Annotated in this window: 48 protein-coding genes and 1 riboswitch (2 of these 49 cut by a window edge); of the genes, 23 read left to right on the plus strand and 25 right to left on the minus strand. The window is 44.7% G+C overall.

The features are described from left to right. Positions 1-102, minus strand: partial view of a DUF1887 family protein gene (locus VJL_RS03855; protein ID WP_038866647.1) — the 5' portion only. It extends 1,059 nt beyond the left edge of the window; 102 of the gene's 1,161 nt are visible here — the first part of the coding sequence; it begins with the start codon at positions 100-102; its stop codon lies off the left edge, out of view. A gap of 165 nt (positions 103-267) precedes the next feature. After that, positions 268-2,259 carry a methyl-accepting chemotaxis protein gene (locus VJL_RS03860; protein ID WP_038875903.1) on the minus strand — a complete coding sequence of 664 codons (1,992 nt, stop codon included), beginning with the start codon at positions 2,257-2,259 and terminating at the stop codon, positions 268-270. Between the two features lie 235 nt (positions 2,260-2,494). On the opposite strand from VJL_RS03860, the gene hinT reads away from it, so the two are divergent. The 7 genes from hinT to VJL_RS03895 all read left to right on the plus strand — a co-directional run bounded on the left by hinT (position 2,495) and on the right by VJL_RS03895 (position 8,740). Continuing rightward, positions 2,495-2,845 carry a purine nucleoside phosphoramidase gene (gene hinT / locus VJL_RS03865; protein WP_038875905.1) on the plus strand — a complete coding sequence of 117 codons (351 nt, stop codon included), beginning with the start codon at positions 2,495-2,497 and terminating at the stop codon, positions 2,843-2,845. Between the two features lie 73 nt (positions 2,846-2,918). After that, positions 2,919-4,313 (plus strand): COG3014 family protein, encoded by a 1,395-nt coding sequence (locus VJL_RS03870; RefSeq protein ID WP_038875908.1) that lies wholly within the window; start codon positions 2,919-2,921, stop codon positions 4,311-4,313. Beyond that, complete coding sequence (locus VJL_RS03875; protein ID WP_038875910.1) at positions 4,313-4,705, plus strand: YcfL family putative periplasmic lipoprotein; 393 nt, start codon at positions 4,313-4,315, stop codon at positions 4,703-4,705. The genes VJL_RS03870 and VJL_RS03875 overlap by 1 nt, the downstream gene beginning before the upstream one ends. Positions 4,706-4,792: 87 nt before the next feature. After that, positions 4,793-5,383: a penicillin-binding protein activator LpoB gene (gene lpoB, locus VJL_RS03880; protein WP_038866656.1), complete on the plus strand. Its 591-nt coding sequence runs from the start codon at positions 4,793-4,795 to the stop codon at positions 5,381-5,383. A gap of 43 nt (positions 5,384-5,426) precedes the next feature. Beyond that, a complete protein-coding gene (gene thiK / locus VJL_RS03885; protein ID WP_038875911.1) occupies positions 5,427-6,305 on the plus strand; it encodes a thiamine kinase in 879 nt (292 codons plus the stop codon). 79 nt (positions 6,306-6,384) lie between these two features. Further along, positions 6,385-6,924, plus strand: coding sequence for an alpha/beta hydrolase YcfP (gene ycfP / locus VJL_RS03890; RefSeq protein WP_038875913.1), 540 nt, complete (start codon positions 6,385-6,387; stop codon positions 6,922-6,924). A gap of 526 nt (positions 6,925-7,450) precedes the next feature. After that, the gene (locus tag VJL_RS03895) at positions 7,451-8,740 is read left to right on the plus strand and encodes an NAD(P)/FAD-dependent oxidoreductase (RefSeq protein ID WP_038875915.1); all 1,290 of its coding nucleotides are present in this window, start codon (positions 7,451-7,453) and stop codon (positions 8,738-8,740) included. Positions 8,741-8,858: 118 nt separating this feature from the next. Here the strand turns inward: VJL_RS03895 and VJL_RS03900 are convergent, their stop codons facing one another. The 4 genes from VJL_RS03900 to VJL_RS03915 all read right to left on the minus strand — a co-directional run bounded on the left by VJL_RS03900 (position 8,859) and on the right by VJL_RS03915 (position 14,297). Continuing rightward, positions 8,859-9,404 (minus strand): GNAT family N-acetyltransferase, encoded by a 546-nt coding sequence (locus tag VJL_RS03900; protein WP_038875917.1) that lies wholly within the window; start codon positions 9,402-9,404, stop codon positions 8,859-8,861. Positions 9,405-9,482: 78 nt separating this feature from the next. After that, on the minus strand, positions 9,483-10,253 hold the full coding sequence (locus VJL_RS03905) for a peptidoglycan binding protein CsiV (protein WP_042602659.1): 771 nt from the start codon (positions 10,251-10,253) through the stop codon (positions 9,483-9,485). Between the two features lie 7 nt (positions 10,254-10,260). Beyond that, positions 10,261-13,722, minus strand: a complete 3,462-nt coding sequence (mfd, locus tag VJL_RS03910) for a transcription-repair coupling factor (protein ID WP_038875919.1) — start codon at positions 13,720-13,722, stop codon at positions 10,261-10,263. A 5-nt stretch (positions 13,723-13,727) separates the two neighbouring features. After that, a complete protein-coding gene (locus VJL_RS03915) occupies positions 13,728-14,297 on the minus strand; it encodes a PilZ domain-containing protein (protein WP_038875921.1) in 570 nt (189 codons plus the stop codon). A 246-nt stretch (positions 14,298-14,543) separates the two neighbouring features. Between VJL_RS03915 and lolC the strand changes: the two genes are divergently transcribed. From lolC to lolE, 3 genes are read left to right on the plus strand one after another with little or no spacing between them, the layout of a single operon-like run. Continuing rightward, entirely contained in the window at positions 14,544-15,752 is a 1,209-nt protein-coding gene (gene lolC, locus VJL_RS03920) for a lipoprotein-releasing ABC transporter permease subunit LolC (RefSeq protein WP_038875923.1), read from the plus strand. After that, positions 15,745-16,452, plus strand: a complete 708-nt coding sequence (lolD, locus tag VJL_RS03925) for a lipoprotein-releasing ABC transporter ATP-binding protein LolD (protein WP_038875924.1) — start codon at positions 15,745-15,747, stop codon at positions 16,450-16,452. Before lolC ends, lolD begins: the two co-directional genes overlap by 8 nt. Positions 16,453-16,454: 2 nt before the next feature. Beyond that, entirely contained in the window at positions 16,455-17,699 is a 1,245-nt protein-coding gene (gene lolE, locus VJL_RS03930) for a lipoprotein-releasing ABC transporter permease subunit LolE (RefSeq protein WP_038866676.1), read from the plus strand. Between the two features lie 199 nt (positions 17,700-17,898). Here the strand turns inward: lolE and VJL_RS03935 are convergent, their stop codons facing one another. After that, positions 17,899-18,408, minus strand: a complete 510-nt coding sequence (locus VJL_RS03935) for a DUF2062 domain-containing protein (protein ID WP_005431694.1) — start codon at positions 18,406-18,408, stop codon at positions 17,899-17,901. Positions 18,409-18,416: 8 nt separating this feature from the next. Here VJL_RS03935 and VJL_RS03940 point away from each other — a divergent pair, with 8 nt between their 5' ends. From VJL_RS03940 to kdsB, 5 genes are read left to right on the plus strand one after another with little or no spacing between them, the layout of a single operon-like run. After that, complete coding sequence (locus VJL_RS03940; RefSeq protein ID WP_038875925.1) at positions 18,417-20,675, plus strand: DNA internalization-related competence protein ComEC/Rec2; 2,259 nt, start codon at positions 18,417-18,419, stop codon at positions 20,673-20,675. A gap of 31 nt (positions 20,676-20,706) precedes the next feature. Then, positions 20,707-22,455 carry a lipid A ABC transporter ATP-binding protein/permease MsbA gene (gene msbA, locus VJL_RS03945; protein ID WP_038866683.1) on the plus strand — a complete coding sequence of 583 codons (1,749 nt, stop codon included), beginning with the start codon at positions 20,707-20,709 and terminating at the stop codon, positions 22,453-22,455. A 5-nt stretch (positions 22,456-22,460) separates the two neighbouring features. After that, on the plus strand, positions 22,461-23,468 hold the full coding sequence (gene lpxK / locus VJL_RS03950) for a tetraacyldisaccharide 4'-kinase (protein ID WP_038875927.1): 1,008 nt from the start codon (positions 22,461-22,463) through the stop codon (positions 23,466-23,468). Then, on the plus strand, positions 23,449-23,628 hold the full coding sequence (locus tag VJL_RS03955; protein WP_005378451.1) for a Trm112 family protein: 180 nt from the start codon (positions 23,449-23,451) through the stop codon (positions 23,626-23,628). Before lpxK ends, VJL_RS03955 begins: the two co-directional genes overlap by 20 nt. Further along, positions 23,628-24,383, plus strand: coding sequence for a 3-deoxy-manno-octulosonate cytidylyltransferase (gene kdsB, locus VJL_RS03960; RefSeq protein ID WP_038875929.1), 756 nt, complete (start codon positions 23,628-23,630; stop codon positions 24,381-24,383). Before VJL_RS03955 ends, kdsB begins: the two co-directional genes overlap by 1 nt. An 81-nt stretch (positions 24,384-24,464) precedes the next feature. Here kdsB and VJL_RS03965 read toward each other — a convergent pair whose 3' ends face one another. From VJL_RS03965 to VJL_RS04005, 9 genes are all read right to left on the minus strand, one after another. Further along, on the minus strand, positions 24,465-26,024 hold the full coding sequence (locus tag VJL_RS03965) for a SpoVR family protein (RefSeq protein ID WP_038866687.1): 1,560 nt from the start codon (positions 26,022-26,024) through the stop codon (positions 24,465-24,467). Positions 26,025-26,035: 11 nt separating this feature from the next. Then, positions 26,036-27,307: a YeaH/YhbH family protein gene (locus VJL_RS03970; RefSeq protein WP_038866690.1), complete on the minus strand. Its 1,272-nt coding sequence runs from the start codon at positions 27,305-27,307 to the stop codon at positions 26,036-26,038. 45 nt (positions 27,308-27,352) lie between these two features. Continuing rightward, entirely contained in the window at positions 27,353-29,287 is a 1,935-nt protein-coding gene (locus tag VJL_RS03975; RefSeq protein ID WP_038867152.1) for a PrkA family serine protein kinase, read from the minus strand. 488 nt (positions 29,288-29,775) lie between these two features. Beyond that, a complete protein-coding gene (locus VJL_RS03980; RefSeq protein ID WP_038866692.1) occupies positions 29,776-30,276 on the minus strand; it encodes a YfbU family protein in 501 nt (166 codons plus the stop codon). A gap of 158 nt (positions 30,277-30,434) precedes the next feature. After that, positions 30,435-31,100, minus strand: a complete 666-nt coding sequence (locus tag VJL_RS03985; protein ID WP_038875931.1) for an energy-coupling factor ABC transporter permease — start codon at positions 31,098-31,100, stop codon at positions 30,435-30,437. A gap of 195 nt (positions 31,101-31,295) precedes the next feature. Further along, on the minus strand, positions 31,296-32,036 hold the full coding sequence (gene pflA, locus VJL_RS03990) for a pyruvate formate lyase 1-activating protein (protein WP_038866696.1): 741 nt from the start codon (positions 32,034-32,036) through the stop codon (positions 31,296-31,298). 144 nt (positions 32,037-32,180) lie between these two features. Continuing rightward, positions 32,181-33,158 carry a lipid A deacylase LpxR family protein gene (locus tag VJL_RS03995; RefSeq protein ID WP_038866698.1) on the minus strand — a complete coding sequence of 326 codons (978 nt, stop codon included), beginning with the start codon at positions 33,156-33,158 and terminating at the stop codon, positions 32,181-32,183. Between the two features lie 152 nt (positions 33,159-33,310). Further along, positions 33,311-35,587, minus strand: coding sequence for a formate C-acetyltransferase (pflB, locus tag VJL_RS04000; protein ID WP_038866700.1), 2,277 nt, complete (start codon positions 35,585-35,587; stop codon positions 33,311-33,313). A 306-nt stretch (positions 35,588-35,893) separates the two neighbouring features. After that, a complete protein-coding gene (locus VJL_RS04005; RefSeq protein WP_038875933.1) occupies positions 35,894-37,441 on the minus strand; it encodes a DUF3360 family protein in 1,548 nt (515 codons plus the stop codon). Between the two features lie 457 nt (positions 37,442-37,898). Between VJL_RS04005 and VJL_RS04010 the strand changes: the two genes are divergently transcribed. The 5 genes from VJL_RS04010 to VJL_RS04030 all read left to right on the plus strand — a co-directional run bounded on the left by VJL_RS04010 (position 37,899) and on the right by VJL_RS04030 (position 42,732). After that, positions 37,899-39,371, plus strand: a complete 1,473-nt coding sequence (locus VJL_RS04010; protein ID WP_038875935.1) for a hypothetical protein — start codon at positions 37,899-37,901, stop codon at positions 39,369-39,371. A 233-nt stretch (positions 39,372-39,604) separates the two neighbouring features. After that, entirely contained in the window at positions 39,605-40,375 is a 771-nt protein-coding gene (locus VJL_RS04015; protein ID WP_038866706.1) for an ABC transporter ATP-binding protein, read from the plus strand. 84 nt (positions 40,376-40,459) lie between these two features. Continuing rightward, on the plus strand, positions 40,460-41,230 hold the full coding sequence (locus VJL_RS04020; RefSeq protein ID WP_038866708.1) for an ABC transporter substrate-binding protein: 771 nt from the start codon (positions 40,460-40,462) through the stop codon (positions 41,228-41,230). Between the two features lie 80 nt (positions 41,231-41,310). Next, a complete protein-coding gene (locus tag VJL_RS04025) occupies positions 41,311-42,051 on the plus strand; it encodes an ABC transporter permease (protein WP_038866711.1) in 741 nt (246 codons plus the stop codon). A gap of 3 nt (positions 42,052-42,054) precedes the next feature. Next, positions 42,055-42,732: an ABC transporter permease gene (locus VJL_RS04030; RefSeq protein ID WP_038866714.1), complete on the plus strand. Its 678-nt coding sequence runs from the start codon at positions 42,055-42,057 to the stop codon at positions 42,730-42,732. A gap of 77 nt (positions 42,733-42,809) precedes the next feature. On the opposite strand, the gene VJL_RS04035 is transcribed toward VJL_RS04030, so the two are convergent. From VJL_RS04035 to dinG, 8 genes are all read right to left on the minus strand, one after another. Then, the gene (locus VJL_RS04035; RefSeq protein ID WP_038875937.1) at positions 42,810-45,728 is read right to left on the minus strand and encodes a calcium-binding protein; all 2,919 of its coding nucleotides are present in this window, start codon (positions 45,726-45,728) and stop codon (positions 42,810-42,812) included. A gap of 30 nt (positions 45,729-45,758) precedes the next feature. Beyond that, a riboswitch (cyclic di-GMP riboswitch) is annotated at positions 45,759-45,840 on the minus strand. Between the two features lie 63 nt (positions 45,841-45,903). Then, positions 45,904-47,247, minus strand: a complete 1,344-nt coding sequence (locus VJL_RS04040; protein ID WP_038875939.1) for an HlyD family type I secretion periplasmic adaptor subunit — start codon at positions 47,245-47,247, stop codon at positions 45,904-45,906. After that, positions 47,240-48,940, minus strand: a complete 1,701-nt coding sequence (locus tag VJL_RS04045; RefSeq protein WP_038875942.1) for a type I secretion system permease/ATPase — start codon at positions 48,938-48,940, stop codon at positions 47,240-47,242. The genes VJL_RS04040 and VJL_RS04045 overlap by 8 nt, the downstream gene beginning before the upstream one ends. 168 nt (positions 48,941-49,108) lie before the next feature. Further along, on the minus strand, positions 49,109-49,915 hold the full coding sequence (gene xthA, locus VJL_RS04050) for an exodeoxyribonuclease III (protein ID WP_038875944.1): 807 nt from the start codon (positions 49,913-49,915) through the stop codon (positions 49,109-49,111). An 85-nt stretch (positions 49,916-50,000) separates the two neighbouring features. After that, on the minus strand, positions 50,001-50,165 hold the full coding sequence (gene rsmS, locus VJL_RS04055; RefSeq protein ID WP_038866726.1) for a pleiotropic regulatory protein RsmS: 165 nt from the start codon (positions 50,163-50,165) through the stop codon (positions 50,001-50,003). Then, positions 50,165-50,710 (minus strand): primosomal replication protein, encoded by a 546-nt coding sequence (locus VJL_RS04060; protein ID WP_038866728.1) that lies wholly within the window; start codon positions 50,708-50,710, stop codon positions 50,165-50,167. The genes rsmS and VJL_RS04060 overlap by 1 nt, the downstream gene beginning before the upstream one ends. Beyond that, positions 50,707-51,492, minus strand: a complete 786-nt coding sequence (locus VJL_RS04065) for a sulfite exporter TauE/SafE family protein (RefSeq protein ID WP_038866730.1) — start codon at positions 51,490-51,492, stop codon at positions 50,707-50,709. Before VJL_RS04065 ends, VJL_RS04060 begins: the two co-directional genes overlap by 4 nt. Before the next feature lie 14 nt (positions 51,493-51,506). After that, positions 51,507-53,582: an ATP-dependent DNA helicase DinG gene (dinG, locus tag VJL_RS04070; protein WP_038866732.1), complete on the minus strand. Its 2,076-nt coding sequence runs from the start codon at positions 53,580-53,582 to the stop codon at positions 51,507-51,509. Between the two features lie 516 nt (positions 53,583-54,098). Here dinG and VJL_RS04075 point away from each other — a divergent pair. After that, positions 54,099-55,124, plus strand: a complete 1,026-nt coding sequence (locus VJL_RS04075) for a porin (RefSeq protein ID WP_020195015.1) — start codon at positions 54,099-54,101, stop codon at positions 55,122-55,124. A gap of 76 nt (positions 55,125-55,200) precedes the next feature. Next, positions 55,201-55,878 (plus strand): DUF2057 family protein, encoded by a 678-nt coding sequence (locus VJL_RS04080; RefSeq protein WP_038866735.1) that lies wholly within the window; start codon positions 55,201-55,203, stop codon positions 55,876-55,878. A gap of 64 nt (positions 55,879-55,942) precedes the next feature. On the opposite strand, the gene VJL_RS04085 is transcribed toward VJL_RS04080, so the two are convergent. After that, positions 55,943-56,653: a pseudouridine synthase gene (locus VJL_RS04085; protein WP_038875946.1), complete on the minus strand. Its 711-nt coding sequence runs from the start codon at positions 56,651-56,653 to the stop codon at positions 55,943-55,945. Positions 56,654-57,023: 370 nt separating this feature from the next. Between VJL_RS04085 and VJL_RS04090 the strand changes: the two genes are divergently transcribed. Continuing rightward, positions 57,024-57,671, plus strand: partial view of an NADP-dependent isocitrate dehydrogenase gene (locus VJL_RS04090; protein WP_038875947.1) — the 5' end (the start) only. It continues 1,578 nt past the right edge of the window; only the first 648 of its 2,226 coding nucleotides appear in the window; it begins with the start codon at positions 57,024-57,026; the stop codon falls past the right edge of the window.

Genomic DNA, 57,671 nt, shown 5'->3' on the forward strand with positions numbered 1-57,671 from the left:
GTCGCCGATGAAGACGATATGTGTGCTAACAGTGCGATTATCCAAAAGAGGAGTGACCAATCTCACTGGGTCTTGGTCGATAATACCAACATGAACAGCCATAGATTTTCCTTCTTATTTGGCTTGCTCGAAAAGAGAAAAGAAAAGGGATGAGCAAGCCATATTAACCATATGTAGACAAGGCTCATAAAAAACAAGGGCGACTTCAATAAAAAGTCGCCCTTATACAGTTGGTTGCAAAAAATCTGTTAACTGTCGATGCTGCTCTTATAGTTTAAATCGATGAACTAACTCGTTTTGCTGATTAGCCAGTTGGGTTAAAGATTCGCTGGTCTGAGCGATGCTCGACATCGCATGGTAGCTTTCATCTGCGATACTGTTGATGTCTTCAATATTGCGTGCAATGTCAGCTGACGTCTCGCTTTGCTCTGCTGCCGCCTGAGAAATATGCGTACTCATTTGGCTGATTTCGATAATAAGCGCTTGGATTTCTTCCATTGAGCTATTGGCTTTCGATGCTTGCTCTACTGACATTTCCATGTCACTCATGCAACTTTGGATGACTTGGTTAGCGGATTGCGAACTTGATTGTAGGTTACTGATCATTGCCTCAATCTCAGTTGTCGATTGTGTGGTCTTGGAGGCAAGCACACGAACTTCATCTGCGACGACCGCAAAACCACGACCTTGTTCGCCGGCACGTGCAGCTTCAATTGCGGCATTTAGGGCAAGCAAGTTGGTCTGCTCGGCAATGTTACGAATCACATCCAGAATCGAGCCGATTTGACCACTCATCTTTTGCAGTTCAGAAACGGCAGACACCGATTCGTTCAAGCGTGTTTCAAGTTGGTTAATCGTCGAAATGTTGCTGTTCATGACATTTCGACCTTGGTCCGAGGCGGTTTCTACACGCTGAACCATTTCAAGTGAGCCTTGTGCACTTTGCGCTACTTCCTGCACCGAATGTGACATCTCTGTCATTGCGGTTGCGACGGTCGCGGTTTGCTCGCGCTGCGCATTCAATTTAGATTGCGCTTGAGAAGAAGTTTGTTCATTCGTTGATGCGGTAGATGCAAGGTTATCTGAGGCGTCATTTAATTTCACAAGAATGTTGTGCAGGCTGTCTGCCAACGTATTAATGTGACCACTTACGCGGCTGAACTCGTTGTTGTAACGGTTATCGATGCGCTGCGTCATGTCACCTTCGGTCAAGCTTTCTAATACCTTCAAGATACGAGTCAATGGTTCACGTACACTTTGTGCAATGTGATAGCCGATAGCTGTCGCAAACAGAACCACAATCACTGCGATCACAATAGCTTTGGTTACACCAGCAGAATAGATGTCACCTGCATCGGTCAGAGACTCATTCAATTTGTCTGTCGCTGTTGTTGTAAATTGCTCCAGAATCGACATGCTTGAATCAACTTTAGTCGCTAGATTTGCGATATTGTTGTACAGCGCAGAACGAGCAGATAAGTAGTTGTTGTGTTGGTCTAATACACCACCACGCATGCCTACGTCTCGAGTAAATTGATCCACTGAATCACCAAAGGCTTTTTTAAGCTCAGGTAACTGAGTAACCAATCCACGAAATGCGTAATTCAGGTGCGTAACCGCTTTACGGTTTTTCGCAACGGCTTGAGTCACAAACTCTGGATTTGAGCTAGCCAATGCGTCCGATGTGATCACCTCTGCATCTTTTAGCTTAATGAAATAGCTTTTTGCCATCACTTTGACTGAGATGCTTGATTGATCGGCTACGTATTCTTTCAGACCAACGGAAAGTTCGGTGTTGAGCTTTTGGAAACGACGAGAAGACTTCTGCACTTCTTCTTGTGCCGCAAACATCGCTTCGTAGTTGTCCATTGCTTCCTTTGCTTCGGTAAAGTAGCTCTGCTCAAGTTCTTTAAGCTGAGAAAAAGGTTCTGCTAGGGAAGGGTAGATTTGGCTGGCCACTTCAAGTTGGCCTAATGTGCCTTCGAATCGTTGTTGAGATTTAGCAAACTCCTGACGCATTTCATCCATGCGCTGTTTATTCTCCGTGGTCAGGAAGTCTTTGAAAGATTTGTCCGCAGAAAGTAGCTCGACACTGGTTTGGTTGGATAGGGATACCAGTGGAAGTGATGATTTAGATACTGTCTCAAATTTGCCGTGAATATCATTCATGCCCCCCATCATAATGGCAATCGTGACCGCGAAAAGGACGATGATCAGCGCGAAGCCTGCATACATCCGTTTAATTACTGAACCTCGCATAAGTGAGCTTCCTCTCCCGAAAATAGACAACGTAAATAAGAATTGTCTTAAAAAAGTAACAAAATTCATCGGATTGTATTGAGTTTGCGACGCACGTTTTATGACGCACACGACAAAAAAAGCTTCAACGTCACGAGTTATATTGATAATGTTAAGTGAACACTGTTTTTTATTGAGCTCGCTTTTGGCTTAGCGCATACTAAATAGGTTACACACCTTATAAAATGGAGTACCCATGGCGGAAGAAACCATCTTTAGCAAAATTATTCGCAAAGAAATCCCAGCAGATGTCCTTTACCAAGATGAGCTAGTGACGGCATTTCGCGACATTAATCCGCGTGCGCCAAGCCACATCCTTATCATTCCAAACAAGCTAATCCCAACCACAAATGATGTGGAAGCGGATGATGAAGCAATGATGGGACGCATGTTCACCGTAGCGAAAAAACTAGCGAAAGAAGAAGGCATTGCAGAAGACGGTTACCGTTTAATCGTAAACTGTAACTCACATGGCGGTCAGGAAGTCTATCATATTCATATGCACCTAGTGGGCGGTCGTCCTTTAGGTCCTATGGTATTGAGCTAATCTTTAGAAGGAAGTGGATGAAGAACGTCATCCACTTCTTTATTCCTCGAACGACACATTTGTGGAGATAAATGTGAAACATGGTGTGAAGCTATTCGGATTAATTAGCTGGACCTTGCTCGCGACAGGGTGTGCGAATTTATCCGCTGGCAACCTGTTCAGTCATTACAGTGACCAAAATAAAGAAGTTTACCAAGCGGTGGTTGCAGGTGAATACGCGAAAGCTGAGCAACTTCAATCAAGCGATGTAGGTGGCGAGATACTTGGTAATTTCGAGCAAGGCCGAATCTCTTTTCTTGCAGCAGATTACCCAACCAGTTTGAGTTCGCTTGAAGACAGCGACCGTGCAGTACGTAAGCAACAAGACCGTGCCACGATTTCTGTCACGGAGGCGGCGACTAGCGTGGGTTCTTTAGCCGTTAACGACAATCTAAATGAATACCAACCAGCCGACTATGAACTCGGCTTTTTGCATTTGTACCTTGGTCTGAACTACTTACAGAAAAATGATCTTGAAGGAGCTTTGGTTGAAATGCGCCGAGCCAATCAAGTTCAGGAAGCTGCAAAGAAAGCTCGTGAAAAGGAACTAAAGCAGGCCGAAAAGGATCTTAAGAAGCAAGGTATGTCTGCCAACTTGGGTAGTGTACTTGCGAACTATCCGGATGCCGGTAAAAAGCTTAGCTCCGTACAAAACGGTTACTTGTTCTACCTTTCAGGTTTGCTTTATGAAGCGTCACGAGATTTGAACAGTGCGTACGTAGACTATCGTCGCGCGCTCGCTGTGATGCCAGATAACAAACAAGTGATTGAAAGTGCAATGTATGCCGCGAAAAAGCTCGGTATGCGTCAAGACCTTCGTATGCTGGAAAAACGTTACGGCAAAGCGCCTTCAGGACTGAGTAAGTCACAAGGCCGCGTGATCGTTATAGACGAGCAAGGCGTGGTGGAAGCACTGCAAGGTTGGCGCATTGATTTGCCGATTTATGATAGCCGAGGCGACGGTGCGATTTATTCGCTTGCGCTGCCTTACTACCCGAAACGTGGAACGCAGCGTTTTGGAGATGTTGCGCTCAATGGCAACAAGCTACCTTCAAGCACACTGACTGATGTGAACGCGATGGCGCAAAACGATTTGCACGAACGTTTGACCACGATTGTGATTCGCCAAGCGATTCGTGTTTGGGCAAAAGACAGAATCCGAAAAGAAGCGGCAAAAGGCGATGATGTCGGCAACATTCTTTTCAATGTGTGGAATACATTAACCGAACAACCTGATACCAGAAGTTGGCAGACGCTTCCTGGGACGGTCAAAACGGCGTCTAAAGTTGTGAAACCGGGGCAGCAAAGTATCAATGTTGGTGATCAGGTGTATCAATTTGAAGTGCCAGCACAGCAAACCACGTTGGTGTGGGTTTCTCGACAGGGAACGCATTCAACGGTATGGCACAAACAATTAGGGAGATTGTAATGAAAGCATGGCTTATTGGCTTGGTAATGATCATCGGTTTAGCGGGGTGCGCTGATAATACCGCGGGTATCCGAATTGACGGCCAAACACAAAAAGTATTCTTCCACGATAACGTAATGGGCAGTCGTTTATTAGTCGATAATATTACGACGACTTACGTGGATGATCGTCCACGCGGTGTTGTACAACTAAGTAGCAACTACAAAGGTGACCAAGAAATCCTTTATCGTTTTTACTGGTATGACAATTCTGGGTTGGAAGTGAACACCAAGCCAGGCCCTTGGCGAAAAATGATCGTACGTGGATTTGAGCAAGTGACGCTGTCAGAAGTGACAGTGAATCCAAACGGTACCCAATTCCGTGTACAAATTCGCGAAGCACTAGATAACTAACCCACTTTTGGGTAAATAATTTTAGGCAGCTTGCTGCTTTTCCAAGGTGGAGACGCCTTGGGATGAAACACAAACTAAGGAACTCTCATGAAAAAAAGTATTATTGCTCTTTTAGGTCTTGCCGTCATTTTGGGTGGTTGTTCAAACAAAGTCTCTTACGGTGATGCGCAAGCGACTGAAACTACAACCATCGATTTCGGCTCGACGGATCTACAAAAAATTGCTGGTGAAATGGTAGACAGCATGATGATGTCAGGTTCAGTGGCAGCAATTACTCGTGACCAACGTCCTATCGTATTTGTTGAGCGCATCAAGAACAAAACAAGTGAGCACATCGATACGGAGTCTATCACCGACACTATTTCTACTAAGATGTTGAACTCAGGTAAGTTCCGTTTCGTGGATATGGATCGTGTTGAGTCAGTTCGTGAGCAACTAAACTTCCAAAATACGGATGAGCTAGTGAACCAAAGTACGGCAATTCAGTTCGGTAAAATGGTCGGTGCGCAATACATGCTTTACGGTAACCTTTCTAGCATCGTAAAAGATGCGGGTAGCGACAAAGACGTATATTACAAAATGACGATGCGTCTGATGGATCTAGAAACTGGCCTGATCGAATGGGCGGATGAAACGGAAATCCGTAAAGAGCAATCGAAGAGCCTATTTGGTCTTTAATTGATTCTATTTGGTCCTACGACCTTGAGTGGAGAAGTCATTAATGGCGTGGTTTTCTTGGCAACAAGCGAAACAATTAGACCCAAGTCTTAATACCCTTGATAGCTTCTTTGCTTCTCCACCAGTGAAGGTACAAACCGTCACTGGTGGGTTAACCAATCGCTGTTGGCGGTTGGAATCCTCAGAAGGCCTTGCTTACGTCTGGCGCCCGACCAGCAACGTGTGTAAGGCCTTTGCTATATCTCGTCATAACGAATATCAAGTGCTTAACGCGATTGCCCCTCTCAACCTAGGACCAAAGCCTGTCTTTGTGCATGAGCAAGGTTTGTTAGTGGAATGGGTGCCGGGTGAAACGCTGACGAAGCCAGGTATTGATATTGAAGAGCTATTGCCGATTGCTGCTAGGATTCATGAATATCCTGCAAAGGCGGTTCCTTTAGTACCGTTCTCGTATCTTTCGCGCATCGACCATTATTGGTTGGAACTGGCTGGCCAGTACGTCGGCACTGAGTACGAAGCGCTTTATCTAAAGTGGCGTTCTGAGCCAAGCGTGGCGCAAGTCCCTGCAGCGCTGTGTCATTTTGATCTTGGGTGTTACAACTTAGTTCGAGGCGAAGAGGGCGTGAAAGTGATCGATTGGGAGTATGCTGGCTTAGCGGACCCAAGGCTCGACTTGACCTTGATTCTGCAACTCGCCGACGTGCCTATTGAACAAGGTGTAGAACAGTATTGCCAAACTCGTGGCATTGAAGACGTCGCTTTATGGTTGGAAGGCGTGCGAGCGTGGATGCCAAGAACTCGAATGATGGCGATGCTTTGGTATTTATTGGCCTACAAATTATGGGATGATGAACAATACTTGAGCAGTGCATACGAGTTTAAAGACTTATTATGTATGGAAGATCACTGTTTTGAGAACTGATGGCTTTTTCCTCTTTAACCATAAGGAAATAGTGGTAGTTTAAAGTGAAAGTACCAGCAAGTCACAGGGAGAGGTACACATGATTATTTACTTGCACGGCTTTGATAGTACAAGCCCAGGTAACCACGAAAAAGTTCTGCAACTGCAATTCATCGATGATGACATTCGTTTCATCAACTACAGTACACTTCATCCAAAACACGATATGCAGCACCTGCTGAAAGAAGTGTCTAAGGTGATTGACCAATCTGACGATTCGAACCCATTAATCTGTGGTGTTGGTTTAGGTGCTTATTGGTCAGAGCGTATCGGTTTTCTCTGCGGCATTAAGCAAGTGATGTTCAACCCGAACTTGCATCCTGAGAAGACAATGGCAGGACGTATTGATCGTCCAGAAGAGTACGAAGACATTGCGACCAAGTGTGTTGAGGAGTTTCGTGCTAAGAACAAAGCGCGTTGTTTAGTGATTTTGTCGAAAGAAGATGAGATTCACGACAATGGAAAAACGGAGTCGGAATTAGAGAAACATTACGACATCATTTGGGATGAAACCCAAACGCATAAATTCAAGAAGATCTCTCACCACTTGCAGGCGATGAAGGCATTCAAGAACGCGTAATTTGCATAAAAACGAACAAACTGACTATGTTTAAACAGCACTTTTCGAAGTGCTGTTTTTGTTTTTGCAAGACGTAACTTGATAGCAATAATTCTGTAGATATTTACATTTTGTAGCGATTTATTATCTTGATTTATCGTTTTAACCTTTTGTGGCACGAAAACGATACCGTTAAACAGTTGAAAATTAGCCAATCCGTATTCCTAGCAAGGATTTTTGTTGCCATCAAAAGATTGCCCTATATAATGAACTTGGTAAAAATAATTTGATAAATATCAAAAAAAATTGAGAGCGAGTAAGAAACTTGCCCATTTTTTGTCTGAGATCGTATCTTTCAGACAAACGAGCAATGCCACATCAGCAAGTTAATCAAACACGCACATTAAAGATGGCATTGGATTTATCCAAAAAGTGAGCTCACCTCTAGAGACCAAAGAATTCATCGGTTGGATGCTTTACCACAGTAAGACTGTGAGTCAGAGCTTCGAGCTGAACCCATATATTCATTTTTGTAGAGGATAACATTGTGACACGCATTATCGTTGTAGGCGGCGGTGCTGGTGGCCTTGAATTGGCAACCAAGCTAGGTCGCACTCTTGGTCGTAAGAACCGTGCGCAAATTACACTGGTAGACCGTAAAGCGAGCCACTTGTGGAAACCGCTGTTGCATGAAGTAGCAACTGGTTCATTGGATGAAGGTGTGGACGCATTGAGTTACCGTGCTCACGCGAAAAACCACAGTTTTGACTTCCAAATGGGCAGCCTTCAAGACATCGACCGTGAACGTAAAGTGATCATTCTTAGTGAGCTTAAAGACGAACATGGCGAGCTTCTTATGCCAAGTCGCGAACTAGAGTACGACATTCTAGTGATGGCGATTGGCTCTACGTCTAATGACTTCAACACTCCCGGTGTTCGTGAAAATTGTATCTTCCTAGATAGTCCAGAACAGGCGCACCGTTTCCGTTCTGGTATGAACAATGAGTTCCTAAAACTGCACGCGAAAAATGGTAACGGTACCGTTGATATTGCGATTGTTGGTGCGGGTGCAACGGGTGTGGAGCTGTCAGCAGAACTGCACAACGCAGTGAAAGAGCTGCGTACTTACGGCTTTGGTGACTTAGACTCGAGCAAACTAAACGTGAACCTAGTGGAAGCAGGTGAGCGTATTCTTCCGGCATTGCCACCGCGTATTTCTTCTGCGGCGCACCAAGAGCTGGTTAAACTCGGTGTTAACGTGCGTACTGCTACCATGGTAACGCAAGCGGATAAAAACGGTTTAACCACTAAAGACGGCGAGAAAATTCCTGCGCAAATCATGGTGTGGGCTGCGGGTATTAAGGCCCCTGATTTTATCAAAGACATCGCCGGCCTAGAAACAAACCGTATCAACCAACTTGTGGTTAAAGGAACGCTTCAAACTACTCGTGACGATGACATATTTGTTATTGGTGATTTGGCGCAATGTACTCAACCTGATGGTTCATTCGTACCGCCACGCGCTCAAGCAGCACACCAAATGGCAAGCCAAGCGTTCAGCAACATCGTCGCTAAGCTTAACGGTCGTGAACTGAAAGACTACGTTTACAAAGACCATGGTTCTTTAGTTTCGCTAAGCCGCTTCTCTACAGTTGGCAGTTTGATGGGGAACTTAACCAAAGGCTCTATGATGGTTGAAGGTCGTATCGCGCGTGTCGTATACATCTCGCTATACCGTATGCACCAAATGGCGTTGCATGGCGTGATTAAGACTGGCTTGATGATGCTCGTTGGCCGTATTAACCGCGTACTTCGTCCAAACTTGAAGCTACACTAATTTGATGACTTGGCTTTCTATTGCTGACTTGATAGAAAGACAAACAATCAAAACGAAAAGCCACCGTCTGTCGGTGGCTTTTTTGTTGTCTTAAAATCGAACACTTTCATTCGATTAATTACAAATCAGTGGGTAACAACGAATACACAACGCCATCTTTTGGTTTACCGTGGAAGATAAAACGATTTCTAGCAATGGCTTCTTTCTTCGCTCCGACTGATTCGATTAATGTTTGACTGGCAATGTTGTCTGGATCGCAGACGATCTCTACTCGCGTTAGGCTAAGCTTGGCGAAACAAAATTCAGCCAGTGCTCGAATTGCTTCTTGTGCATAGCCTTTTCGTTGGTATTTATCTGCAACCCAGTAGCCAATACTCGCCATGTTGAATGTATGGTAAAGCTCGTTTACAGCAGCCATTCCAAGTAAATTGTTGTATTCACGATCATAAATACCAAATCCAAACGCTTCCGTTTTTACCCAATTTAAGCGAGTGGCAAGAAGGAAGTCCTGCGCGTCTTTGAGGGTGACGTTTTCGTCACACCAATCTAACCATTGATGTAGGGAAGGGGATTCAACTAACAAGCGTTGTAGTGAGTGGGCTTGTTCTGAGGGAATAAGCTTGAGTGCCAAGCGTGGGGTGATGATTTCAAAATCTGGACTCATGAACAGATACTACTTCCTTGTTTGGCGCTAGATAAAACAAAGCGCAGCCAGTGCTGCGCTTTTATGTTTATGTTGCTCTTATCGAACGCGACGAACTTGAATGATCATTCCCATCAATGGGTTGTCTAAGTAGTGAGTTTCACTACTGCGCATACGGCGCTTCTGATCCATGCGGAAGCTCTTCAAGAACTTCTCTTCAGTGATGGTTGGTGAAACTTCTGCCAAGTTGCCTACTTGAACGTTGCCGTCCACTTCACCTAACTCATTCGTCATTTGCTCAGAAGGCTGAGACTCGATACGAACTTCACGTACAGCGGGCTCACGTAAATCTATGGTGGTCTCAGCGAACAAGTAGTGCTGAACGTAGATTTGAAGTTTGCCGTCTAACTCGTAGAGCGGACCGTTAACGGTTTCTTCACTGTAACCATCGGTTGAAAGTGATTGTGCATTGCCATTGATTTGGCTGCCGTCAGCGTTGTAAGAGCCTGAGAAATCACGTCCACCCACGATATGGAAGATCGGCGCGCTTGCCTTGCCGCGGTCGCCTTGACGCCAGGCTACGTGTTTAAGCACTTTGAAGCCGGCGTGATTGTTCAATGCTGATTCTTGTGCATTCAAACGGAAAGAAGAACGTGGTAGCAAAGTGACGCCTTTAGAACGGCGGTAAGACTCACTGTCTAAGCTGCCTACGTTGCTCATTTCGATTTTTGGCAGCTCATTTGGCCATGATTCACTGGTACTTTCAGCGTTAACTGCTCGCTTGAAAATAATTACTTCAATATCAAATTGACGCGCAGCCCAAGTAGGCATTGAGACACAAAGAAGCAATAATGGGATCAGTATTCTCATTCGACTATTAGCTCGTTGGTAATAAATTCTGTTTAAAATCATTCAGTAAGTCTTGAACAAACTGAATGCGTTTTCGTCGGTCCGTTAATGGTACGCTAAACTTGAACTTAGTTGGACCTTCCATTGCAAATTTTTGCGGCTGTGATTGCAGGAGTTTAACCAAATACGCCGGGTTTATGTCAGCATCAGGGTAAAACTCGATGAATCCGCCCTTATCATGTGCCTCAATTTTCTTCGCTTTGAGACTTCCTGCCCCAATTTTCAGTTCTGAGACAGAGAGAAGGTTTTTGGTTGCATCTGGCAATAAGCCAAAGCGATCAATCAGTTCTACCTTCAATTCTGACAAGCCTTCGTTGTCGCTGACGCTTGCAATACGTTTGTACATTGATAGGCGTGTATTCACGTCAGGGATGTAGTCATCCGGTAACAAGGCTGGAATACGCATTTCAATTTCCGTTTGCTCACGAAGCAAGTCATCCAACGATGGTTCTTTACCTTCTTTCAATGCTTCAACCGCTTGTTCAAGCATCTCCATATACAGTGTAAAGCCAACCGATTGAATTTGACCACTTTGTTCGTCACCTAATAGCTCACCTGCGCCACGAATCTCAAGATCGTGCGTTGCAAGAGTGAAACCTGCGCCCAGATCTTCTAACGAAGCAATAGCATCAAGGCGTTTGATGGCGTCTTTGGTGATGGCTTTCGGATGTGGTGTCAATAAGTAAGCATAAGCTTGGTGGTGCGAACGACCTACACGACCACGTAATTGGTGAAGCTGCGCAAGACCAAGGTTATCGGCACGATCCATGATAATGGTGTTTGCCGTCGGAACATCGATACCTGTTTCAATAATAGTGGTACAAACGAGTAAGTTGAAACGCTGGTGGTAGAAGTCGTTCATGATGCGTTCTAGTTCGCGTTCACGCATTTGACCGTGGGCAACCGTCACACGAGCTTCTGGGATCAGCTTTTGCAAGTCTTCAGCGGTTTTCTCGATGGTTTCGACTTGGTTATGCAGGAAGTACACTTGACCACCGCGCATAATTTCTCGCAATGCGGCTTCACGAACGACCGAATCTTCATGCTGGCGCACAAACGTCTTGATCGCTAAACGACGCGCTGGTGGCGTTGCGATGATCGATAAATCACGCATACCACTCATCGCCATGTTCAACGTTCGCGGAATTGGTGTCGCGGTAAGCGTTAGGATGTCGACATCGGCACGCATTGCTTTTACTTTCTCTTTCTGGCGTACACCAAAACGGTGTTCTTCGTCGACGATCAACAAGCCAAGATCTTTGAATTTAATGTCGCTTGAAAGCAGCTTATGGGTACCAACAACGATGTCTACTTTACCGTCCGCGACGTCTTGAAGGATCACTTTCTGCTCTTTCGCTGATTTAAAGCGCGAAAGGACCTCTACACGAATTGGTAAGTTAGCAAAACGATCACGGAAGTTTTCAAAGTGCTGCTGAGCGAGCAGGGTAGTCGGCACCAATACAGCCACCTGCTTGCTGTTGTCTGTTGCCACGAAGGCTGCTCGCATTGCAACTTCGGTTTTACCAAAGCCAACGTCACCACATACGAGTCGGTCCATCGCTTTTGCTTGGCACATGTCCGAAAGTACCGCATTGATGGCGGTGGATTGGTCGTCCGTTTCTTCAAATGGGAATGTCGCTTTGAATGTGGCGTATTGGCCACGATCCAACTCGAATTTGTAACCCGGTTTTAGCTCGCGTTTTGCGTAAACATCCAGAAGTTCTGCTGCGACGTCACGTACTTTTTCTGCCGCTTTACGACGTGCTTTTGCCCACGCTTCACCGCCGAGTTTATGCAGTGGTGCACTCTCTTCTGCACCGCCAGAATAACGGCTGATTAAGTTCAGGGAAGAAACCGGAACGTAAAGTTTGGCGTCGTTTTGATACTCAAGAGTCACGTATTCCGTTTTCATACCACCGGCTTCAAGCGTTTGCAGGCCGATGTAGCGTCCGATACCGTGGTCAATGTGTACGACAGGTTGCCCCGGTTTTAGCTCGGCAAGGTGGCGAATGACGGTGTCACTATTGACGGTTTTTTTGTCTTTGCGACGGCGTTGGATAACGCGGTCGCCGAGTAGGTCGCTTTCACAAATTAGTGCAAAGTTCAGCTCATCATGGATAAAGCCATGTTCTGCAGCGCCAAGTATCAGGCTGAATCGGTCATTTGAATCTAGTGCTTGGTATATTGAGCCATGAACCACGGGACGTACTTTGATGCCTTGCAACAGTTCTGTCAGCGCTTCACGACGGCCTTCTGATTCGACAGAAAAGACGATTTTTCCCGTAAATTGTTCGCTAAATTGGCGAAGGCGAGACAATGGCTCTTTGTTTTGTTGCTGGACACCAAGCTCTGCCAAAGACTGTACCGCTAGGTTCTGACGACCAGCACGTTTAACAATTTTCTCTAGGCTTAATAGGGCCTGAGGCAATTGTTTGATGTGCTTAAATAGTTCGTCTTTCTTTAGCCACAGTTCATGAGGGGCCAATAGCGGACGAAGTGGGTCGATTTTCTTTTGATCGTAACGGTAGTCAACGTCATTTAAGAAAGTATCGACCGCTGCTTCGATGTCTCCATAAATGATCAGTTGCGAATCTTCTGGTAAGTAATCGAACAGAGTCTCTGTGTGATCGAAGAACAATGGTTGCCAATATTCGATACCGGCAGGCCATGTTCCTTTAGTGACCTGCATATAAATCGATTCAGGCTCTCGGCGTGCTTCAAACTGTGTACGCCAACGGGTACGGAAGTCTTCGATTGCTACCTTGGTCGTTGGAAATTCGTGCGCAGGCAGTAATTGGATCTGCTGGATGTCTTCGATCGAACGTTGGTTCTCTGGGTCGAAAGTTCGTATCGTGTCGATCTCATCATCGAAGAAATCAATACGATAAGGGTCGGAGCTGCCCATAGGGAACAAATCTAAGATCGAACCGCGACTGGCGTATTCACCCGGTCCAAACACTTGATCGACGTGACGGTATCCCGAGTTTTCTAGCTGAGTACGTAGCTTTTCGAGTGAGAACTGGTCGCCCGTCTTAACCATCAAAGTGTGTTGCAGCAAAAAGTCTCTCGGAGACTGACGTTGCAAGATTGTGCTGACTGGTACGATCGTCACACCATTACGTTGATGAGGCAACTGGTATAAACGTGCAATTCGGTCTGAGATAATTTCTTGGTGCGGTGAAAAATTATCGTATGGCAAGGTTTCCCAATCCGGGAACAGGCTCACGGTTTGGTCTGTAAACTGCTCAATTTCAGCTTGTAGTTTTAGCGCGATTTGTGGATCGGGCACCACAAGGACTGAATGGCTTGAGTGTTGTTTTGCCAGTTCCGCAATGGCCATTGGTAATGCCGCGCCAGGTAAATTCCCTAGCTGTTTTTTATCGCCACGTTCAGACGGATTAGTGACGGAAAGAATCGTTGCTTTTGTCATGGTCGTTATTTGTTATCTCGCTCTAGTGAACGCTGACGCAGTAGTTTCTGTTGTTGGTACAAAGCGGCTTTGATCAATAAATCTTGGTCGGCTTCTCTGAGCAATTTATACCTCAGAGTGGTGATGAAACCACGGTCATAAGGCTCGCATGCCACTACCTGAGCGTAGCAGTAAATGGCTGCCGCAGGGTGATCTAAGAACAGTTTTACTCGCACTAATTGTTGAGTCTCAATTTCAGTTTCTGAGCGATAGCTGAGCTGGCTTGCTCCAAACTGAGTGGTTTGAAAGCGCAGTGTTGCATCGTCTTGTTGAGAGAGCATAAAACTAAGTAAAAGGTTGAGCTTTGAATTCTGTGTATCCAACAGGCTGATGACGTGTTTCAGCTCTTTAGTTTGTAGTTCAAGGCGTGCATTATCTGCCAGCATATCTAAATGGCTAAATTCGCTTGCGACAATAAAAGGCGTTGGAATTTCCGAGACAAAGGTTTCCTCATCAGGCAGAACGAAGTCCGCTCCTAATGTTTCGACATTAAGAGTGAGGTTGTGGTGTACGGTGAAGTATTCTTGCTCTGTCATTAATCGGTCCTTTTCTGCCAACGTCTCATTTCATTGAAGAAAGAGAGGGATAGGGCACTGATTATCGCTAACTGAAATAAGTTATCAAGTTTCCATGTTTTGTCTGGGTGAACTTTCTCGCTTAAAAATGGACTTATTGCATGTCGTTGACAAATTTAGCGATTATCTTGTCTTCTTCATTGTAAGAGTAAGGTAAGATAACTCTTATTATTTAGCACTATTAGAAAACCAGTTGGTTTGTCCTATATGTATCATCCTATCTCTTTGTTTATTGGCTTGAGATATCTTCGGGGTCGCTCCGGAGATAGGTTCAGTCGATTCGTGTCTTATATGTCGACCGCAGGCATTACGATCGGTGTGATGGCGCTTGTGACCGTACTCTCTGTCATGAACGGTTTTGAAGCGCAACTAAAAGAGCGCATTTTAGGTGTGTTACCTCACGCCGTAATTTCACAGCATGATGGCAAAACGCCAATGACAGCGACGGCGCCTGAATTTATCCAGAAGATGTCTACGACGGCAAAGCCTGAACCGATCGTTCGTGGAGAAGCGGTTATTCAAAGTTCTGCACAATTGACCGCGGGCTACTTGATTGGGATTGAACCAAAACAAGGCGACCCTATTTCAAACCATTTAATCGCAGGTCGATTGTCTTCTTTAAAAGCGGGTGAGTATAAGGTCTTCTTAGGACACAGCTTGGCGCGATCGTTAAAAGTCTCAATGGGCGATAAAGTGCGTTTAATGGTAACGAATGCATCACAATTTACTCCGTTAGGGCGTATTCCTAGTCAGCGTAACTTTACCGTTGCGGGGTTGTTTAATACTGGCTCGGACGTTGATGGACAATTGATGATTGTGAACATGACGGATGCGGCAAAGTTGATGCGCTTACCTAAAGAGACGGTCTCTGGTTGGCGTGTCTTTTTCTCCGACCCGTTTATGGTGACTGAGTTTGCAGATAAACCTATGCCTGAAGGTTGGCAGTGGAGTGACTGGCGTGCACAACGCGGTGAACTTTTCCAAGCGGTTAAAATGGAAAAGAACATGATGGGCTTGATGCTCGGTTTAATAGTCGGTGTTGCCGCGTTTAACATCATTTCTGCTTTGATCATGGTGGTGATGGAGAAGCAATCTGAAGTCGCAATTCTCAAAACCCAGGGGATGAAGCAATCTCAGGTGATGGCTATTTTTATGGTTCAAGGTGCCAGCAGTGGCGTAATTGGCGCGATTGTTGGTGGAGTGGTAGGCGTGGCTTTGTCGCTTAACCTCAATGCGATTCTGGAAGCGGCTGGTGTGGCGCTATTTAGCTTTGGTGGCCATCTGCCAATTGTTATCGATTCATTCCAAATTTTATTAGTGGTAGTGCTGGCGATTGCTCTGAGTCTTGCTGCAACTGTATATCCATCTTATCGAGCATCTTCTGTTAAACCTGCTGAGGCACTTCGCTATGAATAAGCTATTAGAATGTCGTGATATTCGTAAAGTCTACCGAGAGGGATCGTTAGATACAGAAGTGTTGAAAGGCGTGAGCTTTGATATTGATAAAGGTGAGTTAGTGTCAATTGTTGGCTCATCGGGCTCAGGGAAAAGTACTTTACTGCACATCCTTGGTGCGTTGGACGACGCATCACAAGGTGAGGTCGACTTTCTTGGCCAAGACCTATCTGCATTGAGTTCAAATAAACAAGCCGCGTTGCGTAACAAACACCTTGGTTTTGTGTATCAATTCCATCATTTGTTGGCGGATTTTACAGCAGTAGAGAATGTGGCAATGCCCCTGCTGATCGGTGGAACGAAAGTATCGGAAGCAAAAGAAGCTGCTCAAACTCTACTCGAAAAGGTGGGGTTAGGTCATCGCATGGATCATCGTCCGTCCGAACTTTCTGGTGGTGAGCGTCAGCGCGTAGCCATTGCACGAGCTTTGGTGAACAAGCCTGATCTGGTATTGGCGGATGAGCCAACGGGTAACTTAGACCACAACACTGCTCTGGCGATTTACGATTTGATGCGTGAATTAAACCAAGAGTCGAACATTGCCTTTTTAGTGGTTACTCATGATAACGAGTTAGCCGCGAAAATGGATCGCCAAATGCATATGCAAGATGGCTTGCTGGTGGATCGCTTTATCACTGAAACAGCGGTTGCGGAGGGCTAATTTTGTTTTCATCTCTAGCACTGATGATCGGGGGCCGATTCAGTCGCGCTAAAAAGCGTAACAAAATGGTGTCGTTCATTTCGCTTTCTTCCACGATTGGTATTGCGGTTGGCGTTGCGGTTATCATTATTGGCCTTTCAGCAATGAATGGTTTTGAACGTGAGCTGCAATCGCGCGTGTTATCAGTTATTCCGCATGGTGAGTTAGAAGGGGTCAATGGACCACTGCACAACTACACCAAAACTATGAATCAGGCATTGAGTCATGAACATGTTGTCGCGGCGGCGCCTTATGTTCGCTTTACTGGTTTGGCGGAAAAAGGCAGCAAGCTTAAAGCCGTTGAAGTACGAGGTGTCGATCCGGCTTTTGAGCAGGCCGTATCAAGCATGTCTGATTTTATTGATCCCCAAGCATGGCAGAATTTTTATGCTGGTCAGCAGCAAGTCATTCTGGGGCGTGGAGTTGCCAACGAATTAAATGTTGAGGTTGGTGACTACGTTACGTTAATGATTCCGCAAACGGGAAGCACCAGCAAAGTTCAAGCACCAAAACGTGTGCGAGTCAAAGTCTCAGGTTTTTTAACGCTTAACGGCCAGATCGATCATTCACTCGCTCTGGTTCCATTAAAAGATGCACAGGCGTATGCACGTTTAGGCGATGGTGTTACAGGAATTTCATTGAAGACAGATGATGTACTCAATGCACCTTCGATCGTGCGTGAAGTCGGCAGTCTGATTGATGTGTATGTCTACCTCAAGAGCTGGCAACAACAATTTGGTTTCTTGTATCGCGACATCCAACTGGTTCGCACCATTATGTACTTGGTGATGGTTCTGGTGATTGGTGTAGCAAGCTTCAACATCGTTTCTACATTGATGATGGCCGTAAAAGATCGCGCTGCAGAAATTGCGATATTACGCACCATGGGCGCAAAAGATGGGCTAATTAAACGTATCTTTGTATGGCAAGGTGTGTTCTCGGGCGTATTCGGAAGTATTGCAGGCAGTATTGTTGGTGTGTTTGTCGCGCTAAACTTAACCCCCATCATTAAAGCGTTAGAGAGTTTAATCGGACATCAGTTCTTATCGGGTGACATCTACTTTGTTGACTTCTTACCTTCCCAGTTGCATTGGCCTGATGTGGCTTTGGTTTCGGGAACGGCAATCATGTTGAGCTTGTTAGCAACTTGGTACCCTGCTTCTCGCGCAGCGAAGCTCAATCCTGCTGCGGTATTGAGTTCCAAGTAATCGAAAGAAAGACTTTAGCCGCCGCTCTCAAGCGGCAGGCACAAAAAAGGACCGAATCTCGGTCCTTTCTTTTATCTATGTTCAGCTTATCTCTGTCATGGCTCGGTAGACTTCATACTTGAGTTACAGCGCCTTTCATGTCGAACGTTAACTGTTCTCCATTCGATGCTCTACAACCTGCTAATTGAAGAATAAGTACTTATCTTATCTTACGTTTTTGCCAGCTTCTCACGACTGAGTAACGCCAAAGCCCCCGAATACCAAAATAGCCAATGATGGCTGATACAACGCCGCATATTGCGCAGCCTAGTAGGAACGGTGGTCCAATAGTGTTCATTTGTTGCATGATGAATTCCCACGACAACTCAAAATGGAATGGCTGTGGAGGAACGTGCATAACCAAAGCGCCAAGTTTGTACGCAAAGTAGAACAGAACTGGCATCGTGATAGGGTTGCTGATCCATACCAATGCAACAGAAAGCGGTAAGTTAACGCCAAGCATGATGGCGAGACCTGCGGCCATGATCATCTGACTCGGAAGCGGAACAAACGCCATAAATAAGCCAACAGCAAAAGCACCAGATGCAGAGCGACGGTTTAAACACCACAAGTTTGGGTTGTATAACACGTTGCCGAAGACCTTTAGTGCTTTTTGGCGTTTGATCATTTCATGATCTGGCATGAAGCGTTTTATCAGCTTTCTAGGCATAGGACGACATGACTCTCTTAGAAAAAAGTTGGACCTTGGCATTATTTGTCGCGAGCGTTATTTCGTCTGCATGGTGGCCGACGATGCCAGATTGGCGATGGTTGCTGCTGGGAATAATTGCCATTGGCTCAATAATCAAATTACGTCGAGGCTTAATTAGCATAGGCGTAATTTCGGGCTGTATGGTTGTTATTGTCCACGGCAATGTTATGGAACATCAAAGACAAGCCCTGTTTCAAGCAGGGGTGAATATTACCATAATTGGTAAAGTTGACAGCCCTTTTACGCAAATAAGTCACGGATATGAAGGAATTGCGGTGGTTCGCGGGGTGAATTCTCAAAACCTGTTACCTTTTCTTAAACCGAAAATCCGTCTGATAACCCCTTTCCCACTGCCTGTTAACAGTGACTTTACTACTCAAGTTTCACTTAAACCCATTCTAGGGTTGAGAAATGAAGCGGGTTTTGATTCTGAGCAACAAGCCATTGGGCAGGGAATTGTTGCAAGGGCAACGTCGTCACGTAATGCCAAGTGGCAGGTTCGTTCTTCGTACTCTGTTCGTCAGCAAATCATTCAGTCGGTTTCTGGAAGCATCTCGCGCCTCAAACATTATCCACTCATCAATGCGCTCGCCTTTAGTGACCGCTCACTTTTAACATATCAAGATTGGCAGCAGCTACGGGATAGTGGGTTATTGCACCTTGTCTCTATTTCCGGTTTGCATATTGGGATGGCATTCAGTTTTGGTATTTTCGCCGGGGTTGCGCTTCGGTATATTTTTTTCAATCTCCAGCTGTTACCACCTGTCATTGGGATTATCACCGCGTTTTTGTACGCTTGGCTTGCAGATTTTTCTTTGCCGACGATAAGAGCTTTTTCTGTCTGTGTTATTTATGTGTCATTAAAGTTTTGGCTGGTGTATTGGAGCGCTTGGCGTGTATTGCTGTTAGCAGTCGCTATTCAGCTTTGCATTGAACCTTTTGCTTCTCTTAGTCTGAGTTTTTGGTTGTCGTATCTCTCTGTTGTTGCGGTACTGCTTGCGGTGAATGCCGTTCAGAGCCACAAGGGGGATTGGAAGGACAAGTTGATCTTGTTGTTGAAAGTACAGTTAGTACTTACTTTGTTGATCGTGCCGATCAGCGGGTATTTCTTCTCTGGCACCAGTCTAACCTCAATTATTTATAACCTAGTATTTATACCTTGGTTTGGGATGATTGTGGTCCCTCTGATGTTTCTTGCACTCATGTTTTCACTTTGCTCTTATTTCATTTCGGCGTGGTTTTGGCAAGGCATGGACTGGGCGCTATGGCCATTGAGTTGGTCTTTACCCTTTGCCACAGGGAGTTGGCAGTTTCTCAGTTTAAAAGCAACGCTTCTTGTCGGTGTGGCAAGTGCTTGTCTTTTGCTTGGTCGCTTTTTTCGGGCGAACGGACTGCTTTTATTACTTTTGGTCACGACTTGTGTGGTGTTCTTTCATGATTCAACTAGAGACCGATGGCGAGTGGATGTTCTCGATGTTGGGCATGGGCTTGCAGTATTGATCGAAAAAGGCGGCAAGGTATTGCTTTATGACACAGGTAAAGGATGGGGGAGCGGTAGCATTGCTGAGCAGGTTATCGCCCCGACTTTGCATCGTCGAGGTTACGGTTCCATTGATGGGGTCATCATTAGCCATGCGGACTCTGACCATGCAGGAGGTCGTCAATACATCGAAAGTGCTTTCAATCCGACCAATAAGTTCAGCAGCCAGAATTATACTGACTACAAAGCGTGCGTTGCAGGGGAGTACTGGTCGTGGCAATCCTTGAATATGGAAGTGTTGTGGCCACCGAAGTTGGTTCAACGTGCCTACAATCCCCACTCTTGTGTGATTAGGGTAGTCGACTCTCAATCTGGTTTCCGTCTGCTGCTGACGGGAGATATTGAAGCCATAAGTGAATGGATACTCATGCGTGAGCCTGAGAAACTAGAAAGTGATGTGATGTTGGTTCCTCACCATGGCAGCAAGAGTTCTTCGAACCCCAAATTTGTTCAAGCCGTTTCCCCCAAATTAGCCATTGCTTCTCTCGCAAAAAGTAATCAATGGGGGATGCCTGCTGAAAATGTTGTATCAGCTTATGAAGAGAGCAAGGCGCTTTGGTTAGACACAGGCAGTGATGGTCAAGTATCGGTGTTTATTGAGCAAGACAATTGGCACTTCGAAGTTAAACGAAGTGAGACATTTGACCCTTGGTATAGGCAGATGCTGCGTAAGGGGGTAGAATAAGAGTCTTAATGTAAGAAAATAAAGCACTTCTATGTCGATAAATACTGATGAAACGACCTGGCAGACGTTTAAGCGTCTATGGCAATTTATTCGCCTTTATAAGGCCGGTTTGATCGTTGCTGTCATTGCATTAGTCGTTAATGCTGTTTCAGATACCTACATGATTTCCCTGCTTAAACCACTTCTTGATGAAGGTTTTGGCAATGCAGAGTCAGACTTTCTACGCACACTCCCATTAATTGTTTTCGCCATGATGTTTATTCGTGGTGTGAGTGGGTTTGTCTCGACCTATTGTTTGAGCTGGGTTTCCGGCAACGTCGTGATGCAAATTCGACGAATGGTGTTCAACCACTTTATGCATATGCCTGTTTCTTATTTTGATAAAGAAAAAACAGGCAACTTATTGTCACGTATCACTTACGACTCAGAGCAAGTATCTGCTGCAACTAGCCAAGCATTGGTCAGTATCGTTCGTGAAGGTGCAAGTATCATTGGCTTGTTGGTTTTGATGTTCTACAACAGCTGGCAATTGTCTTTGGTACTGTTTGCTGTTGCTCCTGTTGTTGCTTGGGGTATTGGTATCGTTTCTAAACGATTCAGAAAAATTTCAAAGAACATGCAAACCATGATGGGTCATGTGACGGCTTCCGCGGAGCAAATGCTGAAAGGTCATAAAGTCGTACTAAGTTATGGTGGTCAAGACATCGAAGGCAAACGCTTCGAGAAAGTCAGCAATCAGATGCGCCAGCAAAGCATGAAGCTAGTGACAGCTCAAGCAGCTGCGAACCCGATCATTCAAATGATTGCATCTATCGCGATTGTTGTCGTGCTTTACCTTGCTAGTATCGACTCAATTAAAGACCAGTTGACTCCGGGTACATTTACGGTTGTATTCTCTGCGATGTTTGGTTTGATGCGTCCATTGAAAGCTCTGACGAATGTTACGTCACAGTTCCAACGCGGTATGGCGGCAAGCCAAACCTTGTTTGCACTGGTCGATCTAGAACCAGAAAAGAACGAAGGTAAATTCAAAGTAGAGCGTGCGCAAGGCGATGTAACTGTCAAAGATGTCAGCTTTACTTATGAAGGTGCAGAAAAACCAGCGCTTGAGAATGTCAGTTTTGACATTCCAAAAGGTAAGACGGTTGCTCTCGTTGGGCGCTCAGGTTCAGGAAAGAGTACCATTGCTAATTTGTTCAACCGTTTCTATGACGTAAGCAGTGGTTCAATTACGCTTGATGGTCATGACATTCGTGATTATGAGCTTAAGAATCTTCGTGAGCAGTTTGCGCTTGTTTCGCAAAACGTACATTTGTTCAACGACACGATTGCAAACAACATTGCTTACGCGACAGAAGAACAATACTCACGTGAAGACATTGAGCGTGCAGCCAAACTGGCTCATGCGATGGAGTTCATTGGTAAAATGGACGGTGGCTTAGACGCGATGATTGGCGAAAATGGTGCGAGTTTGTCAGGTGGCCAGCGCCAGCGTGTCGCAATTGCACGTGCACTTCTACGTGATGCACCTGTGCTGGTACTTGATGAGGCAACGTCAGCTCTGGATACGGAATCGGAACGTGCTATTCAATCGGCGCTGGATGAACTGCAAAAAGACAAGACGGTACTGGTGATTGCTCACCGTTTGTCGACCATCGAAAACGCTGATGAAATCCTTGTAGTCGATGAAGGCGCTATCGTTGAGCGTGGTAGTCATGCTGATTTGATCGCTAAAGATGGCGCTTATGCCCAACTTCATCGAATTCAATTTGGTGCCTAAGCGCTGTGATTGAAAAGATCTGGTTCGAAAACCATCCGCTTAAATACTTGCTATGGCCGCTTTTGTGGCCATTAAGCTTGCTGTTTGGTGCGATAAGCCAATCGAAACGCCGTCAATACCAAGTCGGCAAGAAAGAAGCCTACAAAGCACCCGTGCCTGTTGCGGTCGTTGGGAACATTACTGCTGGTGGCAATGGTAAAACGCCAGTGGTAGTGTGGCTGGTAGAGCAATTGCAACTACTGGGTTATAAACCCGGAGTGGTATCGCGTGGTTATGGCGCAAAAGCACCTCAGTATCCGCTTGTTCTTGATGATAATACACCAGCGAAACACTGTGGTGATGAGCCTAAGCTAATTCATCGTCGTACTGGTGCGCCAGTAGCCGTAGACCCGATTCGTTCTAATGCGGTGAAAGCATTGCTTGAAACTGGCGTTGACATCATTATTACTGACGATGGCCTCCAGCATTACGCTTTAGAGCGAGATATCGAGTTCGTTATCGTTGATGGTAATCGCCGCTTTGGCAATGAAAGCCTTATTCCACTTGGCCCACTACGTGAAGGGGTAGAGCGTCTTGCTGAAGTCGACTTTATCATCATTAATGGTGGTCAAGCTCAGCATGGCGAAATGCCAATGTCTTTAGCGCCATCAAAGGCGATCAATTTGAAGACGAAGCAGCAAGTGGATGTGAGTGAGTTGAAAGACTTAGTCGCATTTGCTGGTATTGGGCATCCACCTCGTTTTTTTAATACACTTAACGCAATGAATGCGGATGTCAAAGTCACGAAAGGGTTTGCCGATCATCAGGACTTTGACCAAAAAGAATTAGATGCATTGGCTCAACAAGGAGCGAATGTGATTATGACAGAAAAAGATGCCGTTAAATGCGACCGCTATGCGCAAGACAATTGGTGGTATCTTCCTGTTTCTGCTCAGTTTGAACAACATGATGCAGAACGAATTTTAAATCGAATAAAAGAGGTTAAAGCGACTTATGGATCACCGTCTGCTTGAGATTGTAGCTTGCCCTGTGTGCAAAGGTAAGCTGACGTACGATAAAGATAATCAAGAGTTGATCTGCAAATTAGATCGCCTTGCTTACCCAATCAAAGAGGGTATTCCTGTTCTCCTTGAACCAGAAGCAAGAACCATGAGCATGGACGAGGGACGCTAATGTCTTTTACGGTTGTCATTCCTGCGCGTTACGCGTCAAGCCGCTTACCGGGTAAGCCGTTGGCAGACATTGGTGGTAAACCAATGATCCAATGGGTTTATGAGCAAGCGTTACAAGCGGGTGCTGAAGACGTGATTATTGCGACTGACGATGAGCGCGTATCGGCGGCTGCAGAGCAGTTTGGTGGCAAGGTTTGTATGACCTCGCCAAACCATGAATCTGGCACTGAGCGACTAGCAGAAGTGGTAGAAAAAATGGCAATTCCTGCAGACCACATTGTGGTTAATGTTCAGGGTGATGAACCATTGATTCCTCCGTCTATTATTCGCCAAGTAGCTGACAACCTAGCAGGTTGCGATGCGCCAATGGCAACGCTTGCGGTTGAGATTGAATCGGAAGAAGAAGTTTTTAACCCGAATGCGGTAAAAGTGGTCGCGGACGAGCGTGGTTACGCTATGTACTTTAGTCGTGCGACGATCCCTTGGGATCGTGACAACTTTGCCAAGCAAGACAAAACTATCGTAAATCCATTGATGCGTCACATTGGCATCTACGCTTACCGTGCTGGTTTCATCAACACTTATGTGAATTGGCAACCAAGTGCACTTGAGCAAATCGAGTGCTTGGAGCAACTTCGTGTGCTTTGGTACGGTGAAAAGATTCATGTTGCGGTTGCAAAAGAAGCGCCAGCAGCAGGTGTGGATACGCAAGCCGACCTTGAAGCGGTAAGAAAAATTATTGCAAAGCAAGCTTAGTACACCGCACTGACTGATTTAGATAGATAAAGGCTCCTAAGTTAGGAGCCTTTTCTTTTATTCATTAGTAGAAAGAGAGTTCTAGATATTTGTGTCGTACTGATTGCGTTTCGGACAGGTAGAGAGAATCTCTCGGTGTCCGGTATCTTTTACTTCCTCCAAAATCACATCGAAGCCCCATAAGCGATAAACATGTTTCAACACCTCTTCATAACTGTTATCCAATGGAATTCGGTTATGAGGGACGTATTGAAGTGTTAACGAACGATCGCCTCTCACATCCACGTTAAATACCTGAATGTTTGGCTCTAGATTGGCTAAGTTATATTGTGCGGCTAGCGCCTCTCGGATGCGTTTGTAACCCATCTCATCGTGAATGGCGGCAACCTCAACGAAGTTCTTACGATCATCATCATTAATGGCGAAAAGTTTAAAATCTCGCATTAGCTTTGGTGACAAGTATTGGCTGATAAAACTTTCATCTTTGAAGTTATGCATCGCAAAGTGAAGCGTGTCTAACCAATCGGCTCCGGCAATTTCTGGGAACCACTCTTTATCCTCATCGGTTGGCTCTTCACAGATACGTTTTATGTCCCTGAACATCGCAAAGCCAAGCGCATAGGGGTTAATGCCGCTAAAGTACGGACTGTTATAAGCAGGTTGAGCAACAACGCTGGTGTGGCTATGTAGAAATTCGAGAATAAACTTCTCTGATACTAAGCCTTCATCGTAAAGGTGATTCAGAATCGTGTAGTGCCAAAATGTTGCCCACCCTTCATTCATAACTTGGGTTTGTTTCTGAGGGTAAAAGTACTGGCTGACTTTACGGACAATTCGGACGATTTCACGCTGCCAAGGCTCCAGCAATGGCGCATGTTTCTCGAAGAAATAAAGCAGGTTTTCCTGTGGCTCACTTGGGAAACGAATCTTGATATCTTCTTCTTTAGTTTTTGCCTGTGGAACAGTACGCCAAAGTTCGTTCACTTGAGATTGAAGATAGGCTTCGCGCTCTTCTTGACGTGCTTTCTCTTCATTAATAGAGATTTTTTCGGGACGCTTATAGCGGTCTACACCGAAGTTCATTAATGCATGACATGAGTCAAGTAGTTGCTCAACTTCATGCACCCCGTATCGCTCTTCACATTCCGCAATGTAGTTCTTCGCAAACAAGAGATAGTCAATGATCGAGCTGGCGTCGGTCCACGTTTGGAACAGATAATTGCCCTTGAAGAACGAGTTGTGTCCATAACAAGCGTGAGCGATAACAAGCGCCTGCATCGTGATGGTGTTCTCTTCCATCAAATAAGCGATACATGGGTTGGAGTTAATCACGATCTCGTAAGCCAAGCCCATTTGACCGTGTTTGTAGTTTTGCTCAGTTTGGATGAACTTTTTGCCAAACGACCAATGATTGTAGTTGATGGGCATACCGATACTTGAGTATGCATCCATCATTTGTTCAGAGGTAATCACCTCGATTTGGTTTGGGTAAGTGTCGAGGCGATAATGCTCCGCGACACGCTTGATTTCTTTGTGATAACGCTCCAACAATTCAAACGTCCAGTCTGGGCCGTCTGGAAGCATATTTTCTCTGCGCTTCTTCGAAGCTTCCCCCGAAAGGTTTTTCGTTGCGGTATTCATCGCTAGCCTCCTTACGCCGTTTCTTTTTGGAATAGTTCACGGAAGACTGGGAAGATATCCTCCACAGAGCGGATGTTTTTCATGGCAAAGTTTGGGAAGGCTTCAGCAAGCTTCTCGTATTCATGCCATAGCGTTTGGTGTGAGCGTCGGGTGATCTCAATGTATGAATAGTACTGACAGTTAGGAAGCAGTTTATTCACTAGGAGTTCACGGCAACGCGGAGAATCGTCAGCCCAATTATCCCCATCGGATGCCTGTGCGGCGTAGATGTTCCATTGGCCTACAGGATAGCGGTCTTGCACGATTTCGTTCATTAGCTTGAGAGCGCTCGACACAATTGTTCCACCCGTTTCTTGCGAGTAGAAGAACTCATGTTCATCGACCTCTTTTGCTTGAGTATGGTGACGAATGAATACGACCTCTACATTTTCGTAGGTGCGCGTCAAGAACAGGTATAAAAGAACATAGAAGCGTTTTGCGATATCTTTGGTGGCTTGGTCCATAGAACCTGAAACGTCCATCAGACAAAACATGACCGCTTGGCTCGATGGCACAGGGCGCTTCTCATAGTTCTTGAAACGTAAGTCGAAGGTATCAATGAAGGGCACGCTTTCGATTTTCTTGCGCAGATCCTCAATTTCCTTCTTCAGACGATTTTCCTCGAGCTGCTGAGCTGGCTCGATGTTTTTGATGCGAGTAAGCTCATCCTCTAGTTCATTAAGAAGACGCTTTTTACCTGCTGTCATTGCGGTACGTCGAGCAAGTGATTGCTGCAACGAACGCACAATGGCAATGTTGGACGGAATGCCTGCAGTTTGGTAACCCGCACGATGGGTCTTCCATTCAGTTATTTTAGCAATCTGATTTTTTTCAAGATTGGGTAACTCCAAATCCTCGAACAAGATATCGAGATATTCATCTTTGGATATCTGGAAAACAAACTCGTCTTGGCCTTCGCCATCAGGACTCGCATTGCCTTCTCCTGCGCCACCACCTTGACCTCCACCTTTCGGGCGCTCGATTTTGTCACCAGTAATAAATTGGTCGTTGCCAGGGTGCACACGCTCACGTACGCCCCCTTTACCCTGATGAAACATAGGTTCGTTGATGTCTTTGTGCGGTATTGCAACGTCTTCGCCCGTTTCCGTGTTTGTGATCGAGCGTCGATTCACTGCGTCAGCTACCGACTCTTTAATCTGCTCTTTATGGCGTTTCAAGAAGCGCTGTCGATTAACAGCGCTCTTGTTCTTACCATTGAGCCTTCGGTCTATAAATTGCGCCATGAAATAGCCCTCTTCATGTTTCACAAGCGACCTAACTCAAACTGGTTAGGATGACTTACGTACTCGTAGGTACCACTCAGAAAGTAGGCGAACCTGTTTCTCGGTATAGCCTTTTTCCATCATGCGAGCGACAAAGTCGTCGTGTTTCTTCTGATCTTCAGAAGACGTTTTCGCATTGAATGAAATAACCGGAAGTAGCTCTTCGGTATTGGAGAACATTTTCTTCTCGATTACCGTGCGCAGTTTTTCGTAGCTGGTCCAAACTGGATTCAGACCATTGTTATTGGCTTTCGCACGAAGCACAAAGTTGACGATTTCGTTTCGGAAATCTTTCGGGTTTGAAATGCCAGCGGTTTTCTCGATCTTCTCTAGTTCAGCATTCAGAGAGGCACGGTCAAACAGCTGACCTGTTTCTGGATCGCGGTATTCTTGATCTTGAATCCAGAAATCTGCGTAAGTCACGTAGCGGTCAAAGATGTTCTGGCCATATTCAGAATAAGACTCTAGGTAGGCCGTTTGTACTTCTTTGCCGATGAACTCGACGTAACGTGGTACAAGGTAACCCTTCAAGAACTCGAGGTACTTTTCTGCCATTTCAGAAGGGAACTGCTCACGCTCAACTTGCTGCTCAATCACGTAGAATAGGTGGACAGGGTTTGCCGCTACTTCGGTTTGGTCGAAGTTAAACACACGCGATAGAATCTTGAACGCGAAACGGGTGGAAAGACCGTTCATACCTTCATCGACACCGGCAAAGTCGCGGTACTCTTGGTAACTCTTCGCTTTCGGATCGGTATCTTTCAGTGTTTCACCATCGTAGACACGCATCTTCGAGAAAATGGACGAGTTCTCAGGCTCTTTGAGTCGAGACAGAATACTGAACTGTGCCAGAGTCTCGAGTGTGCTTGGTGAACAAGGTGCTTTAGAAAGTTCACTGTTTTCAAGTAGTTTCTGGTAGATCTTCACTTCTTCCGATACACGTAAACAGTAAGGGACTTTCACTATGTATACACGGTCTAAGAATGCTTCGTTGTTCTTGTTATTACGGAACGTTTGCCACTCTGATTCATTTGAGTGGGCCAAAATCATGCCGTCGAATGGGATAGCAGACAACCCTTCCGTACCGTTAAAGTTACCTTCTTGAGTTGCCGTCAAGAGAGGGTGTAGCACCTTGATTGGCGCTTTGAACATCTCCACGAATTCCATCAAACCTTGATTTGCTTTACATAGCGCGCCGGAATAGCTGTAAGCATCTGGGTCATCTTGTGAAAAGTGTTCAAGCTGGCGAATATCAACTTTACCAACCAATGATGAGATGTCTTGGTTGTTTTCATCGCCGGGTTCAGTCTTCGCAATTGCAACTTGGTCTAGGATAGAAGGACGCACCTTAAGCACCTTGAACTTGGTGATATCACCGCCAAACTCGTGCAGACGTTTTGCAGCCCAAGGTGACATGATAGAGCGTAGGTAGCGATGCTCAATACCGTATTCTTTCTTAAGGATTTCGCCGTCTTCCGAAGCATTAAATAAGCAGAAAGGATGATCATTTACGGGGCTGCGCTCACCATTGGCGCTGAGCACGTAAACTGGCATTTTTTCCATCAGTGCTTTTAACTTCTCAGCCAGTGATGATTTACCACCACCTACTGGGCCAAGAAGGTAAAGAATTTGTTTTCGTTCTTCCAAACCTTGCGCGGCGTGTTTGAGATAAGACACGATCTGTTCGATAGCGTCTTCCATGCCGTAGAAGTCTTTGAAGGTTTCATAACGAGAGATCACTCGGTTTGAGAAGATGCGGCTCAGTCTTGGATCTTGCGCAGTATCAATGACTTCTGGTTCCCCAATCGCTATGAGAAGTCGTTCTGCTGCATTGGCATAAGCGCTTTTATCGTCCTTGCACAGGGCTAAGAAATCCTGCAACGACATCTCTTCATCTTTTGAAGCTTCATATCTTGATTGATAGTGGTCGAAAATACTCATGTCGCTTTCCCCTTTAATAGTCAGTCTACCGACGAACGTTGACGCAGGCTTACCCACCTTTGATATGTCCTTCGTTGTATGAACTTATACGCCCTGTTATCGCATTTGGTTTGTACCGAACCCCAGTTAGGTCACGCCAAAGGCTTTGCTTTATGGACAATTTTTCACTGCAACGGAGGACGGTGGATAGGTACCTTTCAATCACTCCCTTTCTCATTTTAAGCCTAGTCGGGGATTTCCAATTTTGCTTAACAATTATGAATTTATTGCAAAAGTGACATTTGAATCACTGTTTAATGAGAGAAGAATTTGTGTTGTGAATGACAGTATAAGAAATCAATTATTTGGCGATAAATCGTCGATATCAGTGAATTCTAGGTGGTGTTTGGGAAAGCGTAGAGAAAGCTGACAGGTGAGATTTGATAAAATCGTGACAGGGGAGATGAAAAAAGGAGAGCGTTTACTCTCCTTTTCAAATGCTTAGTGCGTTATGCACTGAAAATTTGCGCCAATTCGTTTGCACACAAATGGTACTGACGAGGGCAGTTGCGCCATGTTTTCAACATGCGCTGGTATTTTTCCTGCATTGGCATTTGGCTGTTGAAGTGGTGATCAGCCTTATCAAATTGAGGATATAGACCTTCAGAATCCACAAGGAAACGAACGTAATGCACTTGTTGGGCTTCTGTTGCGATATCAAAACCAAGGAATTGCAGACGGCGTTGATCGACTTTGCTGCGCTCTTCGTCATCCAGCATCTTGTTGGATTCTTGCATCGCATGGTACATCTCCATGATGTCGATGATTTCACGACATTCAGATTCAGTAATGCAGCCAAAATCTTTGTTCAGTTCGCGCATTTGCAGCTCGTAACCACGTTCTACGATGGTCTGTAGACGCTTGTATTTTGCTGCGCTGCTAGGGTCCATCTGAGACATTAGGTTGTACTGGTTTGATAAGATCAAACGTTGAGCGTTTGACATTTCCATGATGACCTCACTAAATAATCTAATACATTTTTAATGTGCTTAGGTTAACGTTTCAGACGTTACTGAAACATGATCTCAACACATATTTAATATGAAAAATGGCAAGAATTATCAAATTTAGCCAGTTTACAAACAGCGTATGAATGCGTTGTGACATGCTATTTGTGGTAGTGGTTGTATATGTAATCTCGATCCGAGAATACTCTTAACCATTCTGGTTTGAATACGGTTAGGACCGCCAATGACATCCCATTAAGAAGCCCCTCGGGGAAAGCGAGTAATGGCACAAAAACAAAGTAGTTGTGCTGGATGGTTTGCCAGTCGTAATGACCGACTGATAGATGATAAACTGAGTTAATGAGTAGGTGTAAGCTACCGGTTAGTGCTCCATTGAAGAATCCCGCCACAAAAATGAAGACAAAAATATTGCGTGGCAAATATTGATAGCTGAGTAGAAAAACGAGGTAGCTTATTAGTATTGGTACCAGTGCAGAAAGTACGAGCGCACTTGGCAGCATTAATAGAGGAATACCGTGAATCAAATGATTGATGATCATGGCAGGGATACAGAGCAGAAAAGCCATTCGCCAACCGTACATCATTGTTAGCGTTGTCAAAGCAAGAAAGTGGATTTGCAACCCTTCTTTCACACCGGCTTGTGCAGACCACAAAATGCTAAGCAAGAAGAGCGTTGCGAAGATCAAATGTTGAAATGGTTTTTCTTGTTCCATTTTAGGCCAAACGACTGTTCGCCAATCGGGTAGGCAATGCATGATTACAACCCAACCAACAATGATGACCGATACGAAATTAAACCAATCCATGTTTGATATCCTGACTTTTGATTCCTTACGAGCTTTACTTACCGTTTTAACTGTGTAGCAGGTTTGTATACGTTTAATGTGTCGAGTATAGGGCATCAAATGTTTTGATTTGTTTGGTACTCTCGACGGTAATATGAGTAAAAAAATACCAGCGAATTGCTGGTATTTTTAATTTATTCAATAACCTAATATGACTTAGTATTTCACATTTGGATGGTATTGGGAAAGGATCGATTGGATTTCATCCATCGTTTCTTTCGATGGAGGGTTTACACCATCTAATGGGTAATCAAGCCCTAATGCTTCCCATTTATGCGCACCAAGTTTGTGGTACGGAAGAAGTTCCACTTTCTCAATGTTGTCCATATCTTTGATGAATTCACCAAGCATATGTGCCGCTTCAGGTTCATCTGTATAGCCCGGAACAACCACGTAGCGGATCCACGTTTTTTGACCGATTTTATGTAGATAGCGAGCGAAGTCTAAAACTCTACGGTTCGAAACGCCGATGAAATCTTGGTGAATTTCGTCTTTCATGTGCTTAAGGTCAAGCATTACAAGGTCTGTCGCTTCAAGCACTTCATCGATAACATCGGTATGTTTGCGGATGTAACCATTGGTATCAAGACAAGTGTGAATACCTTCCGCTTGAGCTGCGCGGAAGAAGTCTCGCACAAATTCTGGTTGAAGCATCGCTTCGCCACCAGAACAAGTAATGCCACCACCTGATGCATTCATGAAATGACGGTAGGTTTTTGCTTCAGCAATAATTTCTTCAACCGTCACTTCTTTGCCGTCATGCGTATCCCAAGTATCGCGGTTATGGCAATACTTACAACGCATTAAACAACCTTGCAAGAAGACGATAAATCGAATACCGGGTCCGTCTACGGTACCACATGACTCAAACGAGTGAATACGACCAGCTGTTGACATCTTTTGCTCTCATTTTTTAATAAATTCTACCCGTTATTTTATTACAAATTGCAGGGTTAAAACAGTCTTGGAGAGGGGCGTTGGCGAGATATTGAGCAAAGAAAGCGGCGAATGAAAACTCACACGCCGCACAGGGACTTATATTTAGAAGAACGCAAACAGTGACAGAGAGCCTGTACCATAAACATCAGTTTGTGCTTCTTCATAATCCGGCGTTTTAACGGTAAAGGTTAAGCTCGCGCCGTAGTTTCGGTTATACCAAGCTGCACCAGCAACCGCACTTGCTTGCCAGTTTTGTAACGTAACATCGTATTGATCGGATGGCTCAGGAATGCCTGAACGATCGCCTTCTATGGTAATGTCGTTAAAGCGGTAACGTCCTTCAAAGCCTGTGAACAAGAACCAACTGGATGTACTTTGCGCTAGCATACTCGCGTGGAATGGGCTTTCAACACTGATGTTTGCCGCACCGATACTGTTCGCTAAGTTGGTACCCCAGCGGAACATGACACCTTGAGATACATCACTACGGAAGTTACCTGCGTTGATGTCGTTTACGTTAGTAATTTCCCATTGTGTGCTTTTACCTTCGCTGCGCATCAGTTTGTTGAATGCTCGGTAACCAACACTGAATGCGACTTCGTCATCAATTTGGTATTCCCAACCTTGTGGGTCGGTTGAGCCAGTGATGCCGTGAACGATATCTTGGGCTTTATCTGATAGTGAGCTTTCACCTGTTGCCCCGATAGTAAAATTGTATCGAACGGCTTGGTCTGCTGTGATCGAGATATAGTTTATTTCGGTGTGTAGGTAGCCAGCGTAAGGACGATCATTAACAAGAGGGTAGTCGGCTTCTATATCACTCGGCGTCCACATTTTGTGGCCTAGTACAAGTTCTACTTTATCGACGTTGGCTTGACCATTACCGTTTAAACTGAACCACTTCCATTCGCTGTCTTCACGCAGTTTATCGGTCGCGTAAGAAAGGAAAATGCCGTTGGTGTAGTCTTGGTCGACACCAAATATGCCATCGTTATCTAAAGTGAAAGAGACGGTAGATTTTGTTGATGCAATCGCAGCAGGCGACAACAAGGCAAGGATAAATAATTTACTGAGTTTCATATACTTCGTTTGCTAGCGTTTTCGGCATCATACGTAAGATCGAGAACAAAGTCTTAGGCAATGTCACAACTTTAGTTCAAGACACAAAAAAAGGCCGATGCTTTACAGCATCGGCCTCTATTTTATCACTCAAAGTGCTAATTCAATCAGTCTTATAGAGACTCAGTGAATGTACGTGCGATTACGTCAGCTTGTTGCTCTGCAGTTAGAGAGTTGAAGCGTACAGCGTAACCAGATACACGGATTGTTAGCTGAGGGTATTTCTCTGGGTGCTTAACAGCGTCTTCTAGAGTTTCGCGGTTAAGTACGTTCACGTTAAGGTGTTGACCACCTTCAATGCCAGCTTCGTGGTGGAAGTAACCATCCATCAGACCCGCTAGGTTAGCACGTTGGCTAACTTCTTCTTTACCTAGTGCGTTTGGCACGATAGAGAAGGTGTAAGAGATACCATCTTTTGCATCAGCAAACGGTAGTTTACCTACAGATGTTAGAGATGCTACCGCACCTTTCTCATCACGGCCGTGCATTGGGTTAGCACCAGGTGCAAAAGGAGCGCCTGCTTTACGACCATCTGGTGTAGTACCAGTTTTCTTACCGTATACCACGTTTGAAGTGATAGTAAGAATAGACTGAGTTGGGATTGCATCACGGTAAGTCTTAAGCTTACGGATTTTAGCCATGAAGTTAGAAACAAGTTCACATGCCATGTCATCAACACGTGCATCGTTGTTACCAAATTTAGGGTAATCGCCTTCGATTTCGAAGTCGATTGCAATGCCATCTTCGTCACGGATTGGTTTAACTTTACCGTATTTGATTGCAGATAGAGAGTCAGCTGCAACAGAAAGACCAGCGATACCACAAGCCATAGTACGACGAACGTCACGATCATGAAGAGCCATTAGAGCTGCTTCGTAGCTGTATTTGTCGTGTGAGTAGTGGATAGCGTTTAGTGCAGTTACGTACTGCTTAGCTAGCCAATCCATTAGGTTGTCTAGGCCAGCCCAAACTTTGTCGAAGTCTAGAACTTCGTCAGTCATTGGTGCAGTCTTAGGACCCACTTGCATTTTAAGCTTCTCATCTACACCGCCGTTGATAACGTAAAGTAGAGTTTTCGCTAGGTTTGCACGAGCGCCGAAGAATTGCATGTGCTTACCGATAACCATTGGCGATACACAACAAGCGATAGCGTAGTCATCGTTGTCGAAATCTGGACGCATTAGGTCGTCGTTTTCGTATTGGATAGAAGAAGTATCGATAGATACTTTCGCACAGAACTTCTTGAAGCCGTCAGGTAGCTGCTCAGACCAAAGTACAGTGATGTTTGGCTCTGGAGAAGGACCCATTGTGTATAGTGTGTTTAGGAAACGGAAGTTAGTACGTGTAACTAGTGTACGACCGTCAACACCCATACCACCCATAGATTCTGTTGCCCAGATTGGGTCGCCAGAGAATAGCTCATCGTACTCAGGAGTACGTAGGAAGCGAACCATACGTAGTTTCATTACGAAGTGGTCGATCATTTCCTGAGCTTGTTCTTCAGTGATGATGCCAGCTGCGATGTCACGCTCAACGTATACGTCAAGGAAAGTCGAAGTACGACCTAGAGACATTGCTGCGCCGTTTTGAGATTTAACAGCAGCTAGGTAGCCGAAGTAAGTCCATTGGATAGCTTCTTGAGCTGTAGTCGCAGGAGCAGAAATGTCGTAGCCGTAAGATGCTGCCATTTCTTTCATTTGACCTAGTGCACGGTGCTGTTCTTGAATCTCTTCACGAAGTTGCATCGTCATTTGTAGATCTTCACCAGACTCTAGCTTCTCTTGAGTAGAGTGGAATTGAGCTACTTTGTCTTTGATTAGGAAATCTACACCGTATAGAGCTACACGACGGTAGTCACCGATGATACGACCACGACCGTATGCATCTGGAAGACCAGTTAGAACACCAGACTTACGACATTTTAGGATGTCAGGAGAGTAAACATCGAAAACACCTTGGTTGTGTGTTTTGCGGTACTCAGAGTAGATTTTAGAAACTTGTGGATCAAGCGTACGGCCGTATGCTTTACAAGAACCTTCGATCATACGTACGCCGCCGTTAGGCATGATTGCACGCTTAAGCGGAGCTTCAGTTTGTAGGCCTACGATAGTTTCTAGGTCTTTGTTAATGTAACCAGCATCATGTGAAGTGATGGTAGAGATAACAGAAGTATCGAAATCAACAGGTGCGTGAGTCGCGTTTTCCTGCTTGATACCTTCCATTACTTTAGCCCAAAGCTTGTTAGTCGCTTCAGTACCTTCAGAAACTAGGAAAGATTCGTCGCCTTCGTACGGAGTGTAGTTCTTCTGAATGAAATCACGAACGTTTACTTCGTTTTGCCAGTCGCCTGCAGCAAAACCTTCCCAAGCTTTAGCAAATTGCTCTGCCATGACATACCTACCTTTGTAGTAGAAAAAAATACGTACTGGTTCGCCGTTGAGCCAGCTATCTCCACTTCCACATGGAGAACAGTACACTCTTAATGAATAACAATATTTATAGTCTTAAATAAGAAGAATAGGGCGATAAAACTATAAATATTGTCACTGTTACTAATGTGGGTTCTTCCCAACCACAATTCAAGGCTACACTAAAAAATTTTTGCAAACCTTAAACTAAATCAATAAATACTAAAAAATAGCGATAAAAATGGGGTAGCGACGAGCGCTACCCACACAATTTTTGAACGAATGTCATTATAGCCAAGCTTTAATGCCATATTGTCCTTCTAGCATACCAACTGCAAGCATAGCGACTAAACAGACGACAAGTACACCTACAGGGATCACAATCTTATCTACAAATGACAGACGTGATGCACGCTCTTTGTCACCAATCAGACCGTTGTTGTCTAGAAGCATAGTCAATGCCCAAGCCAGTACTGGGTTAACTACCGCAGAACCGAAGATACAGATACCTGCTGCTTGAGAGTCTTTAGAGTCTTTCACCATCTGCATACCTGCTTCAAGTAGAGGTAGAGATACACCTACTAGAAGAGCAACACGCATTACTGGTGGCCATACTGCTACATCCATTGGGAAGCCAAGAATCGCGACGATGATACATAGAGAGCCGAGCAGGATTGCACCGCCAGGGATAGGGCGTTTCGCAATTGCTGCTGGGATCATGTACGTACCCCAAGATGACGTAATGTTACCACCACCTACAGCAGTACCAACCATTTGACGAACCGAACACATAGTCATTGTGTCATCAACGTCCATCAGAACTTTTTCAGTCTTTTTAGGGTAGTTCAGTTCTTGGAAAATACGGTGACCAAGGAAGTCTGGAGACCACATCGCTACAGCAAGAATTGCAAACGGTAGTGAAGCAATGAAGTGTTCTACATTTGGTAGACCAAGCATCCAACCTTCTTCTGTGCTACCCCACCAGTAGATTGGGTTTAGGTTCGGAAGACCTGTTTCAGTAACGAATTTGATGTCGAAGCCAGCACCAAGTACAAGTGCAATGACGAGACCCGTGAAAGCACATACTGGGATGGCTAGCCAACGTTTATTCACTTTAGCAAGGAAAGCATATAGGCCGATAGTAACCGCGAGAACGATTAGGCCAATGTAACCCATGCTGCCAGCGGCAACCGTGTCCGATTGCAAACCAACTGCCCAAGCTTGGATTGAGTTGATTTGGCTCATGGTACCAGTTAGGCCTAAGAAGATGAGTAGGCCCCCAGCTGTACCCTCTGAAGTGAGGTTTACGAGTTTTGAACCACCTTTTAGTAAGCTCAAAATCAAACCAAACACACCAATTAGGATTGCCAATGCAAGAGGATGGGCACCCGCAAGAGCGATGGTACCAATAAGAGGGATCATTGGACCGTGGTTACCTGCTAGGTTGGCTTTAGGGTTAATAAAGCCAGAAGCAAGAATACAGAAAAGGAGTGCAGGGATTAGCATTTCTACACGAGCAACTTCGATAGCAAAATCTTTGCCTAAGTTAACGTGGTCCCATGCAGCAGTAAGGCCTTCAGCCCAAGACATCATTACCGCAGAGTACATTGCGATAATACCGATCGTACCAGCAAGCGCTGGAACAAGGTCTTCAAGCTCAAAGCGGAAGTCACGACCTGGCAAGTTTAAGCCAAAACGGCGTGGCTTCATGATTTGTAGTTCGTGGTCTAGGTAGTCTGAACGGCTTGCGAACTCAGATGATGGACGATGAAGCTCGCGGTAGCCTTTAGTCTCGATATCCGAATCAGAGTGCGCTTTATTCACTGCGTCTGACATAGATTCCTCATATATTTAAAAGTTATGAATTCTAAATTGAATTGTGTTTTTCCGCTTCCTGCGGCACTTCCTATGCTAGCTATTATTAGATTTTGTTGCACGAATACCACGTGCCTAAGCATAGCTAATAACTCATTGTGTTGAGGCACAAAAAATTCCTCATCATTGTGGCGGAGTCTAGCAAGATAGCCCTTTGGGGTGATTGATTTAGATCACTTTAAGAATAGATGTGAAAGAAAACTACAGAAAGTGTCTGGCATGCGAATGACTTGGTTGTTTAGTGTGTAATTCGATTACACAAGTTGCATAAAATTAGACGTTATTTTGCAGAAATAATGTCCAATGCGATTTATTTACGTCATTCATGAATTGTATATAAAGCTGGCTTCATTCTTGCTTAGTACCGAGCAGAGACGATTTTTTGGCTAATCATTGCCGCTCAGTTTAGGAAGAAGACATGAAACAGCTTAAAGTACTGCCGCTAGTGGCAATTATTTCGGGATTAATGGTCGGTTGTGGCGGCGGTGGTGGCGGTGGCGGCGGTTCATCGAAAACAACATTTACGTTTGATTTTGCGATCCCTGCGACACTGTCTGAGAGCGATGCTAAGGCACAAAGCTGTACAATTTATGATCGAGATACTGATTCGAATGGTGACGCTACCGTTTTAACTTACAGTCAAGCATCAAAAGCTCAGGTCACGAATAATGTTATCGGTTACTATTCTGATGCTGATGGCAAAATGGTTGGAGAAGTTATTAAACCAACCAGCGATAACTTCAAGTTTGTTTTAGAAGACATTCCTGAAGGTGGTTACATCACTATTCAAGCACTTGAATTCAATGGTCGAGAAGTTCGTGTAAATTCTTTCTCTCGCGAGTTTTTAGAAGATAAAGAGCTTCGCAATGTTACTTTCGCACTTAACCGTGAGTCGTTGAATAAGTGCTTTACAGGAAGTAACGTATCGGACAAAACGTTCAAAAACCTTTCATACCGAAACGCAGTATCTGGTGGTGGTGACTACCACTATGTATCACAAAAAGATGTCTTAGTATCTCCAAACAGTGATATGACTTCAGATGAAGAACTACTAGGTTTCAATGGAGAGCCTACCGCTTTATTCCAATATGAATCTGGCTCGGACAATAAATCATTATATCAATATGGTATCGGTTCTTGGGGTACTAATGATATTGACCTAGTTACGACAGATGTTGTTTCTAGTATTTACTCATCGTCTGGCTACAAGTATGACTCCTTGAATATTGGCTTTGTATCAAACGACTACTTATATGATGCCTTAGAGCTGGGTAATTCCGTTGATGAATATCGTCGACCTAGTGAAGCTAATAAAGAAGAATGGGTTTACCTAGCCGTTGCTGAAAGCGCTACAAATGGTTGGGATTCACTATTAACTGGTACTATTGATTCAAGCTGGGATATTGATGCTGATCCAAGTACATTCCTAAATATCAAAAACTTACCGAACTCCAAGCCTAGCGTGATATCTCAGAGCGGACGAGAGTCGGTGATTGATATTAATATGGGATTAACTAACTCTACAGAAGGTTTCACTCGTACCGCATATTTTGCTGCGTCAGGTGATTACAAAGTAACTCATCGTATTTTCACTAAGAGCAATAGTGATTATGTTGTAGTACCTGAGCTGGACTACTACAATTTTCCATCTTCCGCGATAAATGGTTTGAAAGTATCGGAAACGGACAACTTCAACCGTTCTGCAGTCATTCTTGATGGTAACAGCGATATTGACTCAGAAATGTTCATGAGCTTCTTCTCTAATGGTGAAGCTTCGGAGCCTGAACTAGAAGCTGACCTAGACGGTATTCTAACTTCTGAAAAAGATGGAATGGAAAATGAAGTGACATTACGCACTTCGAATTCGCTCGTTGTGACACGTTTTAATTAACACTTTTGTATCTTAATGAGCCCCTCTCTTGAGGGGCTTTTTTATGTCAGTTATTCAGCATTAAAAGAATATATTGCTAGAAAGTGCATATTCATTTGATTGTTGTATCTATCTATTCGATTTATTTAGGTTAATAATTTGTTGCAACTTCTCTTGGGTGGTGATAGTTTGTTCCAATTCAAAGAGGGCGGAGTCCCTTTATTGCAGTGACTAAAACACAGGGAGTAGGGCGCATGAATGATGTACCAGCGCTAGATATTAAAGACCTGCACAAAACCTTCGGACAAAATGAAGTATTAAAGGGCATTTCACTTTCTGCCCATAAAGGCGATGTTATCTCCATCATTGGCTCTTCCGGTTCAGGTAAGAGTACCTTCCTAAGATGTATCAACTTATTAGAGACACCAACTGCGGGTGAAATTTGGGTAAACGGCGAACTTATCCAAATGAAGAACAACCGCGCAGGGGAGTCTGTCCCAGCAAATGAAAAGCAAGTTCAGCGTATTCGTTCACGTTTAGCTATGGTATTTCAGGGCTTTAACTTATGGTCGCATTTAACGGTTTTAGAAAATGTGATTGAAGCGCCCGTGCACGTACTGGGTGTACCTAAGGCGCAAGCGATTGAAAATGCGGAAGTACTGTTGAAGAAAGTTGGGTTATACGAACGCAAAGACTACTACCCAGGACACCTGTCCGGAGGTCAGCAACAACGCGCTGCAATCGCTCGTGCTTTGGCCGTTGATCCAGAGGTTATGTTGTTTGATGAGCCTACCTCTGCACTTGACCCTGAACTCGTTGGTGAAGTGTTAGGGGTAATGAGAGACCTGGCCGAGGAAGGACGCACCATGTTAGTTGTCACGCATGAAATGGCTTTTGCGCGTGATGTATCTAACCATGTGATGTTTTTGCATCAAGGTTTAGTGGAAGAACAGGGAGATCCAGCTAAGCTTTTTACGAATCCAGATTCGGAGCGATTACAGCAATTTATCTCTTCTATCTACTAATATTTCTTTGGGTGGCAGCTTTTTGCCTCCTAAACAAGCACAACAAACAAAACCAAATAAAATAGCAATCACAGGAGTATGGAAATGAAAAAGTGGTTATTGGCAGCAACGCTTGCTGCAACAGCAGTGTCTGGTGTCGCCCAAGCGAAAGAATGGAAAACAGTTCGTTTTGGGATTGAGGGTGCTTATCCTCCGTTTAGCTGGACTGAAACGGATGGCTCCTTAAAGGGGTTCGATGTTGATATGGCGAATGCGCTTTGTGAAGAGATGCAAGTGAAGTGTCAAATCGTTGCTCAAGATTGGGATGGCATCATTCCTTCGTTACTTGCTCGTAAGTATGACGCGATCATTGCTGCAATGTCTATCACCGAAGAGCGTAAGAAGAAAGTCGACTTTACGGGTAAGTACGCACTCATTCCAAACAAATTCATTGCTAAAAAAGGTGCGGGTTTAGACTTCGACAACCTTGATGGTCAAAAAATTGCGGTACAACGCGCGACAACGCATGACAAGTATCTGACAGATAACTACGGCGATAAAGTTGAAATCGTACGTTACGGTTCGTTTGATGAAGCATACCTAGATCTTGCAAATGGCCGTGTCGCTGCAGTACTTGGTGATGCTTCAGCTCTTGAAGAAGGTGTACTAAATAAGGCGGGTGGTGAGGCTTACGAGTTTGTTGGCCCTTCTCTAACTGACCCTAAATGGTTTGGTGATGGCTTCGGGATTGCGGTTCGTAAGCAAGACAAAGATCTCACTAAAAAGTTAGATGCGGCAATCTTATCTCTGCGTGAAAAAGGTGTTTATCAAGAAATCGCAGGTAAGTACTTCAACTACGATGTTTACGGTAAATAAGCCGTAACTAAGCGGCCGTTGGCTTGTTCCTAGAAGTAACCAACGGCCGATTTTTGAGTTTAGGGATTAGGAACTCACCTATGCTGGATTTACAAGGATATGAAGCCTCGATACTAAAAGGGGCTCTAGTAACCATCGAAGTCGCAATACTCTCATTGTTGCTTGCTGTCATTTTAGGCATGCTTGGGGCACTTGCGAAATTAGCGCCCTATAAATGGGCAAGAGCTATTGCAACACTCTACACCACCATTATTCGTGGCATTCCTGACTTAGTCTTGATGATGCTTATCTTCTTTGGTGGCCAAATTCTACTGAATAACAGCCTTTATTCGATCAATGAAACGCTCAACGAGTGGTTTACCGCAAGCAACCCTGAACATGAATGGACTGCTTACCTCCCTGATTACATCGATGTGAGCCCATTTATTGCTGGTGTACTGACCATCGGTTTTATCTTTGGTGCGTATATGGCGGAAACTTTCCGTGGTGCGATCATGGCTGTCGATAAAGGTGAGTTGGAAGCGGCAAAAGCCTACGGAATGAGTTCTTTTATGTCGTTTAGAAGAATTCTATTACCTCAAATGATTCGACACGCGTTACCCGGGTTTGGTAATAACTGGTTGGTATTACTCAAGACTACCGCTCTTGTTTCAATCATTGGATTGGAAGATATGGTGCGTATTAGTTCACTTGCCGCTGGTACAACAAAGATGCCATTCACTTTTTACATGGCTGTCGCGATCATCTTCTTATTCTTCACCAGTGTATCAACCGGTCTACTTAAGCTTGTTGAACGCAAATTCAGTATTCATGCGAGGTAGATAATGGACTTTTCATTGATCATTGAAAGCTTCCCTGTCTACTTAGATGGATTGTGGACAACGGTATGGCTGGTGGCATTAGCTCTGGTGATCGGGCTCTGTGTATCGATTCCCTTAGCTATAGCGCGCAATAGCACGAATTACGCATTAAGTTTGCCGTCATGGGCGTTCATTTACTTTTTCCGCGGTACGCCGTTGTTGGTGCAGCTTTATCTCATTTACTACGGCATGGACCAATTCTTTCCTGTGAAAGACACACTTTGGGAACATGCTTGGTTCTGTGCCTTGGTGGCTTTCGTTCTTAACACTTCGGCTTATACGGCGGAAATCATCCGTGGTGCGATCAATGGCTTACCGAAAGGGGAAGTGGAAGCTGCAAAAGCGTATGGTATGAGTAAATTTATGACTTATCGTCGCATCATCTTGCCAAGCGCATTACGCCGTGCTTTACCTGCATATTCGAATGAAGTGATCTTTATGCTGCACGGCAGTGCAGTCGCTGGGATCATCACTATTATGGATTTGACAGGCGCAGCTCGACTTGTGAACTCTCGTTACTATGCACCATTTGAGTCATTCCTGACGGCTGGTCTCTTCTACATGGGATTAACGTTCATTATTTTGTGGTGTTTCAAAATCGCAGAGAAGCGCTTCTTGGCATATCTAAGGCCATTAAGCTAAGGCGTTTTTATAGATATCTAAAAGAAAGAGCGCCGATTGGCGCTCTTTTTGGGTAGATGAAGGGCGAGTGAGTTTACCTATACAAATTGGAAATCACCGTCAAAGGCTGCGTCGGTATAAATGACGACTTCTTTACCACCTTTTGTAAAGGTATAGGCCGTTAAGACATCTGAGCCTGATAACCCTAAGGAATCAATCATGCCTTGGTCTAGCTTGTAATCTGATGACGCCATAAGGTCCGCCACCGTCATAGTCACACCATCATCGGGATCGCCTTGAGTATCGCTTTCTAGGCTCCAATTATTGCTTTCGTCCAACTTGATGTTTTCAACGCCAAGGGCAAAGAACTCTGATTGACCATCATCTTTACTCTTACTATTGTCGCTAGCTCCACCTTGATGGTACGCCTTGCCAAGGGTCAAGGTAACAGAATCTTGGTCACTACTTGTACCTATTACCGCTTCAATACCTTTAATGTTGTCTGCATCTTGACCTTTAGACATATCGATATCGATAGGGCCGTCTTTCTCATTGGCGACAAGAACATCGAACCCTTTTCCGCCTCTGATTAGTGTATCATCTGCGTCGTAAGCGATCGTATCGTTGCCTTTACCACCTCGAACTTCGTCGGCACCACTACCACCGATGATCACATCATCGCCTTTGCCGCCTTTAAGTACATCAACGCCTGCACCACCGTCTAGCCAGTCGTCACCACGACCGCCTTTGAGAAGTTCAGGTTCTGCTATGGTAGTGACGTTATGGATCACGTCGTTGAAGTCATCATCGTTAGTTGAAAGGTCAGTGTTATCATTCCATTCGAATAAGGAGGTTCCATCCCCCATAGGAGTGACTTGCGCATGGACTGGGAGACCCAATTCAAATGCAGCTTCACCGAGTAATTGCGCATCTAGATCGAATTCTGAAACATCAATAAATCCCTCAGATTCAATGCCGTTATCGGCACCGTCAGGGACCACGAAGAACCCCAGCTTACAAGCATCTCCCCCCATCATTTCTTTCGATATTGAGGTGTTCATTTCATCAGGCTGTTTTACATTTGACCAAAGAATGCCGACATTCACGACTTCACCGCTTGAGTCTGCTGTGTAGAAACCAAGGGAGTTATTGAACCCTGCATTGGACCCGATGAGTTCAACGTCGAACGTTCCGTTGAGCTGGCTGATATCATACATACCATCAGATGGCGTCGGCAGTATTTCGTTATTGTCACCGCCGAGTAAGACATCATCACCACGCCCGCCATATAGCATGTCGGTACCGTCGCCAGTGAGCCCAAGTGTTTCTACTGATGTGACAAAATAGTCACTTGAGTCTTCTTTCTCTCCCCCTTTACTGAATTGTTCACCTGCGGCAGAGAACTGAATTTCATCAAAGGCTTTGAAGCCAGTATCGTTTGGACCAATACTAAACTCACCGCTATTGTTACTATCAGTAGAAAGCACTTTAGTATTTTCTAGTGTCATGCCCGCAGCGGCGTAGTGGGCTAGGGTATCTGCGTCAGGTTCATTTGCGCTAAAAAATCCACTTGCGACTTCAATGCCATCTCGAAATGCAGTCCAGATACCAATTTCGTCCACATCATCATCTTCTCCACGACCTTCATTGGCATAAAGATTTGAGATCCCGACGGTGGCGGCCATAGTATGTTCATCTAAGCAAACAGAAAGCATTTCGGAGCCAACTGCATCGCCAGGTTCCGAATCTCCGTCATCGTAGCTATACCCAATTTGTGCATCTTTACCACTTTCATCCGTGCCTTCGACTCCATACTTACTGCCTTGTTGGGTCGTGTTTCCTTCAGAGCCATCAGGGTTGTATGCTGTGGCGTTATCAAGACCTAAATCCTCTCCCTCAGGAGTCTGTGCTGAGTCAAGATCGAGTTCAAAGTTACCTGTTTGCTCATTGAAAGAGAGGGCATCGAAATTGTCACCAATGAGCACATCAGCCCCTTTGTTACCGCGAATAAGATCATCTCCCGGCATCGAGCTATTATCGACGTTGTCTCCGTCTCTAGGAGTACCATCACCAATCAACACATCGTTGGCCTGGTATTGATGAAGAGCGACGTTATCGAGCAGGGAACCAAGAGAATCTTCATTACCATCGGCCATAAACGAAATGGTATGCTCGCCAGCGCCTAGATCTAGATCTAGATTGACCGTTTCCCAGCCATCGTTGTTGTATGTTCCAACAACTTCACCGTCAATGAGGACTTTTAGCCCATTTGTATCTGTATTATCGGTACGGTTGGTGTGATCAAAAGAGAGTTTGAATGTACCTGCAGTATCAACAGTGAAGGTTTGACTAACGGTAGAGTTGGTAACGGTATTGTCCCCGTCTTTGTGAGAATCAAGTTCTAACACGTTTCCTCGTGCGGGATCTTTGTTATCTCCATAGCCACCACCATTTTGGATTTCGATTAGACCTTCGGTCGCTTCCCATCCACCGTAGCTAGAGTAGGTTTGCCAGCCGCCATGATCGACGACAGGGGTATCACCTACATCATCATCAAAATTGCCATCGGCTAATAAATTGGTATCATCCGTTTTAGCTCGACGATCACCATAAATAATATCGTTGTTGCCACCGCCTTCGACATAGTCGTTACCAGAACCAGCAACAATGATGTCGTCAACGCAGCCCACTTTTTCAACATCGCTTTCGCGCGCTAAGTTAATGTTAGGGTTTTCTCCGGCTTCGTCTTTTGCATTTATGGTGTGATTCCACGATTCAATGACATCATTGCCATCTCCAGATTTGATCGCCTCTGAACCTCTACCACCAGCGATAAAGTCATCACCATCACCCGTTTTAACGATATCATCACCTTTACCTGCACGCACTTCTAGGTCTGCACCTGAATTGTCTTCAAGGTGATTATCTACATCCCTTGACACTCCATCTTGAGTAGGGCCATCAACTAAGGTACCAACCTGTGCATTGGTCTCTGTTACAGAAACTTCTTCCGCCATTGTTTCATCCTCATATATCGCGAGATACATAGAGGCAGCCCAGCCATCTCAGTCCCGTTTGAGATCTGTAGCTTTCCGTCCCCACTTCGCAGTGGGTTTGGCTTTGTCATCCGTTATGTTATTAATCAATTAATTAGCCAGTAACGTCGAGGGATTATGATTTTATGAATAAGTCTTACATTTCTCGCATTGCCTTATATGAGGTAACGGCGAGAGGATTGAGCAAATAATTGAGTGGGGTTTGTTCATCAATTAGAATCATGACTTCCGCAGGCATGCCTGGGTAGAGCGAAACTGATTCCCCTAATTCAGCTAACATGTTTGCATCTAGTGACACGCGAGCGAGGTAGGCTGAAGAGCCTGTCGCTTGGTCGCTGATGCGGTCAGCAGAAATATGTATAAGCTTGCCTTCTATAGGTGGCGTTTTTCTAAAGCTGAATGCGGTTAAGCGTACTTGAGTCGCTTGTCCAATATGAAGCGCTTCAATATCTTCGGGTTTTACCAAGGCTTCCACAATGAGTTCGTCCTCTTGTGGGACGATTTCCATGAGCGTGTCGCCTGGAGCAATAATCGCATGTTGACCGACAACATTGAGGCCAACGACAACACCGCCTTGTGGCGCTCTGATTTCGACACGTTTGAGTACATCATTCGCGTTTATCATTGCCTCTCTTGTCTCATTGAGTTTTCGTTCAAGCTCCTGAACTTCTTCACCTAAGGTTTTGGCGTAATTGAACTCCGCATTGGCTAATTCCATTTTCGCTTCCGCAACAAAGCCTTTTGCTCGTCCAATTTGGGCACTGAGGTCGGCAATTTGTCCTTCAAGTTGTGAGTGCTCTCGTTGGAGATCGAGGTAACGTGATTTTGATGTATTGCCGGAGGTGAGCAGCTTTTTATGCATGGCGACCTGTTCTGCAAGATAGCGCAAGCTTTCTTTGCCGGCTTGATATCGCTTTTGTAGGCCGAACATGTCTAATCGAGCTTGCTCAATCTTTTCTGCCAGAATGTTATTCTCTCCATCCCTTAGTGACCGGCGTTTTTCGTATAAAGCTTGCTGGGTACGAATGATTGATTGAATTTCTTTGGAGTGATTTCGAGAAAGTAAGCGTGTATCGAATTGAATTTCAGGATGATCAGCGAGCTCGGACTGAAGTCGGTTTAAGCGAGCAAGATCGCTTTCCCACTGAGCTCTTAGTCGATTCAAGCTGGCTTGAGCCTGTGTCGCACTCAAAGTAATCAACAAATCATTTGTTCTGACCTTATCCCCATCTTTTACATGAACGCTCTCGATAATCCCACCCTCTAGGTGCTGAACGGGTTTTCGCTTTGATTCGACGATAACAACACCGGGAGCTATCGCTGCCGAACTCAGAGGTGACAAACTTGCCCATGCAATGAAGCCGCCGATCATGATGAGTAATACGAGCAGAGAAGTGATGACCACGGGCTTGGTAGTAAAAGAGAGTTTACGACCATCTTCGAAATCGATGCCATGTTGGTTAAGTGTGGTCTTACTCATTGGAAGCCTCTGATTGAGTTTGCGTTCTTGAACGCACATCCATCATCGAGCGGAGAACCTTGCTTGCTTCTCCGGCTCTCGCAATCTGACCTTTATTGATTTCAACCACCCAATCGACATGGCGCAGCAAGTGTGGTTGGTGGGTGATCATTACGACGGAAATGCCTTCTTCTCTGCATGTTGCGAGGAGGGTTGTGAGGTACTCTTCCCCTTCTTTATCCATGTGAGAGTTGGGTTCGTCTAAGACCAAGAGTTTGGGTTTAAAGCACAATGCTCGTGCTAAGGCGAGCTTTTGGGCTTGCCCGCCAGATAATTGATGTCCACCATCACCAATCAAGGTTTCATAACTGTTTGGAAGTTGAAGAATCGTCTCGTGTACACCAGCGCGAATGGCGGCTTTAATGATTTGAGAGTCACTGATCTCAGTGTCGAAATGGGCAATATTTTCTTTCACGCTACCTTGGACAAACTGAATATTCTGTGGGAGGTAACCTACGGTATGTTTGAATTGTGTCTTCTCCCAGTGGGTGACATCTAAGCCATCGATAGACACCTTGCCTGATGTCGGTTTGTGTATTCCCATTATTAATTTGCAAAGGCTGGTTTTTCCAGAGCCACTTGCCCCGATGATTGCAACACGGTTTCCAGCCTCTAGCCTAAGTTTCAGCTGTTTGAGGATAGCTTCGCTTTTGTGATTCTCAGGTGACCAAGTCACGTTTTCAAAGCGTAATTCACCGGTGATTTGGGGGAGCGTTGTACGTTCAAGCTCTATTTTTGATTGGCTGACAACCGCTTTTATGCGCTTGGCTGCGGCTAACCCCGTCTTCCAGCCTTGAAACCCAGAGGTTAGCTGCTCTATTGGTTGGAGCGCTCTCGCCATAAGAATTGACCCAGCAATCATTCCGCCCGCACTCATTGAATTTTGAATCACAAGAAACGCGCCTGTTCCCATAATGCCAATTTGTAGCGTCATGCGGACAAGTTTGGCGAGAGATGTCAGGTTAATAGATGCGAGGTCTACTTTGTTTCTGAACCACAACTTTTCAGCAAGGACAGGCTGAAATTTGTTAAATGTTCCATCGGCTGCTTGCTGAGAGAACAGGGTTTCTTGTTTGTTGAATAGCTCATCGACTTTTCGATTTGCAGCAATTTGGGTAGCGTAAGATGCTTCAAATGATTTCTTTTTCGCGTAGAAAGAGAGTAGTGCGACCATTAATACACAGATAACAGCAATCAAACCAACCAATCCGATAATAGGGTGGAGCATAAACATGACCAGAAGGAACAATGGCGTCCAAGGCAGATCGAAAGCAACAAAAAAACCGGGTGACATGAGAAGAGCTCGTATCTCATTTATGTCGTTAAACACGTAACGTGTCTTCGTGTCGTAATGTTGACCGCACAGTTGGTATAACCATTGAGCACTTTCCGATTCAAACTGAAGGGCTTTTCTTTGGGTGTATTTTTGTCTTAAGGTTTCAAGCAATGCCTGTGAAATCAACAGAAACAGAGCGATAGCAGTAAGTAGCAATAGTGTATCTGTACTTCTACTCGACAATACACGGTCGAACAATTGAAGACTGTAGATTGGAACAACTAGCATCAAAGCATTAATTACGGCGCTCACCAGTGTCATTGGGGCTAATGCTTTAAATGTAAAAGGAGACAAGTTGCTCCAACTCTTTTGAACCATACTTCCCTTACTCCATGAACTAAAGAAGTAGTAATGAGTATAGAAAGTGAATGTTCGAGAAATGCCTCAAAATTGAGACGAGGAAGGAAAGCGAAAAATGAACTAAGAGGAGGGTAAGTCGGGGCTAATCACGATAAGTTGGCAAGATGATTAGCCCTTTAAAGCTATCTATTTGAAAGTAGACCAAATAGGAGCATGGTCTGACGGTTTCTCGATGCCACGCAGTTCGTAATCAACATCGGACTCAACACATTTTTGTGCAAGCGATGGCGTCGCAAGAATCACATCAATACGTAGACCTCGATTATCGTCAAAGCCGCGAGATCGATAATCAAACCAAGAGAAACGGTCATCCACTTCTGGGTGCAGGTTACGGAAAGTATCTTCGAATCCCCAATCCATTAGCGTCTTCAACCACTCGCGCTCTTCCGGTTGGAATGAGCATTTACCAGTCTTCAACCAGCGTTTACGGTTCGGTTCGCCGATGCCGATATCTGCATCAATCGGACTGATGTTGATGTCTCCCATTACAATCAGTTGTTCATCATTTGTATGGTGATCATTTAGGTAGGTCATCAGATCTTTGTAGAACTGGCGTTTGTATGGATATTTGGTCTCATGAGCGATGTTGTCGCCTTGAGGGAAGTAACCGTTTAACACAGTGACCTTTTCACCACTCTCATCTTCAAACGTCGCCATGATCATGCGCTTTTGGTGTTCTTCGTTATCGGTAGGGAACCCTTTTTGCACATTGATTGGTTCTTGTTTACATAGCATCGCGACACCGTAGTGTGCTTTTTGCCCATGAAAGTAAACTTTATAACCCATGGCTTCGACATCTTCGATTGGAAAAGCTTCGTCGTGCACTTTGATTTCTTGAAGACCAATGACATCAGGTTGGTGCTTATCGATAATGGCTTGGAGCTGATGCAGACGAGCACGAAGTCCATTGATGTTAAAGCTAATTACTTTCATTTTCTATCCTTCTGAAGGGCGTATTTGTGCTTGATGTTACCATTGGCCGGCATAGGCTGGAAACGTCGAAAGTAAATAAGAACAGTTATTTGTTACTGAGTTTGTTCTCTAGGTCATTCTGTACGATTTTAATTGCTTTTAATGCGGTTTCAGGTTCGATTTCATTCGACTCTAACAAGTAAATCAAATCGACGGCTAACTTCACCTCTTCTGGGGCATCATCGAGCGGAGATTTTGGTTGGTCAGTCATTACTGGTTCTTTTCCCTGTGTGTGATTTGATTTTCTAACTTAAGCAGCGCTGCTTCGCATCGTTCTAATCGTTGTTCTGTTGCTAAAAGTACTTTCTGCGCTTCAGCACGAGCAAAGCTTGGGGAAAACTCAACAGCTCTCTCTTTCTCCAGCACCATTTCTCGTAATCGACGAGCCCACTCTTGGTGTTGAGCTAGTTCTTGATACAAGACATTAATTGGCTTTCTAAAGTGACTGCTGTGTTTTACTTCGTTTTTGCGAATTTTTGTGGTGGAAATTTCACGCTGAATTGCGCCAATTTGCGCGACTAATCTTTCAGTTAAGTACTCTGCTCGTAATGCCGTGAGCTTTTGCTCCTTTTGCTCGCGTACAATCGAATCAAGTGTTGCTGTTGCTTCTTTTACGCAGGGTACGAGTAGTCGAGAGCGGCAGTGGAACAAACGCTCATCAAACAAAGGAACATGGTGTTCTCCACGCTGACGGTCAAGCATTGCAGCCTGTTTAGACATTTGTTCTAGATGTTCTGAGAGCTGGCTGATGTTCATGTTAATCCTACAAACCATGCATCGTAAGCGAGTTTAATGGCAAGCACGCTAACAACGGTAACAAAGACCGGACGTATGAACTTAGCACCAAAGTGGATTGCTGAATGCGCGCCAACAAAAGCACCAGCCATTAAACAGACGCCCATTGTTAAGCCTAGTACCCAGTTGATGTGTCCTAATACGGCAAATGTAACCAATGAAGTAAAGTTACTGGTAAAGTTCATTGCTTTAGCCAAACCAGACGCAAGCAAGATATTGAGTCGGTATAAGGCCATGGAACTCACCGTCCAAAAAGCCCCAGTTCCTGGCCCCGCTAAACCATCATAAAAGCCTATCGATAAGCCTTGCATATACTGCTTTTTATTTAGCATCGGACAAGGTTCGGGAGTTGGGCTTTGATGAGTCGACTGTGGTGGTTTATGGAAAACAGTATACATCGCAGCAGCGAGAATGATCAGCGGCAGCGCTTTCTCTAACCATTCTGTACTAATTGCATCAACAAATAGCGTTCCTAGTGTTGCACCAACAAGAGTGGCAACAAACGCTCTGCCCCAGCACTGGGGCTTAAAAAGACGTTTCTTATAGTAAGTATAGGCCGCCGTCGAAGAGGCAAAAGAGGCAGCTAACTTATTGGTGCCCAATGCGATGTGGGGAGGCAGCCCTAACGACAGTAACGCGGGAACAGTCAGCATACCACCACCGCCAGCAACAGCATCGATAAATCCAGCAACAAAAGCGACTAGCGCCAACACCAACAGCATGGTTGGCTCAATCATTTCCATAAATAGTTATTCTTTTAATATTCTATTTTGCGTTTAAACGGAGGAAGCGAATCAATCAGAGCTTGTCCGTAGCGTTTTGTTATCAAGCGTCTGTCGAGGATGGTCACTCTACCAGAATCTCGTTCTTTGCGCAGTAATCGACCAACGCTTTGGATCAGCTTTTTACTTGCATCTGGAACCGTGATTTGCATAAACGGGTTACCACCCTTTTTCTCGATGTACTCCGAGTGTGCTTGTTCAACTGGAGAAGTAGGGACCCCAAATGGAATTTTTGTGATAATGAGGTTTTCCAATAGCTCTCCAGGTAAATCAAGGCCTTCAGAAAAGCTGCCTGTACCAAAAAGGATGCTGGTTTTCTGCTTATCAATGAGCCTTTTATGTTTTTTTAGAATTTCTGTTCGTGAACTTTCGCCTTGAACTTGCAACGCCCAACCTCGTTTTATGAAACCAGCATTGAGTGCATCAGCAACTTGGTTCATCTGCCAATAAGAGGAGAATAATACCAAGTTCGCTTTATTGTCTTCTAAATACTTAGGCAAAATTTCAATAAGATATTCAGTAAACTGCGGTGCCTGCGGTTCATACTTCATTGCTGGTATCAGCAGTTCGGCTTGATTCTGATAATCGAAAGGAGACGCTAGTGCCAAAAACTGTGTTCCTGAGTCCGGTTTGGCGTCAACGCCCACTTGATGGCAAAAGTAATTAAATGAGTTTAGTGCTCGCATAGTGGCAGAAACCAATACGGCGCCGATGCAACGACTCCAGATTTGTTGGTCTAGTTGCCATCCAATTTCCAACGGGGAAACGCTGACAATAAAATCGCCTTCACGATCTGGGTGTTTTTCTAACCAGCGCGCAAGAGGTGCACCTTTGTCTCGGCTTGGCTCGGCCATTAAACGCCAGACTTGAGCTAGGTTTTCCAAACGTTGGATGTAAAACCCTAACTCAGCCAAAGCTGGTTCCGCCAATCTTGATGAAAGTTCGCCATCTTTAACGCGCTCAGCTATTAGATCGGCGATCTTTGCGACGCTTTGGTTTGCCTTTTTGCTTAGTTGTTTTAAATCTTTTGATTGATTTTCCAACCAAGTCGGTAGCTCACCATGTTCAAAACGGTATATCCCTTCCTCAAACTGGGCTGGATCAAACTGTTTAGTCAGTTGGGTCAACGCAGGAATCAGTTCCTGTACGGATTCTTGTAGATCATTACGGAATCGACCAACACGTTTTTCATCTGTTAACGAAGAAAATTTGGTGATTGACTGGTTGAGCTTTTCTAACCAAGCAGCTGCACCTTTTAAACTGGCTGACGCAGAAGCGTGATCGCGAGCGACATGAGGTAGATGATGAGCTTCGTCAAACACGTAAATTGTGTTTTCTGGCTCAGGGAGGATCACTCCACCACCCAAATCTGCATCGGCCATTACGAGTGAATGATTGGCGATAATGACGTCATTTTTATCCAACTCTGCTCGAGCTTTTTGAAAAGGGCAGCCTCGGTGTGCTGGTAAGCTGTTGTTACAGCTGTGCTTATCACTGACAATAAGTTGCCATAACTGATCATCTATTGGTTTCGGCCAAGAGTCTCGGTCGCCATCCCACTTCCCTTGAGCGAGGGAGCGATACATGGTTTCCAGTAGCTCAATATCTTTCTTCTTCGGTTTAGTTTCAAACATCGCTAACTGGCCGCCATCGACACCACTTGCCGTCGCGAGTTTTTCAGCACAACAATAACGCTGTCGACCTTTTGCAAGAATAAAAGAAAACTCTCGATCGGTGATACGACGAAAAAGAGGCAGGTCTTTATTCACCAACTGTTCTTGTAGAGCGACGGTGGCTGTTGAGATCACTACTTTACGATTGTTATAAACCGCCACAGGAATCGCTGCCATCAGATAAGAGAGTGATTTACCGATGCCAGTACCAGCTTCTGCAATCAACATGCGATTTGACTTGTGGTATTGCCCGCATAGTGTTTTCGCAATTTCTGCAACTAAGTAGTTTTGTGCTCTTCGTGGAACAAAATTATCAAGCTGCGCTTGTAAGTTTTGGTAACTGGTGCGAATCGATTTTTGAATGTTACTGGTTAGCATACGGGCCTCAAATGCGTTGGAGGCGCATAGTAGCACACATCACTAGTTGTACTGTAGTTCACAAAACGGAATGCTTTTATGATAAATATCGATCTTGTTCACAAAAAAATATTGAACCTAAACTAAATGAAAATAATTTCATTAGTCGAAAAATATAAAACTTCAAAAATGATACCTTTGTAGTGTTTTCTTCTAAAGTTTATTGTTGTATGGCAATTGAAAGGTGTTTTCTATTTGTTATTAATGAATTACTAAATTAAGAAAAATCAAGTTCATTGTTTAGAACTTCATCGAATATTTTAAATGTAAATGCACAAGGCTTTGTATTTAAAGGATATTTTTGTTTTTTGATAAAACTATTTAGAAAATTTGACAGTCAGAATAATCTTTTGCACTCTAGTGCCCAGATTTTGTAGGTAAAGCATTGTTACGTTTCGATAACAAGCTACCTCAAAAATATAAAAAAAGGGAATCGGACAAGGATATCCCGAACTAAGAAAAGGCAGTGGATTAAATATGAAAAAGACTCTTTTAGCACTAGCGGTTGCTGCTACAGCAACTACTGTGAATGCGGCTGAAGTATTCAAATCTGACGAAGGTTCTGTAGATTTCTACGGTCAGCTACGTCCAACTCTTCTATTCCTAGACAGCACAGACCACACTGCAGAGCTAAACACTAGCTCTTCACGTATGGGTGTAAACGGTGTTTACGTTGTAAACGATAGCCTAAAAGTTCTAGGTGAAGTTGAAATCGGTGTAGCTCTAGGTGATAACTACGGCGCTGGTGCTGATTCAAGTGAGCGTACTGACGACACTGTATTCGTTCGTCGCCACATCTTCGGTTTCGACATGGGCGAAATGGGTACTATCCGCTTCGGTAAAGAAGGTACTTTCGCAGATGACGTTTACGGTGCGGATTACTCTTACTTCTTCGGTGGCTCTGCTCTACTTTACGGACACGAGTGGAACAACGACTCTCAAATTAAATACGCATTCGAAAACGACGCATTCTGGCTAAAAGCGGGTTACGCTCTAGGCGAGAAAGACAAGAACGAAGAAGTTCGTGAAGTATTCGTAGGTAAGTCTTTCGGTGACCTATCTATGCACGCTGGTATCCTTTCTTCTGTAAACAAGATTGCGGTAAACAAGGTTGCTCACGATTCAGAAAACCTATCTTTTGAAGTAACTGGTGAGTACGCTCTAGGTGAGCACACTCTTGGTGCAACATACTACTACAACGAAGACGAGAACAAGATCTCAGACGAGACTGTTGATTCTCACGGTATCTCTCTAGCAGGTATGTTTGCAGTAGCTCCTAAGACAACTCTTTACTCTGGTTACGAGCTAGTAATGTCTTCTTCTGACCAAGCTGGTACTGTAGACGGTGATGATTCACGTTTCTACGCTGGTGTTGAGTACAAGTTCTCTAAATGGGCTCGCGTATTCGTTGAAGGCGCATACGTATTTGAAGAAACTTCAACTGACAACGTGAAGACAGACAGCAAAACTGACTTCGGTGTTGGTGCACGTTTCTACTGGTAATCAAAACCCAGTTTGATATTGTAAGACCCAGCTTTATGCTGGGTCTTTTACTATTGGAGATAAGGATTTAATTTCTATGCAGTTATCATTAAAAGTGGCAATCACACTTTCTGTTCTAGCCAGTACAAACTTATATGCTGCAACGACCTTGGTGGTTCCTGAAGACGTAAAATTACTTGCGGTAAATATGGAGAAGCCAAAGTTGGAGGGTGGTTTGTTTTCGGATGAGAAAACAATAGAGATTCCTGACGGTACCAACCAAATTGTCTTCAAGTATCAACCAGAATTTGAGATTGGTGATGATATCAAAGGGGTTTATGGTGACGCCATTATTGCCAAGTTTGATGTAAAAGACGAAGAACTGAAATTTGAACTACCAAAGTTCAAAACCTACCGCCAAGCACAAACCAACATCTCTCCTTTAGAGTGGCAACTACTAGACTCTAAAGGCCAGCCAATCGACCTTGTTGAAGACGTTCTTGAGTCCGATGGCGTTCAAATTGGTCGTAACTATGCTCAGGAAGCTCGCAACTATAATATTGCAGGCGGTGTCGCTGGGGTTGCTGTGACATATGTGACAGTAAACCAACACAGCCAAGCTGTTACAGGCGTAGAGCCTAAAGCGGTTGCGGTAGTCGACACGAAATCTGCGACTGCACAAGACAGCCAAATGGTTGATCTACTTAAGACGATGTACCAAAAGGCCACTCCACAAGAAAAAGAAACCTTTAAAAAGTGGGTTGCTCAACAATAATCGTTATTAGTAACGATAAAAACTAAAAAAGCAGGCAAAAGTCTGCTTTTATGTTTTTTGATGTTTATTGTTGGAGCGTTATTTCTTTCCACTCGCCAGGTTTGAGGTTGTGTAACTCAATCCCTCCCATCGAGTAGCGTACGAGTCGCAGTGTCGGAAAACCGATATGTGCAGTCATACGTCTTACCTGACGGTTTCTTCCTTCTATGATAGTAATCGCTAACCACGTTGTTGGAATGTTTGCTCGGAATCGGACAGGTGGAGTCCTATCCCAGATCTCTGGTTCAGGCATCACTTCTACTTTTGCTGGTAAGGTCATGCCATCTTTTAGCTCTACGCCTTTACGTAGCATCTCCAAGTCTTCTTCTTTAGGGGCTCCATCCACTTGTACCCAGTAAGTTTTTGGTGATTTTGATTGGGGCTGCGTCAACTTCGCTTGCAAAATGCCATCGTTTGTTAAGACCATCAATCCTTCGCTGTCTCGATCTAAGCGGCCTGCGGCATACACATTTTTCACTGGAATAAAGTCGGCTAGCGTTTTGCGACCATCTCCATCAGTGAACTGGCTCAACGTGTCATACGGCTTATTAAAAATGATCACTCTGCGATCTTCTAAGGCAATGCGTGGCTTAGATGTTTTTGAAGCGCGGGCAGGGCGACTTTGTCGATTTTTCGCTTGTCCATTTGAGTGGTTTGCTTTTCCAGAGCGTTTAAAATGACTCGTTTTCGATTGGTGAGTACCGCGACCTTTTTCATGACCCGAGCGAGATGACATGTTAACTACCTTGCAAAAATGTAAATGAACTGTGTTTGAAAGTTTTATGTTTTCTTGTTATCGGCTATCATTTGCGCGCCTAAAACTAACAAAAGCGCAGAGAATAATAGACTATTTCGTGTTATTTGTTTAATGATATAGCTAAGTTGCTTTAGTGAGACATTTCTAACGGAAATGGACACCAAAGTAAGCTTGGCACCAAGTGCACTCATGGATATAGAGCCATAGAGCTTCAAACTATAAGAAAGAGTGCAAACCGCATGTCGCGTTGGTGAGGAGGAATGCACTACTAACGTTAAGCAATGCGTCAATTCAACGAACTCAGTTGCTGAGAAGTTCAGCTAAGTTGAGTAAAAAATAGGGAAATTTCATGCCTACAGAAAAACCTACAATTATCTACACAATCACTGATGAAGCCCCGGCGTTAGCAACCTATTCATTACTACCAATCATTCAATCGTTTACCGCATCGTCTGGCATCAACGTAGACACTCGTGATATTTCGCTAGCGGGCCGCATTATCGCTAACTTCCCAGAGCATTTAAAAGAAGAACAACGTATTGGTGATGCTCTAGCAGAACTTGGCGAGTTAGCGAAAACACCGGAAGCGAACATCATTAAGCTTCCAAACATTTCGGCTTCAATTCCTCAACTAAAAGCCGCAATCAAAGAATTGCAAGCGAAAGGGTATGCGCTTCCAAACTACCCTGAAGAACCGACCACTTACGAAGAAGAAGCAATTAAAGCGACTTACGACAAAATCAAAGGTAGTGCAGTAAACCCGGTGCTTCGTGAAGGTAACTCTGACCGTCGTGCTCCATTATCAGTTAAGAATTACGCGAAGAAAAACCCACACTCAATGGGTGCATGGTCAGCTGAGTCTCAATCTCATGTATCAAGCATGACAGGAGATGACTTCTTCGGTAGCGAAAAATCGACGACCATTACTGGTGCTACTGACGTTAAAATTGAATTCGTCGCTGCTGACGGTTCGGCAAAAGAACTTAAATCAGCATTC

Source organism: Vibrio jasicida CAIM 1864 = LMG 25398, assembly GCF_000400365.1.
Classification (GTDB): domain Bacteria; phylum Pseudomonadota; class Gammaproteobacteria; order Enterobacterales; family Vibrionaceae; genus Vibrio; species Vibrio jasicida.

What these genes read in the sequence shown, in the direction of transcription:
- VJL_RS03860 (WP_038875903.1), bottom strand. Translation starts at nt 2,259, where the DNA reads ATGCGAGGTTCAGTAATTAAACGGATGTATGCAGGCTTCGCGCTGATC.
- hinT (WP_038875905.1), top strand. Translation starts at nt 2,495, where the DNA reads ATGGCGGAAGAAACCATCTTTAGCAAAATTATTCGCAAAGAAATCCCA.
- VJL_RS03875 (WP_038875910.1), top strand. Translation starts at nt 4,313, where the DNA reads ATGAAAGCATGGCTTATTGGCTTGGTAATGATCATCGGTTTAGCGGGG.
- lpoB (WP_038866656.1), top strand. Translation starts at nt 4,793, where the DNA reads ATGAAAAAAAGTATTATTGCTCTTTTAGGTCTTGCCGTCATTTTGGGT.
- thiK (WP_038875911.1), top strand. Translation starts at nt 5,427, where the DNA reads ATGGCGTGGTTTTCTTGGCAACAAGCGAAACAATTAGACCCAAGTCTT.
- ycfP (WP_038875913.1), top strand. Translation starts at nt 6,385, where the DNA reads ATGATTATTTACTTGCACGGCTTTGATAGTACAAGCCCAGGTAACCAC.
- VJL_RS03900 (WP_038875917.1), bottom strand. Translation starts at nt 9,404, where the DNA reads ATGAGTCCAGATTTTGAAATCATCACCCCACGCTTGGCACTCAAGCTT.
- VJL_RS03905 (WP_042602659.1), bottom strand. Translation starts at nt 10,253, where the DNA reads ATGAGAATACTGATCCCATTATTGCTTCTTTGTGTCTCAATGCCTACT.
- mfd (WP_038875919.1), bottom strand. Translation starts at nt 13,722, where the DNA reads ATGACAAAAGCAACGATTCTTTCCGTCACTAATCCGTCTGAACGTGGC.
- VJL_RS03915 (WP_038875921.1), bottom strand. Translation starts at nt 14,297, where the DNA reads ATGACAGAGCAAGAATACTTCACCGTACACCACAACCTCACTCTTAAT.
- lolC (WP_038875923.1), top strand. Translation starts at nt 14,544, where the DNA reads ATGTATCATCCTATCTCTTTGTTTATTGGCTTGAGATATCTTCGGGGT.
- lolD (WP_038875924.1), top strand. Translation starts at nt 15,745, where the DNA reads ATGAATAAGCTATTAGAATGTCGTGATATTCGTAAAGTCTACCGAGAG.
- VJL_RS03935 (WP_005431694.1), bottom strand. Translation starts at nt 18,408, where the DNA reads ATGCCTAGAAAGCTGATAAAACGCTTCATGCCAGATCATGAAATGATC.
- VJL_RS03940 (WP_038875925.1), top strand. Translation starts at nt 18,417, where the DNA reads ATGACTCTCTTAGAAAAAAGTTGGACCTTGGCATTATTTGTCGCGAGC.
- msbA (WP_038866683.1), top strand. Translation starts at nt 20,707, where the DNA reads ATGTCGATAAATACTGATGAAACGACCTGGCAGACGTTTAAGCGTCTA.
- VJL_RS03955 (WP_005378451.1), top strand. Translation starts at nt 23,449, where the DNA reads ATGGATCACCGTCTGCTTGAGATTGTAGCTTGCCCTGTGTGCAAAGGT.
- kdsB (WP_038875929.1), top strand. Translation starts at nt 23,628, where the DNA reads ATGTCTTTTACGGTTGTCATTCCTGCGCGTTACGCGTCAAGCCGCTTA.
- VJL_RS03965 (WP_038866687.1), bottom strand. Translation starts at nt 26,024, where the DNA reads ATGAATACCGCAACGAAAAACCTTTCGGGGGAAGCTTCGAAGAAGCGC.
- VJL_RS03970 (WP_038866690.1), bottom strand. Translation starts at nt 27,307, where the DNA reads ATGGCGCAATTTATAGACCGAAGGCTCAATGGTAAGAACAAGAGCGCT.
- VJL_RS03975 (WP_038867152.1), bottom strand. Translation starts at nt 29,287, where the DNA reads ATGAGTATTTTCGACCACTATCAATCAAGATATGAAGCTTCAAAAGAT.
- VJL_RS03980 (WP_038866692.1), bottom strand. Translation starts at nt 30,276, where the DNA reads ATGGAAATGTCAAACGCTCAACGTTTGATCTTATCAAACCAGTACAAC.
- VJL_RS03985 (WP_038875931.1), bottom strand. Translation starts at nt 31,100, where the DNA reads ATGGATTGGTTTAATTTCGTATCGGTCATCATTGTTGGTTGGGTTGTA.
- pflA (WP_038866696.1), bottom strand. Translation starts at nt 32,036, where the DNA reads ATGTCAACAGCTGGTCGTATTCACTCGTTTGAGTCATGTGGTACCGTA.
- VJL_RS03995 (WP_038866698.1), bottom strand. Translation starts at nt 33,158, where the DNA reads ATGAAACTCAGTAAATTATTTATCCTTGCCTTGTTGTCGCCTGCTGCG.
- pflB (WP_038866700.1), bottom strand. Translation starts at nt 35,587, where the DNA reads ATGGCAGAGCAATTTGCTAAAGCTTGGGAAGGTTTTGCTGCAGGCGAC.
- VJL_RS04005 (WP_038875933.1), bottom strand. Translation starts at nt 37,441, where the DNA reads ATGTCAGACGCAGTGAATAAAGCGCACTCTGATTCGGATATCGAGACT.
- VJL_RS04010 (WP_038875935.1), top strand. Translation starts at nt 37,899, where the DNA reads ATGAAACAGCTTAAAGTACTGCCGCTAGTGGCAATTATTTCGGGATTA.
- VJL_RS04015 (WP_038866706.1), top strand. Translation starts at nt 39,605, where the DNA reads ATGAATGATGTACCAGCGCTAGATATTAAAGACCTGCACAAAACCTTC.
- VJL_RS04020 (WP_038866708.1), top strand. Translation starts at nt 40,460, where the DNA reads ATGAAAAAGTGGTTATTGGCAGCAACGCTTGCTGCAACAGCAGTGTCT.
- VJL_RS04025 (WP_038866711.1), top strand. Translation starts at nt 41,311, where the DNA reads ATGCTGGATTTACAAGGATATGAAGCCTCGATACTAAAAGGGGCTCTA.
- VJL_RS04030 (WP_038866714.1), top strand. Translation starts at nt 42,055, where the DNA reads ATGGACTTTTCATTGATCATTGAAAGCTTCCCTGTCTACTTAGATGGA.
- VJL_RS04035 (WP_038875937.1), bottom strand. Translation starts at nt 45,728, where the DNA reads ATGGCGGAAGAAGTTTCTGTAACAGAGACCAATGCACAGGTTGGTACC.
- VJL_RS04040 (WP_038875939.1), bottom strand. Translation starts at nt 47,247, where the DNA reads ATGAGTAAGACCACACTTAACCAACATGGCATCGATTTCGAAGATGGT.
- VJL_RS04045 (WP_038875942.1), bottom strand. Translation starts at nt 48,940, where the DNA reads ATGGTTCAAAAGAGTTGGAGCAACTTGTCTCCTTTTACATTTAAAGCA.
- xthA (WP_038875944.1), bottom strand. Translation starts at nt 49,915, where the DNA reads ATGAAAGTAATTAGCTTTAACATCAATGGACTTCGTGCTCGTCTGCAT.
- rsmS (WP_038866726.1), bottom strand. Translation starts at nt 50,165, where the DNA reads ATGACTGACCAACCAAAATCTCCGCTCGATGATGCCCCAGAAGAGGTG.
- VJL_RS04060 (WP_038866728.1), bottom strand. Translation starts at nt 50,710, where the DNA reads ATGAACATCAGCCAGCTCTCAGAACATCTAGAACAAATGTCTAAACAG.
- VJL_RS04065 (WP_038866730.1), bottom strand. Translation starts at nt 51,492, where the DNA reads ATGGAAATGATTGAGCCAACCATGCTGTTGGTGTTGGCGCTAGTCGCT.
- dinG (WP_038866732.1), bottom strand. Translation starts at nt 53,582, where the DNA reads ATGCTAACCAGTAACATTCAAAAATCGATTCGCACCAGTTACCAAAAC.
- VJL_RS04075 (WP_020195015.1), top strand. Translation starts at nt 54,099, where the DNA reads ATGAAAAAGACTCTTTTAGCACTAGCGGTTGCTGCTACAGCAACTACT.
- VJL_RS04080 (WP_038866735.1), top strand. Translation starts at nt 55,201, where the DNA reads ATGCAGTTATCATTAAAAGTGGCAATCACACTTTCTGTTCTAGCCAGT.
- VJL_RS04085 (WP_038875946.1), bottom strand. Translation starts at nt 56,653, where the DNA reads ATGTCATCTCGCTCGGGTCATGAAAAAGGTCGCGGTACTCACCAATCG.